This is a genomic window from Streptomyces sp. NPDC053426, from assembly GCF_055585405.1.
In genome coordinates this window covers 449,044-505,259 of record NZ_JBVJKE010000004.1, presented here as the reverse complement: position 1 = coordinate 505,259, position 56,216 = coordinate 449,044, and the positions used below count along the sequence as shown (strand labels likewise).

The following is a 56,216-nucleotide window of genomic DNA, read 5'->3' as shown; positions in this document are numbered from 1 at the left end:
AGATCTGCGCTACTGGTGTCGCTGCCCCAGCCGCAACCCACCCCCCCCCCCTCCCCCCCCCCCCCCCCCCCCCCCCCCCCCCCCCCCCCCCCCCCGCCGCGTCCCCCGACGGCAGGCGTCACGGTCCGAGGGCGTTCCGGCAATGACGGGCCGTCAGGACTGCCTGTGTCCGGCAGTGATCTCCGGTCCGGGACGGTGAAAGGATGTTCGGGACGGCAGTCGCCGTCTTCCGTGAAAGCCCTTACCGAACAGGCAGGTTCACGCATGAGACTGACCCGCGGTGTTCTGGCGGTGGCCGCCGCCGCGCTCACGCCGGCCCTCCTTCTCACCGGTCCGGCGTTCGCCGCGGACTCGGCGCCGGCTCCCGTCGCCGTCACGGCGTCGGCCGCCGCGGACGACCCCGGTACGCCGGTGGACGAGATGTCGGAGGAGGAGCTGCGTGCCGCCATCGCCCGCGTCCTGGCCGACCCGGACTCCGGCAGGGGCGTCGAGCGGGAGGCGAACGAGGCCCTCGACGGCACCGTGGAGGACATGCGCGAGTTCCTCAGGACCGGTTACCGGCTCGCGCAGTTCGAGGACGACCGGGTCGCCATCTTCACCATCCTCGGCAAGCCCGACTCCGGCAAGGGCGTCATACGCGAAGCCACCGAAGCCCTCGAAGCAGGCACCCCGGAAGCCGCCCGCGCCTTCCTCGAAACCGGCTACCGCCTCGCCCGGTACGAGGACGACAAGGTCACCCTCTTCACCATCCTCGGCAAGCCCTACGCCGGAAAGCGCGTCAAGCAGGAGATCTACGCACTCCTCGACGCGCCCACCCCCGAAAAGCTCCGCACCTGGCTGGAGACCGGCTACCGGCTCGCGCAGGCCGAGGACGACCGCGTGGCCGTCGCGCGGATGCTGGCCGATGCGGACATCAGCGACGCCCTCCGCGCGGCCGCGGAAGAGGTCATCGACGGTACGCCGGAGGAGCTGCGGTACTTCCTGGAGACCGGCCGGTACGAGGTGGACGAGTAGGACACCTCCGCCCGGCCGCTCGCACGAGCGGCCGGGCGGACGACAGCCGTCAGTGGAAGAAGTGGCGCGTGCCCGTGAAGTACATCGTCACGCCCGCCTTCTTCGCGGCCTCGACGACCAGCTCGTCGCGGACCGAACCGCCGGGCTGGACCACGGCCTTCACGCCGGCCTCGGTGAGGATCTCCAGGCCGTCGGGGAACGGGAAGAACGCGTCCGAGGCGGCGTAGGAACCGGCCGCGCGCTCGGCACCCGCCCGCTCCACCGCCAGCTTCGCGGAGTCGACGCGGTTGACCTGGCCCATGCCGACGCCGACGGAGGCGCCGTCCTTGGCGAGCAGGATCGCGTTGGACTTCACCGCGCGGCACGCCTTCCAGGCGAAGGCGAGGTCGGCCAGCTCCGCCTCGGTCAGGGCCTCGCCGGTGGCCAGCGTCCAGGTGGCGGGGTCGTCGCCGTCGGCCTGGAGGCGGTCGGTGACCTGGAGCAGGGCCCCGCCGTCGATCGGCTTGACCTCGACCGGGGCGGACGGGGCCTCGGGGGCGCGCAGGACGCGGATGTTCTTCTTCTTGGTGAGGGCGTCGAGGGCGCCCTCCTCGTAGTCCGGCGCGACGATGACCTCGGTGAAGATCTCCGCGACCTGCTCGGCCATCTCCTTGGACACCGGGCGGTTGACCGCGATCACACCGCCGAACGCCGACAGCGGGTCGCAGGCGTGCGCCTTGCGGTGCGCCTCGGCGACGTCCGCGCCGGTCGCGATGCCGCAGGGGTTGGCGTGCTTGATGATCGCGACGGCCGGCCCGTCGTGGTCGTACGCGGCACGGAGGGCGGCGTCCGTGTCCGTGTAGTTGTTGTACGACATCTCCTTGCCGTGCAGCTGCTCGGCCTCGGCGAGGCCGCCCGTGCCCGAGACGTAGAGGGCGGCCGGCTGGTGCGGGTTCTCGCCGTAGCGCAGGGTGTTCTTGCGCTCCCAGGTGGCGCCGAGGAAGTCCGGGAACCGCGACTCGTCCACGGGCGCGTACTCGGAGGCGAACCAGGAGGCCACCGCCACGTCGTACGCGGCCGTGTGCCGGAATGCCTCCGCGGCGAGCCGCTTGCGGGTGGTGAGGTCGAAGCCGCCGTCCTGGACCGCGGCGAGGACGTCGCCGTAGCGGGCGGGGCTGGTCACGACGGCGACCGAGGGGTGGTTCTTGGCTGCGGCGCGCACCATCGACGGGCCGCCGATGTCGATCTGCTCCACGCACTCGTCGGGCGTGGCGCCCGAGGCGACGGTCTCGCGGAACGGGTAGAGGTTCACGACGACGAGGTCGAACGGCTCCACGCCCAGCTCGGCGAGCTGCCGCCGGTGGTCCTCCAGTCGCAGGTCGGCGAGGATGCCGGCGTGGACCTTCGGGTGGAGGGTCTTGACGCGGCCGTCCAGGCACTCGGGGAAGCCGGTGAGCTCCTCGACCTTGGTGACGGGGACGCCCGCGGCGGCGATCCTCGCGGCGGTGGACCCGGTGGAGACGAGCTCCACGCCGGCCTCGTGCAGGCCGCGCGCGAGGTCCTCGAGGCCGGTCTTGTCGTAGACGGAGACGAGCGCCCGTCGGATGGCCCGCTTGTTGCTCTCGGCGGTCACTGGATAACTACCTTTCGTCCCTCAATGCGGTAGCCGTTGCGGGCGAGGAGCCCCACGACCTCGACGAGCAGCCTTCGCTCGACGTCCTTGATGCGCTCGTGCAGAGCGCTCTCGTCGTCCTCGTCCCGGACCTCCACCACGCCCTGCGCGATGATCGGCCCGGTGTCGACGCCGTCGTCGACGAAGTGGACGGTGCAGCCGGTGACCTTGGCGCCGTACGCGAGTGCGTCCCGTACGCCGTGGGCTCCGGGGAAACTGGGCAGCAGGGCGGGGTGGGTGTTGACGAACCGCCCGCCGAAGCGCGCGAGGAACTCCTTCCCCACGATCTTCATGAACCCGGCGGACACCACGAGGTCGGGTTCGTGGGCGGCGACGGCCTCGGCGAGCGCCGCGTCCCACTCCTCGCGGGTCGGGTGGTCCTTGACCTTGCACACGAAGGTCGGCAGCCCGGCGCGCTCGGCGCGGGCCAGCCCCTCGATGCCCTCACGGTCGGCGCCGACGGCCACGACCTCGGCCCCGTACGCCTCGGCGCCGGTGGCGGCGATCTCGTCGAGGAGCGCCTGGAGGTTGGTGCCGGATCCGGAGACCAGCACGACGAGACGCCTGGCGCGCTCGGCCACGGGCTTGGCGGCCACGGTGGGGCCCTTTCTCGGGGAGCGTCTGCACGGTCGGCGGCACAGCGCTTTGTGTATTCATACGAATGCTTCGCGCCCCCGGATACGGGGAAGCCTACGAAGCGGCCGACCGTCAGCAACGATACCGGCACACCGGGCGGCCCCCACGGGACGGGGGCGTGGCCGGGAGGTAGCGTCTGGGAGGAGCCGGTCCTGGAACGTCGGGGCGCGTGGGAACGCGAACCGTGCACCGGGCGTTCACAGGATGACGGACCCGGGCAGCGGAGAGCCGACGGGAACGCACCGGTTCACCAGCCCAGTCGTAGTCGAATACGTCGTGCGAGGCGGTCACGCCGGACCACGCCGTGCTTCATTAAGGGGAAGACGCTCACTTGATGCCGGACCGCAGCCTGCGACTTCTCACGTTCCCCCAGCAGTCCGCCCAGGGAGGGCAGCGGGGCGCCGTGCTGCTGCGGGAGCGCCCCGCCTCGCCGCCCGACGCGCCCCGGGGCGAGGGCGGCGACGACGGGCGCCGTGGGGCCCAGGGCTCTCAGGACGACAATCCGTTCGCGCCGCCGCCGGAGGGGACGCCCGACCAGCCCTGGCAGCCGAGGCATCCGTCCGGCGGGGAGGGCGGCGACCGCTCCTCCTGGGGCCGGAACTGGAGCGACCGGCAGCCCGGCCGCTCCCCCGGCGGTTTCGGCGAGCGCCCGCGCGGCCCCGAGGGGCAGGACGGTGGCCCCCAGGGGCCCGGCATGCGCTGGGACCCCACGGACCCGGCCCAGCGCCGTGCGCGCCTCGCCCTGCTGTCCGGCATGTGGGCCTTCTTCTTCGGCCTGTTCAGCTGGCCGTACGTCGCGCTGCTGCTGGGCGCGCTCGCCCTGTACTGGGGCATCAGCGCTCTGCGCGGCAAGCCCCGCGCGCAGGACCCGGACGCCCCGGCGCCCGAGCCGAAGGGCCGCCCGCAGACCACGGCCGCGGTGAGCGGACTGGTCACGGGGTCGCTGGCGCTCGCCCTGGTCGCCGCGTCCTTCACGGCCCAGCTGGTCTACAGCGACTACTACACCTGCACCAACGACGCCCTCACCCAGGAAGCCCGCCAGTCCTGCAGCGATCTCCTCCCGGAGCAGCTCCGCGACCTCCTGGGGGACGACGGCTGACACCCGCCCTCACTCCCGTGCGCCGGACGTGGGGCCCTCCTCACCGGGGGCGGTGACCGCGTCCCGCACGCCGAACGGCATGTCCCAGTCCCACAGGTCGGACGCGGGTTCCCGGGTGCGGTGGAGCAGGTACGGCTCGTCGGGGTCGTCGCGCGGGAGGGGCGGGAGGGTCCTGCCGCGTACGGGCGGCGCCGGCTCCGCCTCCTCCGGGGTGCGGTGGTTCCGTGGCGCACCGGGCTCCGGAGGCCGCTTCCCGGGGATTCGGCGGTCCCGCGACGGCCCGATCCCCAGAAGCCCGCCCCCCGAGCCCCGGCGCTCCCGTGGCGGTCCGGGAGTCAGAAGCCGGCCCTCCGGGGCCCGGCGGTCCCGCGACCACCCGACCCTCGGAAGCCGACTCCCCAAGCCCCGGCGCTCCCGTGACGGTCCAGGTCTCAGAAGCCGGTTCCCCAGGCTCCCACGGTCCCGTGGCGATCCGGGACTCGGGAGCTGTTCCCCCGGGGTCCGGCGGTTCCGTGGTGATCCCGGCTCCGGGAGCCGGTCTCCCGCCTCGCCTCCGGGTGGGCGGCGGCGCCAGGCTCGTACCACCAGGGCCGTGGGGACCGCCACCAGCGTGAGCCAGGCCAGTGCCGCGGCTCCCACCTGCCACCACACCGGGCCGAACCGGGAGAGCGCGGCCACGCCCAGCGGCCCGCCCGCGAGCGCGGCGAGCACGGACAGCAGGGCCGCGCACAGCACGGCCGCCAGTCCCGCCGCACCGACGGTCCGGCCGCCGGTCCAGGCGGGGGCGGGCGCCGGTCCGCTCCGCGCGGCGCCCCGGCCCACGAACCATCCCGTCACCAGTCCGGCCGTCACCGGCAGCGCCGCCGTCACCCAGTTCGGCGCGGTCCCCGCTCCCGTGTCCGGCACCGCCGCGAGCAGCGGGAACGGCGGCAGCGACGGGGCGGACGGGGAGAGCAGGGGGGTCACCTGAGCGCCGGTCCCGAGGAGGAAGCCGGGGCCGAGGGCGTACGCCGCCGCCCACACCGCGGCGTTCGGCGCCAGCGTGACGCAGAGCAGCAGCACCGCCAGCCATCCCGACCAGCCCTCCGTCAGCCGCAGGAACGCCTGCCGGGTCTCCCCTCCGTGCCATCCCAGCGAGACCACGAGGAGCAGCGCCCCGCCGCCGGCCAGTACCGTCGCCCCGGCCGCCGCCGCCCGCGCCACGACTCCGGGACGGCCGTCCGGTCCGAGGACCAGATGGCGTGCGCCCCTCGGCAGCACCGCGCCCAGCACCCGTTCCAGCGGTCCGCTCGGACGGCCGTACGCCGTCCACACCCCCGCGCCCGCGGCCAGTCCGGCGACCAGCGGCACGCACACGACGGTCCCCTCCCACGCCGGCCGCAGCCCGCCGCCCGCACAGTAGAGCGCGGCGGGAGCGCCGACGGCGAGGTAGCCGAGGAGGACGCCCGCCCACGCCGTACGGCCGGGGACGAGCGGGGCCTCGCCGCCGGCGCCGCCCGCGCCGCCCTCCGCCGCGTCGCGGGCCGCCCGGTGCAGCAGCCACACCGGCAGCGCGAGCAGCAGCAGCGGCGGGACGCCCACGGGTGCGGGGACGCCGGAGAGCGTGTCGGTGCGGACCAGTTCGGCGCCGTGGGCGAGCAGCCACAGCGCCGCCGCGATGTGCAGGGCGCCGTCGGGTCCGCTGTCGGGGTAGGGCGAGCTGATCCACAGCAGGATCACGAGGACGGCGAACGCCGCGAGCCCCAGTCCGGCCGCGAGGGCGCCGCCGAGGAGGGCGGGGGCGAGCCCCGGCGAGCGGTCGCGCAGGCGGGTGAGCAGGGCGGCCGGCGTCGTACGGCGAGCTGTCGTCTGGGTCACGTCCGCCATGCTCCCAACGACACGCGCTTTACCGGCGTAACGGGCGAAGCGCGGTTGTGTCGCTCAATATATGTTTATGTACTTTTCTGGACGGAGGGGCGCCCAGTGACACGGAGCCCCGCCACCCCCCTCCCCCCACCCGACGAACGCCGACGCCTGCGCACGGCGGCCTCGCTGACGCGACGTCAGCTCGCGGAACGCGTGGGCGTCCGGCCCGAGACGGTGCGCGCGTGGGAGTCCGGCCGCAGCACACCGCGCGGCCGGAACCGGGAGGCGTACGCGAAGCTGCTGGCCGGCTTGGCGGAAGGGGCCGCCGACGGCGGGACCCGGGAGTCCGCCCCCGTCCGGCAGGAGGAGGCCGCGGCGGTGGTGACGGTGTGCCTGGAGGAACCGGGCGGCGACGGCCGTCTCGGCGCGGTCGCGCCGGAACCCTCCGCGTTCGCGCAGGCGCCCCCGCCGTCGTCCGCCCCCCACCAGGAGTGCCTGACGCCCGCTCAGGCCTTCGACGCCCTGTACTCCTTCTGCGCCCCCGCCCTCGTCCGGCAGGCCTATCTGCTCACCGGCCGCCGCGCACTCGCCCGCGAGTCCGTGGAGCGGGCCTTCCAGCTCGCCTGGGACCGCTGGCCCGAGGTGGCCCGGGACCCGGACCCGGCCGGCTGGGTGCGCGCGGCGGCGTACGAGTGGGCGCTCTCCCCGTGGCACCGGTACCGCCGCCGCCACCGGCAGCCCGAACCGCCGCCCCCCGACGAGGACGACCGGGTGCTCCTGGAGACGCTGCTGCGCCTGCCGCCGCCGTACCGCCGCACGCTCCTGCTGTACGACGGCCTCGGCCTCGGTCTGCCCGAGACGGCGGCGGAGACGGAGGCCAGCACCCGGGCGACGGCCGGCCGGCTGACGTACGCGCGCGAGACCGTCGCCGCCCGGCTCCCGGAACTGTCGGACCCGGACGAGCTGCGCCGGCGGCTGGCCGGGCCGGCCTTCACCGGGCGGCTGCGGGCGGCCGAGCCGCCGGTGGTGCGCGGCGGCAGCGAGCGCCGGGCCCGGTTCTGGACCCGGGCCGCCGTCGCGTTCACGGTCGCGCTGATCGGCTCCACGGCGCTCACCCTGCACACGGCCCCGACCGGCTACGAGCCACCGGTGCCGCCGGGCGAGACGGTGCGGGGCGTTCCGCCGCGGGTGGCGCCCGGGCCCCTCTCGGAGGACGACCGGGAGCTGCGCGACCGGCTGCGGAAGGAGTTGCCGCGGGGACCGGAACGGCTGGCGCCGCAGGCGCGGTGACCCGGTGCGGAGACGACGGTGGGCCCGTCCCCCACTGCGGGGAACGGGCCCACCCGTACGGTGTCGCCCCGCGCCGGTGACCCGGCGGCGGCTCGGCCGTGGTTCAGCTGTGGACCGGCCGTGGCTCAGCCGGCGAGGATCGCGCGCGCCAGCTTCGCCGTCTCGGTCGGGGTCTTGCCGACCTTGACGCCGGCGGCCTCGAGGGCCTCCTTCTTCGCGGCGGCCGTGCCGGAGGAGCCGGAGACGATGGCGCCGGCGTGGCCCATGGTCTTGCCCTCGGGCGCGGTGAAGCCCGCGACGTAGCCGACGACCGGCTTCTTCACGTTCTCCTTGATGAAGGCCGCGGCCCGCTCCTCGGCGTCGCCGCCGATCTCACCGATCATCACGATCAGGTCGGTGTCGGGGTCGGCCTCGAACGCGGCGAGCGCGTCGATGTGCGTGGTGCCGATGACCGGGTCGCCACCGATGCCCACGGCCGAGGAGAAGCCGATGTCACGCAGCTCGTACATCATCTGGTACGTCAGCGTGCCGGACTTCGAGACCAGGCCGATGCGGCCCGGCTTGGTGATGTCGCCCGGGATGATGCCGGCGTTCGACTGGCCGGGGGTGATCAGACCCGGGCAGTTCGGGCCGATGATCCGGGTCTTGTTGCCCTTCTCCACGGCGTACGCGTAGAACGCGGCGGAGTCGTGCACCGCGATGCCCTCGGTGATGACGACCGCGAGCGGGATCTCGGCGTCGATGGCCTCGACGACGGCGGCCTTGGCGAAGGCCGGCGGGACGAAGAGCACGGACACGTTGGCGCCCGTCTTCTCCATCGCCTCGGCGACCGTGCCGAAGACCGGGATCTCGTTGCCGTCGATGTCGACGGACGTGCCGGCCTTGCGCGGGTTCACGCCACCGACGATGTTCGTGCCGTCGGCCAGCATGAGCTTGGTGTGCTTCATGCCCGTGGCACCGGTCATGCCCTGGACGATGACCTTGCTGTCCTTGTTGAGGAAGATAGCCATGGCTGTGTAGTCCCTCGTCCCTTACTTCGCAGCAGCCGCGAGCTCGGCGGCCTTGTCGGCCGCGCCGTCCATGGTGTCCACGCGCTGCACCAGCGGGTGGTTGGCGTCGGAGAGGATCTTGCGACCCAGCTCGGCGTTGTTGCCGTCGAGGCGGACGACGAGGGGCTTGGTGACTTCCTCGCCCTTGTCCGCGAGCAGCTGAAGCGCCTGCACGATGCCGTTGGCGACCTCGTCGCAGGCGGTGATGCCGCCGAAGACGTTGACGAAGACGGACTTGACGTCCGGGTCGCCGAGGATGATCTCCAGGCCGTTCGCCATGACGGCGGCGGACGCACCACCACCGATGTCGAGGAAGTTGGCGGGCTTGACGCCGCCGTGCGCCTCACCGGCGTAGGCGACGACGTCCAGGGTGCTCATGACGAGACCCGCGCCGTTGCCGATGATGCCGACCTCGCCGTCGAGCTTGACGTAGTTGAGGTTCTTCTCCTTGGCGGCCGCCTCGAGCGGGTTGGCCGACGCCTTGTCCTGGAGGGCCTCGTGCTCCGGCTGGCGGAACTCGGCGTTCTCGTCCAGGGAGACCTTGCCGTCCAGGGCGATGACGTCACCGGAGGCGACCTTGGCCAGCGGGTTGACCTCGACGAGGAGCGCGTCCTCGGCGACGAAGGTCTTCCACAGGGTGACCAGGACGTCGGCGACCTTGTCGGCGACCTCCGCCGGGAAGTTCGCGGCCTCGACGATCTCGCGGGCCTTGGCGGGGGTCACACCCTCGTTGGCGTCGATCGGCGTCTTGGCGACGGCCTCGGGGCGGGTGGCCGCCACCTCCTCGATCTCCATGCCGCCCTCGACGGAGGCGATGGAGAGGAAGGTGCGGTTGGCACGGTCGAGGAGGAAGGAGACGTAGTACTCCTCCAGGATCTCCGGGGCCGTCTCGGCGATCATCACCTTGTGGACCGTGTGGCCCTTGATGTCCATGCCGAGGATGTCCGTCGCGCGGGCGACGGCCTCGTCCGGGGTCGCGGCGAGCTTGACGCCGCCGGCCTTGCCGCGACCGCCGACCTTCACCTGGGCCTTGACGACGGACTTGCCACCGAGACGCTCGGTGGCTGCGCGGGCCGCCTCAGGCGTGTCGATGACTTCACCGGCCAGCACCGGTACATCGTGCTTGGCGAAGAGGTCCCTCGCCTGGTACTCGAACAGGTCCACGCGCTTCCGTCCCTATCAGTGATCTCGCGGTTCGTTGGATGCGTGGGCGTGCCGCGAAGGGCAACGTGACGTCCGCTGTGTCACAAGGGAGGCGCACACGGTGTCCGAGCGCGCGGCATGTCCGTCTCGCAGGTTATCGCCGCTTGGGTGGCCTCTCTAAATCGCGGGTCACACGTGAGCGGTGATACCTGTCACATGATGCCTCCATCTCTGGCACGGCGTGCCTGGTGTGAGGGGCCTCACCGGACTGGGGTTGGCCCGGTGAGGCCCTTTGGAACAGCCCGGAGGGGCGGTGAACGCCCTGTTTCCCGGGATGCGGGGTGGCCGGCCCCCACCCCAATGGGGGCCGGCCGCCCCTCCACGAGGTTCCGGCCGGACAGACCGACGGCTTTCGGCTGTCCGGGTCCTGATGCCCCGCGGAGCCTTCGTCGCCCGTGAGTCGGGCACGGGTGGGACACGGAGGGCGCCGGGGCGTGCGGGCTGCCGCGCCGCCCTCGCGCACAGGTGTCCGCGGTGAGGGAGGGGCCGGCCCTAAGCGGGTGAGACCGGAACGTCCCGGTACGGGTCCCGCGTGCCGGTCGCCTCGGCGCGCTCGGCGGCGCCGGGTACGAGCCGGAGCGGCGGCCGGTGATGTGCGGTGACGGCGCAGGCGTCACCGTGGCGCGGCGTGCCGTGGTCCACGGCCGAGCGGCTGCCCGCCGTACCGTCCGGCCGACCGGCGGGAGCGTGCGGTGCGGGGGCCGGGGCGGGGGCACCGGCCCGCACGGCTTCCCGTACGGCGTCCCGCGCGGGTCGGTGTCCGTGGTCGTCGTGCGTCGCGCCGACGGCACGGGACGGCTCCGGGCCGTGGGCGACGGGGCCGGCGACCGGTCCCGGGGCCCCGGACGGTCCGTCCGGCCCCTTCGGCTCGTCCGGGACGTCCTGCACCGGCGCGTCGGGCGGCGGCGCCGAGCTGCCCGGCTGCGGGCCGGGCGTGCTCGGCCCGGGAAGCGGCTGCCCCGGCGCGTCGGGCAGGTGCGGGAGTTCCGGCAGCGGCGCGGGCTGCTCAAGGCCGGGGAGCGTGGGCAGGGCGGGGAGCGTGGGCAGGGCGGGGAGCTCCCCTGGTGTCGCCTCGTCCAGCCGGTCGGCCACCGTTCCGGCCAGTTCCCCGACCGGCCGTACGACCCGCTCGTCCACGGACCGGACCACGGCCCCGGTCAGCGGGCGGATCGGGTCGGCCGCGTCCGGGCGCGGCGCGGTGAGGGCTTCGACGACCGACGCGGGACCGTTGGAGTCCGGGTCGGGCGCGGTGTCCGAGCCGGCCGACACCACGGACCCGACGGTGACGGACCCGACGGTGACGGGCCCGGTGGTGGAGGCCCCGGCGGTGACGGCCCCGGTGGCGGAGACCCCGACGGCGGAGGAGGTTCCCCCGACCGGCCCGCCGTCCGCCGCCCGCGCCCGCTCCCCGCACAGCACGCCGAGCACGAACACCGCGCCCACCAGCAGCGCCAACCGGACCGCACGCCACCCGGCCACCGTGCGCATCGCGCGCAGAGCGGCACCGGGCACGGCTGCTGACCAGGTCAAGGGGGGCGGGTCCTCCCGGGCGGCGGGACGGCTGAAGACACTTCACGGGTCCCTGTAATCGAACAGCGCCGATCCTTGCACGCGACTCCCGAGGTTGCGCAAGCCCTCCGTTACCGATGGGTACTCATGTCCGTTTTCACCGGCCCGAGTTCGCTCCTCATCCCGCGTCCGGTATCGGCAACGGCCGCTTCTCGATCGCCGCCGCCATCACCTCCGGGAACAGATCGGGTGTGCAGGCGAACGCCGGTGCGCCCAGCGCGGCGAGCGCCGCCGCGTGCTCCCTGTCGTACGCGGGCGCCCCCTCGTCGGACAGCGCGAGCAGCGTCACGAACCGCACCCCCGACGCCTGCATCGCCGCCACCCGCTTGAGCATCTCGTCGCGTATCCCCCCTTCGTAGAGGTCGCTGATCAGCACGACCACCGTCTCGGCGGGCCGGGTGATCCGCGACTGGCAGTACGCCAGCGCCCGGTTGATGTCCGTGCCCCCGCCCAACTGCGTGCCGAAGAGCACGTCGACGGGGTCGTCGAGCTGGTCGGTGAGGTCGACGACCGCCGTGTCGAACACGACGAGCCGGGTGTCGATCGACCGCATGGAGGCGAGCACCGCCCCGAACACCGACGCGTACACGACGGACGCGGCCATCGACCCGGACTGGTCGACGCAGAGGACGACCTCCTTCTTCACCGACCGTGAGGCACGCCCGTAGCCGACGAGCCGCTCGGGCACGACCGTCCGGTGCTCCGGGAGGTAGTGCTTGAGGTTGGCGGCGATCGTGCGGTTCCAGTCGATGTCGTGGTGGCGTGGCCGGCTGACGCGGGCGCTGCGGTCGAGGGCGCCGGTGAGGGTGGCCCGGGTGCGGGTGGCGAGCCGCTTCTCCAGGTCCTCGACGACCTTGCGCACGACCGCGCGTGCCGTCTCCTTCGTCGTCTCCGGCATCGCCTTGTTCAGCGACAGCAGTGTGCCGACGAGGTGGACGTCGGCCTCGACGGCCTCCAGCATCTCCGGTTCCAGCAGGAGCGTGGCGAGGCCGAGCCGGTCGATGGCGTCGCGCTGCATGACCTGGACGACGGAGGAGGGGAAGTAGGTCCGGATGTCCCCGAGCCAGCGGGCCACCGAGGGTGCCGACGCGCCGAGCCCCGCCGAACGGTCCCGGCCCGCCTGCGGTTTGTCCCCCTTGCCGTAGAGCGCGGCGAGCGCTCCGTCCATCGCGGCGTCCTGCCCGGACAGCGCGTGTCCGGTCCCGTCGGCCGGGTCCCCGCCGAGCACGAGCCGCCAGCGCCGCAGCCGCTCCCGCGCCGGGTCCGTCGTCGTGGCCGCCTCGCCCTGTGTGTCCGTCATGCCGTCACCCCCGCCGGTTGTCCGTCACGCGCTCCCCCGTCGTCCCCGCCGTTCCCGTCGTCCCCGCCGTTCCCGTCGTCCCCGGTCGGCCCGAGCAGCAGCCGCAGGACCGGCAGCACGGCGTCCGCGCGGGCGGTGTCGGGTTCGGGGGCGAAGCCGGGGGTGCCGGACATCGCGGCCGCCACGCTCCCGCGTGCCCCCGGTCCGCGCCGGACCAGTTCGCCGAGGGTGCGCCGTACCCCCGGCTCGTACGCCGAGAACGTCCGCCGCAGCAGCGGCAGTACGTCCGTGAACGCCTCCGCCGGTACGCCCGTCAGCCAGGTGTCGACCAGCCCGAGCAGCCGCTCGTCGTGGACCAGGAGCAGTCCGCCGCCCGAGCCGCCGCCGACGAAGCCCTCGATCCACGCGGCCGCGTCCGCCGGCGGCGTGCCCGGCGACAGCACGAGCCCCATGAGCCGCGCCGCCTCGTCCTGCGCCAGCTCCCCGTCGTCCAGCAGCAGCCGCACGGACCGCCCCCGTACGACGCCGGGCACGGTGTCGCGTGCGGACAGGGTCCGCAGCACCGACCGCCAGCGGGAGCGCAGCTTCCCGTGGCCCGGTGCGGGGGCGTCGCCGAGGAGGGCCACCGCGCCGTGCACCGCGTCGACATGGCGCCGCATCTCCTCGGCGGCGTCCGCGTCCAGCGCCGCGCAGGCCGGGGGCAGTCCGACGAAGATCCGCTCGGCGAGACCGGCGGCGACCCCGGCCAGTGCCGCGGTGTCGGTGCCGCGCACGTCGCCGTAGCGCAGCGAGCGGACCAGGGCGGGCAGCGCCTGGGCGAGATGGCCTACGTCCGTGTCGAGGGCCGCGCGGTCGGTGAGGATCCGCATCACCGTGGGCAGCGCCTCGGGCAGTGCGGCCAGCAGGCAGCGCTCGGCGAGCCCGGTGACCTCGGCGAGGCCCCGCGCGCCGACGGCGTCCGCCTCCGCCTTGGCGGTCGCGGCGGCGAGCACGGTCGTCCCCCACACCCCGGCCTCGGCGACCCGCACGGACAGCTCGGGCTCCCAGCGCAGCCGCCAGGTCTCCCGGAAGGTCCCCGTGCCGCCGTGCGCGGCGGCCGGTTCTCCCCAGCCGATGCCGAGCAGCCGCAGCCGGTGCAGCAGTCTGCCGCGCTCCGCGTCGGTCTCCTTGCGCAGGTCGAGTTCCAGCTCCCGCTCCCCGGCCTCGGGTTTCAGCCGCAGCCGGCGCTGGATCCGCGCGAGGTCCCGCTGCAACGGCACGGCGGGTGCCGTCGCCGGCACCTCCCCGAGCACGTCGCCGACGACCAGCCGGTCGTGCACCAGTGCCAGCGGCACGTCGGAGCCCTCGCACATCACCGCCCGCACGGCGTCGGTCGTCTCGCTCAGGCCGGGCAGCGGACGTCCGCGCAGCACGGCGAGGGTCTCCGCCAGCCGTACGGCCTCGATGACGTGCGCGGGGGAGACGGTCCGGTCCTCGGCCCGCAGCAGCCCGGCCACCTTGGTCAGCCACCGCTCGACCGGCCGGTCCAGGGCGCCGAACAGATGCCCGTACCAGCCCGGGGAGTCGATGCCCGCGCCGTAGCCGCTCGTCCGGGAGAGTCTGCGGTGGGTCCAGGGCACCCAGGTCATGTCCGTCTTCACCTTGGGCAGCCCTTTCAGCAGGGCGCGGTCGGCGGCGACGGTGGCCTTCCGCCGCAGCGCCGGCACGTGCCAGGCCCCGCAGACCACGGCCACGCCGTCCTCGAACTCCCGCCGCGCCGCCCGGATCCGCAGCCGCATGTGCGCCTCGCGCACGAGGTCCCGCCGGTGTCCCCCGTTTCCGTGCTCCTCCCGCAGCGCGGTCATGGCCTCCTCGAGCGCGGTGAACGACGCCATCGCGTCCCCCTCGCCCACGCCCCGGTGCTCGACGACGTCCTCCCACCACCGCTCGGCGTCGTCGTACCCGGCGGCTTCGGCGAGCGCCCCCAGGGGGTCGGCCCGCACGTCGTCGCCCGCGCCGGGTCCGGGGTCCTCGTCGTCCTCCCAGGCCAGGGTGTGCGTGGCCGGCAGGTCGATGAAACGGGCCGGGACCTTGTGCTCCAGCGCCCAGCGGAGCGCGACCCACTCCGGGGAGAACTCGGCCAGCGGCCAGAAGGCCGAGCGGCCGGGTTCGTCCACCGCGTGGGCGAGCAGCGCGACGGGCGGTCGCATGTCCTCCTCGGCGGCGAGCGGGACCAGCGCGTCCGCCTCCGGCGGGCCCTCGATCAGCACGGCGTCCGGCCGGGCCTCCTCCAGCACCGCCCGCACGGCCCGCGCGGACCCCGGCCCGTGATGCCGCACGCCGAGCAGGAGCGGCCCCGCGGTGTCCGCCTTCCCGCCGTTCATCCACTGACCTCCCGGCAGGCCCGGTAGAAGTCCTTCCAGCCGTCGCGCTCGCGGACCACGGTCTCCAGGTACTCCTGCCAGACGACGCGGTCCGCCGCCGGGTCGCGGACGACCGCGCCGAGGATGCCCGCGGCGACGTCGCCGGCCCGCAGCACGCCGTCGCCGAAGTGGGCGGCGAGTGCCAGCCCGCCCGTGACGACGGAGATCGCCTCGGCGGTCGACAGGGTGCCGCTGGGCGACTTGAGCTTCGTACGGCCGTCGGTGGTGACCCCGTCGCGCAGTTCGCGGAAGACGGTGACGACCCGGCGGATCTCGTCGATGCCGTCGGGCACGGCCGGCAGGTCGAGGGAGCGGCCGATCTGGTCGACCCGGCGCGCGACGATGTCGACCTCCGCCTCCGGGGTCTCCGGCAGCGGCAGCACCACGGTGTTGAAGCGGCGGCGCAGGGCGCTGGACAGGTCGTTGACCCCGCGGTCGCGGTCGTTGGCCGTGGCGATCAGGTTGAAGCCGCGGACCGCCTGCACCTCCTGGCCCAGCTCCGGTATCGGCAGCGTCTTCTCCGACAGGAGGGTGATCAGTGTGTCCTGGACGTCGGCCGGGATGCGGGTCAGCTCCTCGACGCGGGCCGTCATGCCCTCCGCCATGGCCCGCATCACCGGGCTGGGCACGAGGGCGTCGCGGCTGGGGCCGTGGGCGAGCAGCCGGGCGTAGTTCCAGCCGTAGCGGATGGCCTCCTCCGGGGTGCCGGCCGTGCCCTGCACGAGCAGGGTGGAGTCGCCGCTGACCGCGGCGGCCAGGTGCTCGGAGACCCAGGTCTTGGCGGTGCCGGGCACGCCGAGCAGGAGCAGGGCGCGGTCGGTGGCGAGGGTGGTCACCGCGACCTCGACGATGCGGCGCGGACCGATGTACTTCGGCGTGATGACCGTGCCGTCCGGCAGCGTGCCGCCGAGCAGGTAGGTGGCGACGGCCCACGGCGACAGCCGCCAGCGGGCGGGGCGGGGACGGTCGTCCCGCGCCGCCAGCGCGGCGAGTTCGGCGGCGAAGGCGTCCTCGGCGTGCGGGCGCAGCGTCTGCGCGGGCGACGCGGTCGCGGGTACGGCGTTCGCGGGCGCGGAGCCGTCCCGCGTCGGGTCGACGGGCGTCGGTCCAACGGACACAGTCATGGCGGAGTCCCCCTCCAGCTCGGCCGGTTCGGATCTGCCACCAACCGTGCACCACGCCACTGACAATCGCTCTGACCTGCACGAACGCGCTCGCCGGGGCGATTGTCAGTGCCGGGATCTAGTTTCGGTGGCATGACTCAGCAGGGGGCGCGCTGGACCGCGGACCAGGTGCTGGCACTGGCGCCTGACCCCGCGTCACGCACGGCGGGGAGCAGACTCGGCACGGCCGGTCCGTGGTCCGGGACCGGCAGTTCGGACGAAGGGACGGTGTGGGGGCTGTGCGAGGGCGGTGGGAGCGCTCCGTACCGGACGGTCGTCGACGTCGCGGACGCCTCCGGACCCGCCTGCCACTGCAGCTGCCCGAGCCGTAAGTTCCCGTGCAAGCACGCGCTCGGTCTGCTGCTGCTCTGGTCGGGCGGGGACGGGGCGGTGCCGCGGGGAGAGGCGCCGGAGTGGGCCGAGCGGTGGATCACGGGCCGGCGCACGCACACGGAGGAGAAGCGGGCCGCGGGCACCTCGGAGTCCTCGGGTTCCGCCGGTCCGGAGGCGGCGCGGCGCAGGGCGGAGCGCCGGGCCGAGCGGGTGACGGCGGGCGCGGTGGAGCTGGAGCAGCGTCTGGCGGATCTGCTCCGCGGCGGCCTGGCGGCGGCCGAGCGGTCCGGGTACGGGCTGTGGGAGGAGACCGCGGCCCGCATGGTCGACGCCCAGGCGCCGGGGCTGGCCGCCCGGGTGCGGGAGCTGGGGGCGCTCGCGGGCACCGGGCCGGGCCGACCGGTGCGGCTGCTGGAGGAGTGCGCACTGCTCCACCTCCTCGGCCGGGGCTGGCTGCGCCGGGAGCGGCTGCCGGAGGACCTGGCCGCGACGGTCCGGTCCCGTATCGGCCTGCCCGCGTCGGCGGACGGCCCGGCGGTACGGGACCGCTGGCTGGTCCTCGCCCAGTACGACACGGCGGACAGCCGTCTGACGACCCGCCGTGTCTGGCTGTACGGCACGGACTCGGGGCGCACGGCGCTGCTCCTCTCCTACGGTGCGGCGGGCCGCGCCCCGGAGCTCTCGCTGCCGGTCGGGCTGGCCCTCGACGCGGAGCTGTCCGCGTACCCGGGCGCGGGACAGCCGCGGGCGGCCCTGGGCGAGCGGTTCGCGCCGCCCGCGCCGACGGACGTGCGGCCACCGGGGACGACGACCACCCGGGCTGCCGCCCGCTACGGCGAGGCGCTGCGCGACGACCCCTGGCTGGACTCGGTCCCGGTGACGCTGGACCGGGTGATACCGGCTCCGGACGGTGACGGCTGGCAGCTGGCCGACGCCGACGAGGACGCGGCCCTGCCGCTCACCCCGGCCGCACGGTCCCGCCCCGGTCTGTGGCGTCTGGTCGCCCTGTCGGGCGGCGCCCCGGTCAGGGTGTTCGGTGAGTGCGGCCACCAGGGATTCACTCCGCTGGCGGTATGGCCGGAGGGGCCCGGTGAGGCGGTGCCGCTGTGCTGAGCGGGGCGCTCACCCCCGTCCCCGTCCACCCAAGGAATCTTTCGGACATCACTGGACACTCGGCGCGTGTGAGTCTTCGACCGTGCCGGGACGCCCGTCGGAAAGGAAACTCATGAGCAGGACGACCACCGCCGTGGACGCGCCTCTCCCGGATTCCTGGGAGGAGCTGGTGACCACGGCCCTGCTGGGCACGGACCGGCGCACACCGGCGGGCTCCGCGCCCGGGCCGGACGCGCCGTCGGTCCTGCTGGACGCGGCGGCCGTGGCGACCGTACGGCGACGCGCCGGGCTGCGGCCCGCGCGGGCCGCGGAGCGTCCGCGGCCGGCCCCCGAGGACCCGCGCCCTCCGCTGCCGTCCGCCGCCGCGCGCCGGCTCACGATGCTGCTCGCCGACCGTCCCGGCACCGCGGGCGGTGGCCGCCGGGGCGCGGCTCCGGACCTCATGGAGCTGCTGCCCCAGTGGCTGGCGGCGGCGAACACCCGCGGTTTCGCGGCGCCCCCGGCCGCGCTGCCCGCCCTGCTCGACGCCGCGCGGGGCCGGACCGACCTGCGTCCGGCGGCGCTGCGGTTCGCGGGGCCGCGCGCCCTGTGGCTGGCCCGGTTCAACCCGGACTGGCGGTTCGCCCTGCGTTCCACACCGGGCGGGGGCACGTCCGTGCCCCGTCTCCACGACACGGAGGGCATACGGCGGCTCTGGCAGGAGGGCCTCTTCGCCGAACGGGTCGCCCTCCTCACCGCCCTCCGCTCCCGCAGGCCGGCCACCGCGCGGGAACTCCTCGCGGAGAGCTGGGCGACGGAGCGGGCGGAGGACCGCCTGATGTTCCTGGACTCGCTGCGCACCGGACTCGGCCCGGACGACGAGCCCTTCCTGGAGCAGGCCCTGGCCGACCGCAGCCGCAACGTACGGGCGACGGCCGCGGAGCTGCTGTCGGCGCTGCCCGGCTCCGCGCTGGCGGAACGCATGGCGGTCCGGGCCGGGGCGTGTGTGGCCGTCGACCATACGCGGGACACGCCGACGATCGCCGTCGAGGCGCCGCACGAGTGCGACGCGGGCATGGAACGCGACGGCGTGGTGGCCAGGGCCCCGGCGGGCCGGGGCGAACGGTCCTGGTGGCTCGGCCAGTTGGTGGAGGCGGCGCCCCTGGGAAGCTGGTCGCGGCGGCTCGGCGGGCGTACGCCGCGGGAGATCGTGGCGCTGCCGGTGGCGGACGACTGGCAGGGCGAACTGCACGCGGCCTGGAGCCGGGCGGCGGTGCGGCAGCGCGACGCGGCGTGGTCCCGGGCGCTGCTCGGGGAGCCCTCCGCGCCGGAGGCGGGCGGTCCGGGGGCGGTGTCCCTGGCCGAACGCGCCAAGCTGCTCGGCACGCTGGGCGCCGCCGAACGGGCCGAGTGGGTGGCCGGATTCATCGAGACGCACGGCCTGTCCGAGGCGTTCCAGCTGCTCGGGGTGTGTGCCGTGCCCTGGGCGGCGCCGGTCGGACGGGCGGTGGTCGACGCGCTCGACATCGCGCGTGACGCAGGGAGTTATCCATGGAGTTTCAGCGGAGTCATGGGCCTGGCCGAACGCTGCCTCGACCCGTCCGAGGCCGGCCGCCTCGACGCGCTCCTGGCGATACCGGACGAGCCGGAGAACGCGTCACCCGGAGCCGGCGGCTACTGGTCGGAAGCCTTCCAGCGCCTGGTCACCACCCTGCACCTACGCGCAACCATCCTCACCGAACTGACCCCGCCCACCCCGTGACCCGCACCGCGCTCTCCGCGGGCAGTCGTGCCTCCCCCAGAGCCCGAAAGGGCCTGGGAGGTACCCCCAGGGCGATGGGGGTCCCCCCCGCTCGAGCGAAGCCGGGAGTGGGGGAGGGTGGGCGATGGGGGCACCTCCCAGGCCGTTCAGGCACTGGGGGAGGCACCCCGCAAGCGCCGGGCGGCACGAACACCCCCCGCCCGGCACCAACACCGGGGCGTCGAAGCCGAGGCCCCGGCGAGGCATCACGAACCCGCCCTACGCCTCCGCGGGCTGCCGCACGTTCGCCCGCACCCAGTCCACGATGGACGCCGTGGTAGCCCCCGGCGTGAAGATCTCCGCGACACCCTTCTCCTTCAGCGGAGCGATGTCCGCCTCGGGGATGATCCCGCCCCCGAAGACCAGGATGTCCGCCGCGTCCCGCTGCCCGAGCAGCTCGATCACCGCCGCGAAAAGCGTGTTGTGCGCCCCGGAGAGGATGGACAGACCGATCGCGTCGGCGTCCTCCTGGATCGCGGTGTCGACGATCTGCTCGGGGGTCTGGTGAAGCCCGGTGTAGATCACCTCCATACCGGCATCGCGCAGCGCCCGCGCGATCACCTTGGCCCCGCGATCGTGGCCGTCGAGCCCCGGCTTGGCCACCACCACGCGGATCGGACCGGCTGCCACACCCATCACTGCCTCCATGAAGCGACTGCATCCATCCCTGCCGACAAGTACCGCACACATCCGTCGTGCCGTACACATCGCCCGGGCATCCCGGACCGGACCGGCCGGGGAAGTGAACGAACGTTATCTCCAGCATCCCGCAACCGGCAGTTTCACGGTGCACAGCGAGGGGCAAATCACACGGAGGGACACGTTCACCGCGCAGCGTTCCCGGGCTCAGGGCCCCGCGCACCGCACGCCCGTGCACCACTCGGGCAGCGGTGGGAACATGCGCACAAGGGATTCGCACCGAGGCCGCCGGACCACCGCGCCCCCTCCACGCATCGCACGCGCGCACCGTCGACCGCTCTCACAGCGATTTCCCATGAGGGCACACGGGGGACAGGGCTGTCCTCCCGCGTGCCGACAGGAGGTCGGCCATGAAGGTCACCGAGGCAGCTCTTCCCTTCCTGCCGCTCTGCCGGCGTCTTCTGCCCACCCGGCTGGCGGATCTCTCCCTGACCCTGCTGAAGGCGACCGCCCTGGAGCTGGCGATCCTGGCGGGCCACCTCCTGCTGTATCCCGCCGGCATCGTCCAGGAGCGCCGGGGCGCGCACCCCGCGCTGCCCTCCCCGGACGGCACCGCACAGCTGCCGGCGGAGGCCAAGCCCCCGGTGGTGCTGCTGCACGGCTTCATCGACAACCGGTCGGTCTTCGTCCTGCTGCGCCGCAGCCTCGCCCAGCACGGCAGGCAGCAGATCGAGTCGCTCAACTACTCGCCGCTGACCTGCGACATCCGCATCGCGGCCGAACTGCTCGGCCGCCACATAGAGCAGGTGTGCGAACGCACGGGCAGCCGCCGGGTCGATGTGGTCGGGCACAGCCTCGGCGGGCTCATCGCGCGGTACTACGTGCAGCGGCTGGGCGGTGACACCCGCGTGCGGACGCTCGTCACGCTCGGCACCCCGCACTCCGGCACACGCGTCGCACCGCTGGCCAACGCGCACCCCATCGTGCGCCAGATGCGCCCCGGCTCACCGGTGCTCGAGGAGCTCACCCAGCCCGCGCCGGGCTGCCGCACGCGCTTCGTCGCCTTCTGGAGCGACCTCGACCACATCATGGACCCGCTGGAGTCGGCGTGCGTCGAGCACCCCGACCTGACGTCGGTGAACGTACGGGTGAGCGGCGTGGGCCATCTCGCCCTGCCCGTGCACCCGGCCGTGGCGACCCGCATACGGCAGGCCCTGGACACGGCGCACCCCGGAGAGCCGTCCACCGGCCGCCCGGAAGGCCTGACGGTGGCCTGACCGCGACCCGACCGCGACCCGACCGCCGCCCGAAGCGCGACACGCCCGGCACCGGCGCCGCAGGACAAACGGAATCGCGCGCCCCCCTCGACGGCAATCCGAACAACAACGCTCCGAGACGGCCCACTTATCGCCGTCGACCGCCCATCGCCTCGAACAGAGCTCGAACAAAAAGCCAAGACCGCGCCCGCCGTCCGCCAAAAGGCAACCGATTGCCCGTTTCCTGCGCGCGCGAAACCTGCGGAAGATTGTCGTGCCCGCATACCGCCGGGTACAGTCGCCGCACTGCTCTGGCAGCCCCTGTTGTCGAGGCGAAAGAGAAGTTGGTGAACGACCGTCACCCGTCGGGGACCATGGACCCGGCTCCGGCTTCCGATTCGGCGCCCTACGCGTCGTACGGCACCCAGGAAGCCCAGTACGGAGACTTCACCACGTACGGCGGCTACGACGCCACCGGTTATGCCGCCACCCACTTCGGCACGGGCGGCCACACCACCGGGGGCTTCGCCCCTGACCCCCTCTTCGGCGCCCTCCCGGGCGGCGGTCAGGACACGGGCGCGTACGACACCACCGGGCACTGGCCCACGGACGGCCAGGACACCGGCCACTACGACCTGTACGCGGCCCAGCACGTGTCCTCGTACGACACCGGCGGCTACGACGCGACCGCCTGGACCACCGGCCATCACCCGGTGACGGTGATCCCGCCGCAGGCCGCCTCGCCGGAGACCAGCGGGCAGTGGGACGCCGGTGAGTGGCTCCAGCCCGATCAGACCGGGAACCCCGCCGACCGGACCCAGCAGTGGGACTGGGGCACGCAGACCTTCGACAGCGGTGCCTACGACGCCACTCAGTGGAACACCGACGGCGGCGACACCGCCGCCCCGGCGCCCGCGTCCGACGCCTACGAGCCGCAGGCCGAGTCCTTCGGCCAGGAACCCCACGAGGAGCCCACCGCCCAGGGGCCGGCCGACACCGGCGAGCTGCCCGCGGTGCACCTGCTCGAAGAGCAGGAAGAGGTTCTCCCCGCCCCGTCGCCGCGCGCGGCCTCGCGCGCCGGGTCGCGTTCCCGCCGCCGTACGCCCGCCAAGCGTTCCGCGCTGCTGACGGTGGCCGTGCCCTCGGCGTGCGTGATGGGTGTCGCCGGTATCGCCGCGGCATCGGTCGGCAACCTGACCGACGACGGCGGCCAGGAAACGACGACGACCGCGGCGGACGCCCAGCCGGTGAAACCGTCCGCCGCCAACATCAAGCTGGACACCCAGCTGGAGAGCCTCGCCGCCGGCGCCGACGACTTCGCCGACCGGGCCAGCCGCACCCAGGAGCGCATCGACCTCAAGGCGCAGCAGGCGGCCGAGCGCAAGGCGGCCGCCCAGGAGGCGGCCCGCAAGGAGCGGCTGCGGCCGAAGTTCGCGCTCCCGGTCGCACAGCACGGACTCAGCGCCATCTACGGCCAGTCCGGCATCAACTGGATGTCCGTCCACACCGGCATCGACTTCCCCGTCTCGTACGGTGCGACGGTGATGGCCGCGACCGACGGCACGGTGCGCACGCAGTACAACTCCGCCTACGGCAACATGATGATCGTGACGGCGAAGGACGGCACGGAGACGTGGTACTGCCACCTCTCCAGCTACCAGGTCGCCTCCGGTACGACCGTGAAGGCCGGCGACCCGATCGCCTTCTCCGGGAACTCCGGCAACTCGACGGGCCCGCACCTGCACTTCGAGGTCCGTCCGGCCGGCGGTTCGGCGGTCGACCCGCTCGCCTGGTTCCGCAGCCACGGCCTCGACCCGTCGTAGGACCGTCCCCCACGACGGGTCTCAGCGCCCGGCTACAGCTTCTCCACCGGCGCGTACCGCAGCAGCAGCCGCTTGGGCTTGGTGTCCCCGAAGTCGATCGTCGCCTCCGTGTTGGCACCCGTGCCCTTCACCGCGACCACGGTGCCGAGGCCGAACTGGTCGTGCGTGACCCGGTCCCCGATCGCCAGCGACACCACGGGCTTGTCCGCGGTCCGCCGGGTGGCGAAGCCGGAGCCGCCCGACGCCGACGAGCGCGAGCGGGACGACGACAGCGAGGCCGCCACCCCCGACGCCGGACCGGAGGACACGGGCGTGCTCGCCCCCGTCCGCTTCCACTCCAGGTGGGCGGCCGGGATCTCCTCCAGGAACCGCGAGGGCGGGTTGTAGGACGGCTGGCCCCACGCGCTGCGCAGCGTCGACCGGGTCAGGTACAGCCGCTCGCGCGCGCGGGTGATGCCGACGTACGCCAGGCGCCGCTCCTCCTCCAGCTCCTTGGTCTCGCCGAGGGCGCGCATGTGCGGGAAGACGCCGTCCTCCATGCCGGTGAGGAAGACGACCGGGAACTCCAGGCCCTTGGCGGTGTGCAGGGTCATCAGCGTGATGACGCCGGAGCCGTCCTCGTCCTCGTCGGGGATCTGGTCGGAGTCGGCGACCAGGGCGACCTGCTCCAGGAAGTCGGACAGCGCGACCGACTCGCCCTCGCCGCGCTCCTGCTCGAACTCCAGGGCGACGGCCGCGAGTTCCTGGAGGTTCTCGATCCGGGTCTCGTCCTGCGGGTCGGTGGAGGCCTGCAACTCGGCGAGGTAGCCGGTGCGTTCGAGGATCGCCTCCAGGACCGTCGCCGGGCCCGCACCGGACTCGACGACCGTACGCAGGTCCTCCAGCAGCGTGTTGAACCGCTTCACGGCGTTCGACGAGCGCGCCGCCATGCCGTACGCCTCGTCGACGCGCCTCAGCGCCTGCGGGAAGCTGATCCTCTCGCGCTGCGCGAGGGCGTCGATCATGGCCTCCGCGCGGTCGCCGATGCCCCGCTTGGGGACGTTGAGGATGCGGCGCAGCGGCACCGAGTCCTCGGGGTTGGCGAGCACCCGCAGGTAGGCCAGGACGTCCCGGACCTCCTTGCGCTCGTAGAAGCGGACGCCGCCGACGACCTTGTAGGGCAGGCCGACGCGGATGAAGATCTCCTCGAAGACGCGGGACTGGGCGTTGGTGCGGTAGAAGACGGCGACGTCGCCCGCCTTGGCCTCGCCCGCGTCGGTGAGGCGGTCTATCTCCTCGGCGACGAACTGGGCCTCGTCGTGCTCGGTGTCCGCGACGTACCCGGTGATCCGCGCGCCCGCGCCGGCGTTGGTCCACAGGTTCTTGGGGCGGCGCGACTCGTTGCGCTCGATGACGGCGTTGGCGGCGCTCAGGATGGTCTGCGTGGAGCGGTAGTTCTGCTCCAGCAGGATCGTCGTCGCGTCCGGGTAGTCCTCCTCGAACTGGAGGATGTTGCGGATCGTCGCACCGCGGAAGGCGTAGATCGACTGGTCGGCGTCGCCCACCACGCACAGCTCGGCGGGCGGCACCTCGGCCTCGGACGGTGCGCCGGCGGGGTGCCCGGAGGTGCCGACGAGCTCGCGCACCAGCGCGTACTGGGCGTGGTTGGTGTCCTGGTACTCGTCGACCATGACGTGCCGGAAGCGGCGGCGGTAGTGCTCGGCGACGTCCGGGAAGGCGCGCAGCAGATTGACCGTCGTCATGATCAGGTCGTCGAAGTCGAGGGCGTTGGCCTCCCGCAGCCGCGACTGGTAGAGCGCGTAGGCCTGGGCGAGGGTCTTCTCGAATCCGTCGGCGGCCCGGGCGGCGAAGTCCTCCTCGTCGATCAGCTCGTTCTTCAGGTTGCTGATCTTGGCGCTGAAGGACTTCGGCGGGAAGCGCTTGGGGTCGAGCTCCAGGTCGCGGCAGACCAGGGCCATCAGGCGCTTGGAGTCGGCGGCGTCGTAGATCGAGAACGACGACGTGAAGCCGAGCTTCTTGCTCTCGCGGCGCAGGATGCGCACGCACGCGCTGTGGAACGTCATGACCCACATGGCGCCCGCGCGCGGGCCGACGAGCTGCTCGACGCGCTCCTTCATCTCGCCCGCGGCCTTGTTGGTGAAGGTGATCGCGAGGATCTGGCCCGGGTGGACGTGCCGCTCGGCCAGCAGGTGGGCGATGCGGTGGGTGAGCACGCGGGTCTTGCCGGAGCCGGCGCCGGCCACGATGAGCAGCGGGGAGCCGGAGTGCACGACGGCGGCGCGCTGGTTGTCGTTCAGCCCCTCCAGCAGCGCGGCGGCGTCGATCACCGGGCGCGGGGCGCCGTCGCGGTAGTAGCCTCCCCCACTCTCGGCTTCGCTCGAGCGGGGGGACCCCCATCGGTCCGGCGGCACGTCGAACTTCCCGCCGAACAGGTCGTCCGGGATCTGCTCCGGTACGTGCTCGTCCTCGGGCGGTGGCGGGGGCTCGCCCTCGGGGCCCCGCTGGGCCTGGAGGTCCGCCAGGAAGCTGTCGTCAAAGAGGCTGCTCATCGCTCTCCGAGTCTAGGGCGCCCCACCGACAACCCGGGGCCGCCCCGGGAACATCCCCGGAATCCGGCGGCCCGGACGGGGCGCGCACCCTCCAGAACCGCCGCCTCACCCTGAGTGACACCACCCACAAGGTCACGAAAATGTATCGGGCATATCACCCATCAACCTTCACAGGGGCCACACCAGTTGGCTACGGTGCGGGCGGGCCGTACGACCCCCACCGGCGAACCCCGCCGGGCCGCGCGGCCTCCGCCGAGTCCGTCACTGCCCTCGCGGCAGCCGGAGCCGGGGACCCACCGAGACCTTGGGGTGAATCGGCCCACTCCCCCGCGGAGCGGCCGTAGGGCAACCCTTCCGAACCACCCGCCCGAACCCGACAGCTAACCCGGTAGGCGGAGCTTTGGAAGGAGTCGCCTCCCTTGGCGTCGCACCGCAAGTCGCGCACCCCCGGCACGCGCGTGGCAGGCATACGGACCCCGGCCCTCGCCACGGCCGCCCTGACCTCCGTGGCCCTGCTGTCCCAGACGGCCACCGCCGCCCCCTCCGCCCCCTCCGCCGACGGCAAGCCGAGCCTGGAGGAGGTCGAGAAGAAGGTCGACGACCTCTACCGCCAGGCGGAGTCGGCGACCGAGAAGTACAACGCGGCCAAGGAGAAGACCGCGAAGCAGCGCAAGCAGGTGGACACGCTCCTCGACGACGTGGCCAAGCGCACCCAGAAGCTCAACGAGGCGCGGGCGGAGCTGGGTTCCTTCGCCGCCGCCCAGTACCGGACCGGCGCCGGCGTCCCCGACACCGCGACCTTCCTGCTCGCGGACACGCCGCAGGACATCTTCGACCAGCGCCAGGTGATGGACCGGATGACCGGCCGCCAGAAGGAAGCGGTCGACGACTACGTCACCCAGCAGTCCGAGACGATGAAGAAGCGCCAGGAGGCCACCGAGAGCCTCCAGACGCTCACCGAGACCCAGGGCGACCTGAAGACGGCCAAGGCCACCGTCCAGAAGAAGCTCACCGACGCGCGCGAGCTGATGTCGAAGCTGACCGCCGAGAAGAAGGCGCGGCTCGCGGCGATCGAGAGGAAGAAGCAGGAGGAGGCCGCCCGCGAGGCCGCCGAGCTCGCCCGGCAGCAGGCGGAGCGGCAGAAGGCCCAGGAGGAGGCCGCCCAGCAGGACAGCGGCACCTCGGACGGCACCTCCGGGTCCTCCGGCTCGGCCACCACGCCGTCGACGTCGACGGACTCCTCGTACGCCACCAAGGCCGAGAAGGCCCTCGCCTTCGCCCGCGCGCAGATCGGCAAGCCGTACGTCTGGGGCGCCACCGGCCCCGGCTCCTACGACTGCTCCGGCCTCACCCAGGCCGCCTGGAAGGCCGCCGGCGTCACCCTCCCGCGCACCACCTACGACCAGGTGAACGCGGGCACGACGGTCCCCGTCTCCCAGGCCCAGCCCGGTGACCTGGTCTTCTTCTACGACGACGTCACCCACGTGGGCATCTACATCGGCAACGGGATGATGATCCACGCGCCGAAGCCCGGCACGTACGTCCGCGAGGAGTCGATCTACTACGACGGCGAGTCCTCGATCCACAGCGTGGTGCGGCCCGCCTGATCCGCTCGGGAGGGGACGGAGCACGGGGGTTCCTCCGGCGCCGTCCCCTTTCCGTGCCGGCCCGCGCTACGGCACGCGGTGCCGGGCGGCCGCGTTCCCCCCGGAAACGCCGGGGCGTGTTCCGTCGTGGGCCGCGGTCACGTCCGGGCCCGTGGAACAGGCCGTCAGGTCCACAGCACCGCGATGAAGACGTTCGTCACGGTCAGCAGTCCGACCAGACCGAACAGGCCCTTCTCCACCTTCTCGTCGTCCCGCTTCACGTACACCAGGCCGAGGATCACGATCAGCAGGGCCAGCTTCACGCCGATCTTGATGTTGTCGACGGAGTAGCCCTGGGCCTGGTTGAGGCCGACCAGGACCACACCGGTGACCAGCATCGTCAGCGCACCGTGCAGCATCGCGGGGACGAACCGGGCGGTGCCCGCGCCCATCGCCTTCATCTGGGTGAGGAAGCCGCCGAGGAGCGACGCGATGCCGATGATGTGCAGACCGACGAAGAGGTGGATGAGTACGTCCATGAGGCCGGAGCCTAGCCACAGCCGCCCCGTAGCACTCCGGCGCCCTCATCCGTCCTTCCTCCGCCATATCGGTCATCACCCTGAGTGAAGACGACGAAGCCGGAACGGGATCCTGGTCACTTACGGTCACCCGGCGGTCCGCTCACGCCACTTCCGCACAACCCGTTACCGGGGCCGCGCGGCCGGGCCTAGCGTCCTCCTCCAGGTGACCGGCTCTCCACCGCCGCCCGGTCCAGGGGCGGCGACCGGACACCACCGCAGAGAAGGTCCGGCGGCGGACGGCTCCCCCTGTGCACCCCCGCCGCCGGACCACCGGACGGCAGTCCGCTCCGCGCGGTCGTCGGAAAGGACGGGAAGCCAGGTGGCAGCGCACCGCAGGATCCGACAGCGCGTCGCGGGCGGCACCACGGCCCGCGCGGCCACCGCCGTCGCCCTCGCCGGCGCGGCCACCGCGACCGGCTTCGACGGGACGGGACACGCCGAACCGCGGCTGACACCGGGCCAGGTCAAGGCCGAGGTCGACAGGCTCTACCGGGAGGCGGAGACCGCCACCGAGAAGTACAACGGCGCCAAGGAGGAGGCCGAGTCGGCCCAGCGGCGGCTGCGCGACCTGCAGGACGAGGCGGCCCGCAGGAAGGACCGGCTCAACTCCGCACAGGACGCCCTGGGCACGGTCGCCGCGGCGCAGTACCGCGGCAGCGGCCTCGACCCCGCCCTCCAGCTCTTCCTCTCCGAGGATCCCGACGGCTATCTGGACGGCGCCGCGCTCGCGGAACGGGCGGGCAGCCGCCGGCAGGCGGCGGTGGGACGCGTACGCACACAGCTCCGGGAGATCGAGCAGTTGCGCGGCGCCGCGCGCGTCGAGGTGACATCGCTGACGTCCCGCCGCGCCGAACTCGAACGGCACAAGAAGACGGTCGACACCAAGCTGACCGCCGCCCGCCGGCTGCTGTCCCGGCTGACCCCCGGGCAACGCGCGGGACTCACCGACGGCACCGGCCGCGCCCCGCACTCCCCGACGGACGCCCGGGACGCCGCTCTCGCGGCCCCCGGCCCCCGCGCGGCGGAGGCCGTCTCCTACGCCTACGCCAAGCTCGGCAGCCCCTACGTCTGGGGCGCGACCGGCCCGGACGCCTTCGACTGCTCGGGCCTCGTCCAGGCCGCGTACCGCTCCGCCGGTGTCTCCCTGCCCCGCACCACCTACGCCCAGATCGACGCCGGCCGCCGCGTCCCCCGCTCCGGACTCCGCCCCGGGGACCTGGTCTTCTTCTACTCCGGCATCAGCCACGTCGGCATCTACGTCGGCGACGGCCGCATGATCCACGCCCCGAACCCCTCGGCCCCGGTCCGCGTGGCCCCCATCGACGAGATGCCGTTCGCGGGGGCGACGCGGGTGGTCTGAACGGCCCGCTCAGACCAGTCGCCGCGCCGTCGCCCAGCGGGTCAGTTCGTGGCGGTTGGAGAGCTGGAGCTTGCGCAGGACCGCCGAGACGTGGGACTCGACCGTCTTCACCGAGATGAAGAGCTGCTTGGCGATCTCCTTGTAGGCGTAGCCGCGGGCGATCAGCCGCAGGACCTCCCGCTCGCGCTGGGTGAGGCGGTCGAGGTCCTCGTCGACCGGCGGGGCGTCGGTCGAGGCGAAGGCGTCCAGGACGAAGCCGGCCAGGCGCGGGGAGAAGACGGCGTCGCCCTCCTGGACCCGGAAGATCGAGTCGACCAGGTCGGCCCCGGTGATCGTCTTGGTCACGTAGCCGCGGGCACCGCCCCGGATCACCCCGATCACGTCCTCCGCCGCGTCCGACACGGACAGGGCGAGGAAACGGACCGGCTGCTCGGCATCGCCCATCAACGGGGTGCAGCGCCGCAGCACTTCGACGCCGCCGCCACCGGGCAGGTGCACGTCGAGCAGGACCACCTCGGGCCGGGTCGCGGTGATGACCGTGACCGCCTGGTCGACGTCGGCGGCCTCGCCGACCACCTCGACACCCGTCTGCGCGGTCTGCCCTATCTCCGCCTGGACGCCCGTGCGGAACATGCGGTGATCGTCGACGAGGACCACCCGCACATGACGCCCGGCGCTCTCCGCGTCCCCCGTCGTTCCGTTCGCCTCGGTCGGCTCGCTCATGACGTCTTCTCCGCCCTCTCCATCTCCAGCTCGACCTCCGTGCCGCCGTCCGGCACCGCGCGCAGCCGCGCCGTGCCTCCGTTGCGCTCCATGCGGCCGATGATCGATTCTCTGACGCCCATGCGGTCGGCGGGTATCGAGTCCAGGTCGAAGCCGGGGCCGCGGTCCCGGACGGACACGAAGACCGTCCTTCCCTCGACTTCGGCGTAGACCTGCACCGCGCCTCCCTCGCCACCGTACTTGGCGGCGTTGACCATCGCTTCGCGCGCGGCCTGCATCTGTGCGCCGATTCTCTCGTCGAGCGGGCAGTCGCCGACGACCACCACCTCGAGGGGGACGCCGTGCTTGTCCTCCACCTCGGCGGCGTTGCGCTTCACCGCCTCGGCGAGGGTGGCGGGTTCGTCGTCCTCGTCCTTGCCGTTGCCCTCCGGCTTGTAGAGCCAGGCGCGCAGGTCGCGCTCCTGGGCCCGGGCCAGGCGGCGCACCTCGCCCGCGTTGTCCGCGTTGCGCTGGATCAGGGTGAGGGTGTGCAGCACCGAGTCGTGGACATGGGCGGCGACCTCCGCGCGCTCCTGCGCCCGGATGCGCATCAGGCGCTCCTCGGAGAGGTCCTGGGTCATGCGTACGAGGTAGGGGCCGGCGAGGAGGGTGATGCCGACGAGGACCGCGAGGGCCGCCTGGAGCACCGAGCCGAGGTGGCTGCCGGAGCCCCGCAGGACGAAGATGCCCGAGGCGCCCGCCGTCACCAGGAGCACACCGGCCCCGGCCCGCAGCAGCGTGACCGTGCGACGGCGGCGGCCGACCTCCATCCAGCGGGCCCGGCGGGCGTTGTCCGCCTGCCGCCAGACCAGGGCGACGCCCGCGCCGACCAGCACGGTCGGCCAGAGGTAGGCCCTGGCCCCGTTGGTCAGGTTCACATTGCCCACGAAGATCATGGACACGACGACCATGAGGAGCAGGGCGACGATCTGCCCCTTGTCCGGTTTCCGGGTGACGAGTCTGCGCCGGCCGTCCGGCGAGGTCTCCGTCGTCACCAGCGAGGGCGGCTTCTGCGCGTCCACACCGCCGACGCCCAGCGGTACGAAGAACCAGAACGCGGCGTACAGCAGCGCGCCGAGACCGTCGGCCGTGAACAGGCCGACGAAGACGAGGCGTACCCAGATCACGGGCAGCCCGATGTGTCCGGCGAGCCCCCGCGCCACACCACCGAGCCAGCGTCCGTCACTGCTGCGGTAGAGCTTGCGCGGCGGCCGCGGCTCGGCTACGGGCGCTGCTGCGGCTTCCGACATGCCAACGATGGTCACACGCCCGGAGTACCGGAGCATCAGGGTCGGTCCCGGAGACTCCCCTGATCTCCGCGGCCCTGGTCCGTCGAACGCTCCCCCGGTCCCACTCGGGGACCGATATCAGGGTCCGGCCAGGGTCGTACCGACTGCCGCCGCGGCGGCTCGCCCGTCACCATGGACCCATGACCGATCACCAGCACGCCACGACGGGTCCGGGACCCGTCTCGGGCCCGGAGGGAGCGACCGCCCCGCCACCGGAGCCGGCCGACGAGAGCGGGCACTTCCGGCGCGACCGCCGGCACCAGATGCTCGGCGGGGTGTGCGCGGGGCTCGGCCGGCAGTGCGACATGGACCCGGTGATCTTCCGGATCACGCTCGCGGTCCTGTCCGCCACCGGCGGCATCGGCCTCATCTTCTACGGCTTCGCCTGGCTCTTCGTCCCGTACGAGGACGAGGAGGAGAACGAGATCCGCCGGCTGCTGACCGGCCGGGTCGACGGCCACACCCTGGCTGCCGTGCTGTTCGCGCTGGTCGGCTGCGGCGTCTTCCTCACCATGCTGAGCAACGACGGGGTGCTGAGCTTCGCCGTCATACTGTCCCTGCTGCTCGCCGGCGCCGGGTACTGGTCACGGCGGCGCGGTGCGCCCAGCCCCGACCACATCGCCGCCCAGGCCGCGGCCGACGCCCCGCCGGAGCCCCAGGCCCCGCCGGCCCCCTCCGCCTTCCCGTCGTGGTGGCGCGACCCCATCGTCAAGGACGGCACCCACGTCGGGGGCACGGGCTATCTGTGGGGTCCCCGGGACTCCCGCGCCATGGACATCGCCGCCGCCGTCGACACCGGCCTCGACCCCCGCACCGGCACCCGTGGGAAGGCGTACGCACCGCCCCTGCGTCCCCCGCTCCCGCGCGGCCCCCGTGGCGGGATCGGCGGTCGGATCTTCCTGCTCGCCCTGCTCGCGGGCGGCCTCGGTGCCGGGCTGACGTGGGAGAACCACCCCCTCGGCACCAGCCTGCAGACCGGTCTCGCCTGCGCGCTCGCCGTCTTCGGCCTCGGTGTGGCCGTCAGCGCGTTCCTCGGCCGCACCGGGGTGGGATCGATCATCCTGGCGGTCGTCACGGCGGGCCTGCTCGCCGGCTCGGCCGCCCTGCCCAAGGACATCGGCACCGACTGGAAGCGGACGACCTGGGAGCCCGCCTCGGTCGCGCAGATACGCCCGGCCTACGACCTGGGCGCCGGCGAGGGCGAACTGGACCTGTCCGCGATACGTGTCCCCGAGGGCCGCACCATCTCGACGCGGGCCGACGTCGGCCTCGGCCGGATCCACGTGATCGTGCCCAGGGACGTGACCGTGAGGCTGAGCGTCGATGTGGGAGTGGGTGACATCCAGTTGCCGGGCGACAGGCAGAAGGACGTGGACGTGGCACCGGGCAAGCACAAGGAGGTGACCCTGGAGCCGCCGGCCGGCGTCGAGGAGGCGGGCACGCTCGACCTCGATCTCCAGGTCGGCGCGGGACAGGCGGAGGTGAGCCGTGCCGCGTCATGAGTTCCAGCCGGGCAGGCTGGTGGCCGGTGTCTTCCTCGTCCTCGCCGCGGTGATCTACGCCGGTGACGCGGGCGGCGCCTGGGACACCCCGTGGTTCGTGGTGATCCCCGTGGTCACCGGCGGACTCTGTCTGGCCGGCGCGGTGGGTCTCCTGACCGGCCTCGTACGGCGGCGCCGGGGCCGGGCGGTTCCCCGGAGGAGCGACGCGGAGACGGCGCCCTGAGCGGGCGTCACCGGTACTCCCCCGTCCGCTGCCGCCGCCGCGCGCGAAGAGCGGCGTCCACGGACAGCAGCGGGGCGCCCGCCAGTACCAGCGGGGTCCAGGCCATCAGATACGGGAGGTCGTTGCCGTAGTAGTACGGATCGGCGGCCCAGCTCACGGTCAGCCACAGGCTGAGGGAGATCAGCGCGCCGCCCAGGGCGGCCAGGCGGGTGAGCAGGCCGAGCAGGGCGCCGATGCCGACGGCCAGCTCTCCGAGGGCGATGGCGTAGCCGAAGGCGACCGGGCTCTCCAGCGCCATGTCGACCAGGGCGGGGAGGGCGGAGGAGTCGCGGACGCCGCGCATCATGTCGCCGATCGAGCCGGCGCCGGAGTCCTTCATGAACGCGCTGTCCGTGAGTTTGTCGAGGCCGGCGTAGACGAAGGTGATTCCGAGGAAGAGGCGCAGGGGGACGAGGGCGTAGCGGGTGGCGGTGTCCCGCCAGTCTCTGTCGCCGTCGAGGTGTGGGGAGTGCGTGTCCGTGCGCATACCGTGAGTCATCGCTGTCCGCCGCCTCTCACTGCCGTGCCGGCACTCCTCGACACGAGGATACGTATGACGAATTGGGGCGGCTCAATCCTGCGGGCGGGGTTTTTCTTCGGAGTGCGGTGCTTGTGGGTGCCCCGGTGTTGCTGTGGGCCGGGGGTGGGTTGCGCAGCCCGGCGCTTGCGGGGTGCCGTCGCGCCCACCCGTGCCGCCCCAGCGGCACGACTGCCCGCGGATTGCGAGGAACGCGGCACGACTGCCCGCGGGAGCGGACGTTCGTCTAGTCCGTTACGTCGATCGCGTAGCGGTTTGTTTCCGCTCCTGCCGCTGTGACGACCTGGACCTCCACTCGGCCCGGTTCCACCTCTGCCGGGACCGGGACGGTCAGGAGTGTGTCCGTCGGGTTGTCGAAGCCGCCCGTGACCGGTACCAGCGGCACGTGTACGTTGACCGGTCCGACCCGGACCACCATCCGGGACAGCCGGTCCGCCCCCTGGGCGCCCACCGGAACGAACCCGGCCCCCCGGATCTCGATGTCGTCCCCGGTCCGGATCGGCGCGTCCAGGTCACCGGCCTCGCGCGCCCGCACCACCGAAAGGATCACCGGACGGCCGCCCTCCGCGTACTTCCCCGCGAGATACGTCGCCGCCGACACCAGCACCACCACCGCGAGCCCCCACGGCAGATCCGGCAACTGGTCCGGCCGCCGGGCCAGCCGCACCGCCGCGAACACCAGGGCGACCCCGCTGATCACGACGTACTGGATGTCGGCGAAGCTGCCCCGCCCCGAGTCGTCGGTCAGCAGGTCCGCCGCCCTGGGCCGGTACGCGCGCACCTTCTGCAGCCGCTGTCCCAGCACCCGCAGCCCGACCACCCGCCGCACCAGCACGGCGATCCCGCACACCACCGCCAGCACGGTCACCACACCGGCACCGCGGGCGAGTTCCATCCCGTCGATCAGCGCGTCCCGCTCCCGGTTCCCGGAGGCGGCCGCGAGCCGCCCCACCAGGACGAGCACCGCGAACGCCAGGAACAGCACCCAGCACGCGGCCACCGCACGGGACGTGGAGAGCCGGTTGTCCTCCCCGATCACCGGCGCCAGCGCGCCCCCGCGCGCCCGGTGGAACCACGACGCGGCGGTCAGCGCCCCGGCCACCACCAGCGCGGCCAGCAGGCCGGCGGTGCGCGCGGTGGTCCACCCCGTGCCGATCGCCGTGAGCGCCTGCCCCAGGAGCAGCAGCACGACGCCCGCCCACACCATGCCCGCGGTGCGCCGCCACAGCCGTACCAGCCATGCCGCGCCCTCGGCCCGCCCCCGTTCGGCCACGACCTCCGCGGCCTGCGTCAGCTCCTCCGACACCCACTGCCGGGAGGCGGAGGCGGAGTGGGCCACCGCGGCCGGCACCCCCTGTCCGGCCGCGAACTCGTCCCGCTTCAGCAGGAACGCGGCGACCGCCCGCCGATGCCCCTCACGCACCCCGTGCGGACAGTCCCCGCAGGTGCAGCCCCCCTCGTGGGCGCCCATGTCGGGGCCGCCCCGCCTAGCCTCCTGCACCGCCACGCCCGAAGCCCGCCTTCCCCACCGTCGAAGTCATCGAAATCGTCGAAGCCGTCAGAAAAACACGACACAAGTCCCCCACGACGAAAGCGAATTGTGCCCTACCTCGCCCTCACCCCGTCCGGCAGGCCCGGTCCGGACGAGTGAATTTCGCGGCGCCGGGTTGACCCTGTCGGTCAACTCAGCAGATCCGGCTCGCTCCGGCTGATGTCCTGCCACATCGGCTGGTAGTTGATCCACGCCACCAGGTCCCCGCCCAGCTGCTCCCGCGTCGCCACCGCCTGCCGGTGGTCGATGAGGACGGGCCGGCCCGCCGCCTTCGCGGTGAGCTGCACCTGGCAGGACCGCTCCATCGTCACGAACCACCAGGCCGCCGCGTCCACCGAGTCGCCCACGGTGAGCAGCCCGTGGTTGCGCAGCACCAGCGCCTTGTGGGAGCCGAGCACATCCGCGATCCGCCTCCCCTCCTCGGCGTCGACGGTGACGCCGCTGTAGGCGTCGTAGAGGGCGTGGTCCTCGTAGAAGGCGCAGCTCTCCTGGGTGATCGGGTCGAGCAGGTCGCCGAGGGCGGCGAGGGCGCGGCCGTGCACCGAGTGGCAGTGGGCGACGGCGACGACGTCGGGCCGGGCCGCGTGCACCTGGGCGTGCACGGTGAACGCGGCCTGGTTGACGTGGTGGCCGCCCTCGACGACCTGGCCGTCCCGGTTGGCGAGCACCAGATCGCTCACGGTGACCTGCCGGAAGGGCATCCCGAACGGGTTGACCCAGAAGCAGTCGCTGAACTCCGGGTCGCGTGCGGTGATGTGCCCCGAGACACCGTCCTCGTAGCCGAGCCGTCCGAAGAGCCGCAGCGCGCCCGCGAGCCGCTCCTTGCGGTGCCGGCGCTCGTCGTCGACCGACTCGTGCATGGGCGGCATGGCGAAGCGCAGTTTGTCGGTGGGCAGCGGCAGGGGCGGCGTGGGCCCGTGCATGAGTCCTCCCGCGGGGGATGTACGTACGGGGCGGAAGTTACCGGCGGGACGCGCCGGACGACAGCTCTGTTCCGTAACGCCGGACACTCTGCGGCTCCGGGCACCCGACGACGCCGAATACCCGACACGAGGTGTCCGGTATCCCCGTCACACTCGGTCCATGCACACGAACTGGGCGGCCTTCACCGCCGTCGAACCGGAGCTCGCCAAGACCGTGGAGGAGCGCTTCGCCGCGTACACCCACCATGTTCTCGCGACCCTGCGCAAGGACGGCTCACCGCGTACCACGGGCCTGGAGGTCCGCTTCCTGGACGGGGAGCTGTGGTTCGGCATGATGCCGGACTCGCTCAAGGCGCTCGATCTGCGCCGCGACCCGCGCTTCGCGCTCCAGGCGAACCCGGGCGGCGGCACCGGCATGGGCGGCGGCGACGTCCGTATCGGCGGCCGGGCGGTCGAGATCGCCGACGACGACACTCGGACCCGGCGCCGGTACGCCGAAGAGGTGGAACCGCCGGAGCCGTTCCACCTCTTCCGCACCGAGCTGACGGAGGTCGTGAGGACCTACGTGGAGGACGGGAAGTACCTCGTCGTCCAGGTCTGGAGGCCCGGAGAGCCGGTGCGCGCCCTCAAACGGACATGACCGTGGGGACTACTCCCACTCGATGGTGCCCGGCGGCTTGGAGGTCACGTCGAGGACGACGCGGTTGACGTCGCGCACCTCGTTGGTGATCCGGGTCGAGATCTTCGCGAGGACGTCGTACGGAAGCCGCGACCAGTCGGCCGTCATGGCGTCCTCGCTGGAGACGGGGCGCAGCACGATCGGGTGTCCGTAGGTGCGGCCGTCGCCCTGGACGCCCACCGACCGCACGTCCGCGAGCAGGACGACCGGGCACTGCCAGATGTCCCGGTCGAGACCGGCCGCGGTCAGCTCCTCGCGGGCGATGGCGTCGGCCTCGCGGAGCAGGTCGAGCCGCTCCTTGGTGACCTCGCCGACGATGCGGATGCCCAGGCCGGGGCCGGGGAACGGCTGGCGCTGGACGATCTCCTCGGGCAGGCCGAGCTCCTGGCCGACCATCCGGACCTCGTCCTTGAACAGCTTGCGCAGCGGCTCGATCAGCTTGAACTCGAGGTCCTCGGGCAGGCCGCCCACGTTGTGGTGGGACTTGATGTTGGCGGTGCCGGTGCCGCCGCCGGACTCGACGACGTCGGGGTACAAGGTCCCCTGGACGAGGAACTCCACCGCCGGACCCTCGTCCGCGATGATCTCGGCCTGGGCCTGCTCGAAGACCCGGATGAACTCCCGGCCGATGATCTTCCGCTTCTCCTCGGGGTCGGAGACGCCCTTGAGCGCGGTCAGGAACCGCTCCTGCGCGTCCACGACCTTGAGCTGTACGCCGGTCGCGGCCACGAAGTCCTTCTCGACCTGCTCGGTCTCGCCCTTGCGCATCAGGCCGTGGTCGACGTACACGCAGGTCAGCTGGGAGCCGATGGCCTTCTGGACGAGGGCTGCGGCGACGGCGGAGTCCACGCCGCCGGACAGACCGCAGATGGCGCGCTTGTCGCCGACCAGCTCGCGGATGGCGTCGACCTGCTCGTCGATGACGTTGCCGGTGGTCCAGTCCGGGGTCAGGCCCGCGCCCCGGTACAGGAAGTGCTCCAGCACCTGCTGTCCGTGCGTGGAGTGCATCACCTCGGGGTGGTACTGGACGCCGTAGAGCTTCTTGTCGTCGTTCTCGAACGCGGCGACCGGGACGATGTCCGTCGAGGCGGTGACGGTGAAGCCCTCGGGGGCCGCGGAGCAGGCGTCGCCGTGCGACATCCAGACGTCCTGCTCGTCCGGGGTGCCCTCGAAGAGGGTGGAGGAGTTCTTGGCGACGTGCAGGTCCGTACGGCCGTACTCGCGGGCGCCGGTGTTGTCCACCCGGCCGCCCAGGCTCTGGGCCATGAGCTGGAAGCCGTAGCACATGCCGAAGACGGGGACGCCGGCCTCGAAGATCTCGCGGTCGAGACTCGGGGCGCCCTCCTCGTACACGGACGAGGGGCCGCCGGAGAGGATGATCGCCGCGGGGTTCTTGGCGAGGATCTCCTCGACCGGCATGGTGCTCGGCACGATCTCGCTGTAGACCCGCGCCTCGCGGACGCGACGGGCGATGAGCTGGGCGTACTGCGCGCCGAAGTCGACGACCAGGACGGTGTCGGGCGCGTTGGCAGCGGGAGACGCTGATGACACGAGGTGCCTTCCGGCGGTGGGGCGGGGGTCTTGTGCCTCCCGATTCTACCGAGGTGGCGGCGGAACACGTCCCGCCGCCGGAACCGGACCCCGTCTCACCATGCGATCCGTGTTGGACAGCCACGGCCGGCCGGGCATACTTGCCCCATGCTCACGCACCCGACCTTCCTCTTTACCTATGGCGACCGGCCCGCCGGCTGCCATGGTCGTGCTGCTTGAGCAACTGACAAGCGACTTCCCAGGCGCCCCGGGCCGACAAGGTCCGGGGCGCCTGGCGTTTTCTTCCGGACCTTGTCGCTCCGGGGCACCGCACCCACCCACGAGGAGCCCCGGCATGACCGCCACCACCACGGAGTCGACCGAGAAGACCGGCGCCCGCACCACCGAGGCCGCCGAGCTGATCACCGGCGCCCGCGAGCGGATCGACGCGCTCGACGACCGGATCATCGGCCTGATGCAGGAACGGATGGCCGTGTCGGCCGTCATCCAGAAGGAGCGGATCGCCTCCGGCGGGCGGCGGGTGAACCTGTCCCGCGAGATGGAGGTCCTCGCCCACTACCGGGACGCCCTGGGCAAGCCGGGCACCACGCTCGCGATGACCCTGCTGGAGCTGTGCCGCGGCAGGATCTGAATCCGCGTGCGCGGTACGGCGGTACACGCGCGGTACGGCGGTACAGACGTACGCACACCCTTCACCCGTACGCACACTCCTCACCCGTACGGCGCGTGACCGGCACCGCGGCCGCTTCGTTGGTACCGGTGTCCGCGTCGGCCAGGGGCGGGCCCGAGCGGAACCACACGTGGCTCGCCGGAGCGATGAGACGTGCGGATCGTGCCGTACGTCGTGGGACCTCGCTCCGGAGAAGTGACCGGACGGCAGGGGACAGCAGCCCGGTCACCCCAGAGAACGGCCGGTCCCGGGGACACCCGGGACCGGCCGGCGGAGATCACGCGGAGACCCGCCGTACGTCTCAGGTGCGGGACACGACGCCGCAGCCCGCGTCGCCGTCGGCCGGCTTCAGGTCCTTGCTGCGGTCGTACGGGTCGCGGGCCGGTCCGGACGGCTCGGGACGCCCCTGCCGGTCGGCGAGGAACTGCGGTCGGATGAACCCGTCGCCGTCCCGGCAGTCGTCGTTGGATATCTCGCCGTTGACGTCGGTGATCCAGATGTGTCCCTCGTCGGCCCGGAACCTGGCGGGGTCCACGGCCTCCACCTCGACCGACCGGCGGACGATGGACCTGCTCACCTCGTCGCCGCCGCCGACCCGGGCCATCGGGTACACGAAGGTGTAGTCGGCCTTGATCACTGCCCTCCCGGCGGTTCCCTTCACGGCTTCGACCGTCATACGGCCGCGCACCCGCACGTCACCCGCCGGTTCGACCTCCGCGGGGTCGAACCGGGTGAACGTCCACACCGGGTCGTTCTTCACCGTGGGATCGCGCAGGGCGTCGCGCAGATCGGCGAGGTACTCCTTCTCCGCCGGGTCCACGAGGTCCAGCGCCTTCTTCGGGTGTTCGCCCTTCAGCACACCGGGATCGAGGTTGGCGGCGACCAGGAAGTCCTTCGCCCCCTTCAGAGCGGCCCGGATCCGGTCGGCGGGGACCCCGTTGACGGCCTTCGCCTCGGGCAGCCGGATGGCGTCCGCTCCCGCCTCCCACCGGGCGGCCGGGGACCCGGCGAACGGCTCCTCGCGCGTGGGGGTGCCTGCGGGGGCGTCGGGAGGCGCGGTACTGGGGCGGCCCGTCTCGGGGGAGAGCAAAGTGGCGTCGGCCGCCCCCGCCCCGTCCTCGCCGAGGCCACCGGGCAGCCAGGACAGCGCGGCCGACGGATTGACGGCGACCACGGCCAGCGCCACGGCGACCACCACCCCGACCGCGCTCCAGACCCGGCGCCGCCGGGACGAGCGACGCTCCAGGACCGGCAGGGGCGGGCTCGCACGCCATCCCTCGGGCCGGGCGGGCTGCGCCGCCTTCCGCTTCCTGCCCGTACGGCGCTTGCCGCCGCCGGCCGCCCTCGCCTGCGCCTCGTCCATGGCCCGCAGCCGCTCGGTCACCATGCGCGCCCGCGCCGACGGCTCCTTGGGGGCGGAGGCACGGATGTCGCGCTCACTGTCCTGGACGAACTTCTCCCAGACGTCATCGGGGAGGGACGAGGACTCCGGTCTGTTCTCTTCGGACGGCTGCTCGGCCACGGGGTCGCGGACTTTCTCTCGATGGCGGTCGTAGGCGGCCGAGCGTACGCCAGCGATGATCACCCCTCACATGTGATCCAAGTCACACGAGAATTCCCTGAGCGGCAGGACAACCATCCGCGTGCCCTGTTGATCACACTCACTAGATCCTCACGGACCGCACGGACAAGGGAGAAGGACCTGAGCTCGGAGGGGGGCACAGGTCCTTCTCCCTTGTCCGTCTTTCCCCGGCCGTCTCAGTTCCGCTTCGGCGGTACCGCCGGCATCCCCAGGAACGGCAGCCGCAGCGCGCCGAACGCCTGTGCCGGGACCGCCGGGGACTTCGGCTCGACCGGCTCCAGACGCCGGTAGGCCTCCCCCTGCGCGGGGCGCGGATCGGCCTCGCCCTTGTTGGGCCAGTACGACATCGCCCGCTCGGCCTGTGCCGTGATGGTCAGGGAGGGGTTGACGCCCAGGTTCGCCGAGACCGCCGCCCCGTCCACGACCGAGATGCCGGGGTGGCCGTAGAGGCGGTGGTACGGGTCTATCACCCCGGTCTCGCGGGACGCGCCGATCGGGCAGCCGCCCAGGAAGTGGGCGGTCAGCGGCATCCCCGTCAGCTCGCCGACGTTGGAACCGGCGAAGCCGTTGATCTCGGCCGCCAGCGCCGACGCGCCGTCCGTGGCCGCCTTGATCTGCTTGGGGTTGGGGGCGCCGTGGCCCTGCCGGGCGGTGAGCAGCCCGCGGCCGGCCCCGGACGGCTTGAGGTACGTCGTCAGGGAGTTGTCCAGCGACTGCATCACCAGCCCGATGATGGTCCGCTCCGACCAGCGCCGGTTGGACAGGGAACGCAGCAGCAGCCAGGGGTGCTTCGCCGCGCTGCCCAGCCAGCCGAGCACCCGGGCCGCACCCGAGCCGCCGCCCGCGTACGGCACCTGGAGGATGGACAGCCCGCCCATCGAGTTGGAGCCGCGGCCGTAGCGGACCGGCTCGATGTGGGTGTTCTCGTCGGGGTGGATCGACGACGTGATGGCCACACCGCGGGTGAAGTCGGCCTTCGGCGCGCCGGTGGCCCTGCGGTAGCGGCGGTCGTCGGTCTGCGCGCCGACGAGTGCCTCGGAGTTGGTGCGGGTCAGCTCGCCCAGCCTCTCCGAGAGGTGCGGCAGCTGCCCGCCCGCCTTCATGCGGTGCAGCAGCGTCTGGGTGCCGTAGGTGCCGGCGGCCAGGACGACCCGGCGGGCACGGAAGGTACGGCCCTCGCCCTTGCGGCGGTTGTCGGTCGGGAGCGTGGCGACCGCGTATCCGCCGCGGGAGTCCTCCGTCACCGACACGGCCGTCGTCATGGGGTGCACGACCGCGCCCGCCTTCTCGGCGAGGTGGAGGTAGTTCTCGTTGAGGGTGTTCTTCGCGCCGTGCCGGCAGCCGGTCATGCACTCGCCGCACTCGGCACAGGCCCGGCGCGAGGGCCCCGCCCCGCCGAAGTACGGGTCGGGCACCTCCTGCCCCGGCTTCGCCCTCGCCTTCCCGTCGGCGTCCTCGCCGTCGCCGAAGAAGACGCCGACCGGGGCCATGTGGAAGGTGTCGCCCACCCCCATCCGCTCGGCCGCCGCCTTCAGATGCACGTCCGACGGGGTCATCGTCGGGTTGAGCCGTACGCCGAGCATGCGTTTCGCCTGGTCGTAGTACGGGCCCAGCTCCTCCCGCCAGTCGGTGATGTGTCCCCACTGCGGGTCGTCGAAGAACGGCTTCGGCGGTACGTAGAGGGTGTTGGCGTAGTTGAGCGAGCCGCCGCCGACGCCCGCGCCGGCCAGCACCATGACGTTGCCGAGCAGGTGGATGCGCTGGATGCCGTACATGCCGAGTCTCGGCGCCCAGAGGTAGTTCTTCAGGTCCCAGGAGTTTTTCGGCAGGGTTTGCCGCGTGAAGCGGCGGCCGGCTTCCAGGACGCCGACGGTGTATCCCTTCTCCGTCAGGCGGAGGGCCGAGACGGAGCCGCCGAAGCCGGAACCGATGACGAGGACGTCGTAGTCGTAAGCGTCTATAGGCACGGAGGGCTCCCCTTTGAGTTCGCGTGCGGGTCGTGTGTGGCTGGTCGCGCTCGCGCGGCGGAGCCGCATATCGATGCAGCCCCGCGCCCCTGAGGTCGGCTACCTGAACCGGAATGCCTTCATCAGGCGGAGACTGCGGCTCATGAAGGCCGCGTAGCTCTCGTCGTCCATGCCCAGTGACGGGGCCATCGGGAGGAGGCGCTGGTGGGCGACCGTCTGGGCCTCGGTGTACTTGAGGATGCCCTCGGAGCCGTGGCGGCGGCCGAGGCCGGAGTCCTTCATGCCGCCCATCGGCGACTGGACGCTGCCGTACGCGGGGGCGTAGCCCTCGTTGATGTTCACCGTGCCGGTGCGCAGGCGTGCGGCGACCTCGCGGCCGCGCCGGGTGTCCTTCGTCCAGACGGAGGAGTTCAGGCCGTACGGGGTGGCGTTGGCGCGTTCGACCGCCTCGTCGTCGGAGGAGAAGCGGTAGACCGAGACGACCGGGCCGAAGGTCTCCTCGGAGCAGACGCTCATCGGGGCCTCGACTCCGTCGAGGACGGTCGGCTCGTAGAAGTAGGGGCCGATGTCCGGGCGGGCCGTGCCGCCCGCGAGCACCTCGGCGCCCTTGGCGACGGCGTCGTCGACGTGCCGGGTGACGGCGTCGAGCTGGCGCTGCCCGACCAGGGAGCCCATGTCGGCGCCGTAGGCGAGGGAGGTGCCGAGGCGCAGCGCCTTGGTGCGGGCGACGAAGCGCTCCAGGAAGGCGTCCGCGACCGACTCGTGGACGTACAGCCGCTCGATGGAGATGCACAGCTGGCCGGCGGAGGAGAAGCACGCGCGGACGGCGCCCGCGGCGGCCTTGTCGAGGTCGGCGTCCTCCAGCACCAGCATGGCGTTCTTGCCGCCGAGTTCGAGGGAGACGCCGACCAGGCGGGCGGCGGCGCCCTGGGCGACCTCGCGGCCGGTGCGGGTGGAGCCGGTGAAGGAGACGTAGTCGGCGTGGCGGACGACCTCGGGGCCGACGACCGGGCCCTCGCCGAGGACGACCTGGAAGACGTCGGCGGGCAGTCCGGCCTCGATCAGCAGGTCACGGGCCCACAGTGCGGTGAGGCAGGTCTCCGTGTCGGGCTTCATGACGACCGCGTTGCCCGCGACGAACGCCGGGAGCGCGTCGCCGACGGAGAGTTCGAGGGGGTAGTTCCAGGGCGCGATCTGGCCGACGACACCGCGCGGGTGGCGCAGTTCGGTGACCTTGGTGAGGGTCGGCACGGCGCCCGCGTGCCGCTTGGGGCGCAGGTAGGCGGCGGCCCGGCGGCCGTAGTGGCGGGCGGCGACGGCGACGGCCTGCACCTCCTCGTGGGCGTGCAGCCGGGCCTTGCCGGTCTCCAGCTGGATCAGGTCGAGCACCTCGGCCTGGCGGCTCAGCACCAGGTCGTGGAAGCGCAGCAGGACGGCGGCGCGCTCCCGTACCGGGATCCTCGCCCAGACGGCCTGGGCGGCGCGGGCCGTCGCGAAGGCCTTCTCGACGTCCTCGGGCGTGGACTCGGGCAGGTCGGCCAGCTTCTCGCCGGTGAACGGCGTGTGGTTGGCGGTCCGGCCGGAGCCGGCCACGCCCTTGGTGAGCTGGGCGACCAGCTCGGGCGTGACCACGTCGGCGGCGGTGCGGGCCCCCGCCGGCGCGGGGGCGAGGGGGTTGGTGCCGGTCGTTTCCCGGGTCTGCGCGTCCGTCATGAGCCGCAGGGTATGCCCGGGGGAACACTTTGTGTACCCGTCGGTAACAGATTCGCCCAGCACTCACACATCACGCCAGTGAGCGCTGGCAACGAAGCCCCTGATCAGGGCGTTGACGGACATCGGTCCGTTCAGAGCCGGTGAATGTCCCACGAGTCGATGACCGTACGGGCGATCTCCCGGCCGTCCTCGGCGAAGTAGCCCTTGCCCGGGTACACGATCCAGAGCCGGTACATGTCGCCGGCCTTGTTCCGGTAGTACATGACCTGCGCCTCGCGCACCAGCGCCGGAGTGGTGGTCGTCGTGTAGACGATGGTGTTCGTGGCCGCCTCGCGGTCCTTGTACGTGGTCTCGCGCGGCCTGCCCTTGGGGGCCGGCGTGTCGGCGATGCCCCAGCCGTACTCGCCGTCCCTCAGTTCCTCCCAGTGCGCGAACGCCCGTTCCGAGGCCGAGGCCTCGATCTCGCCGTTCTTGTCCTCGGCCTTGATGTCGCGGTCGATCTCGACCCGCACCAGTCCGCTCGGGTCGGTGAAGGAGGCGACGGTCCCGTCCGAGTCCTCGGCCTGCTCGTCCTGCACGAAGCCCTCGGGCACCGCGAGGCCGACGCCGACCTTGCTCCCGAGATCGTGCTTCTTCCAGCCGTCCGGCAGCGGCCCCGCGAACGGGTCGGCGATCACCAGGTACGCGGCCACCGCTCCCGCGACGACCGCCGCGCCCAGCCCCGCCAGCGTCTTGCGGCCGATCCGGACGCCCTTGCCGCCGGAGCCCTCCTCCGGGAACCGGGCGACCTGCGTGGGCTGCGGGGCGGGCGGGTTCGCGGCCGTCTCCAGTGCGGCGCGGACCCGGGCGGCGTCCGGACGGCGCGCCGGATCCTTCTGCAGCAGGCCGGTGATGACCTCGGCCAGCGGCCCCTGCGCGGAGGCGGGCGGTGCCGGGATGGCGTTGAGGACCGACTGGAGGGTGGCGGGGGTGTTGCTGCGGCGGAACGGCGAGACGCCCTCCGTCGCCGCGTACAGCACCACGCCGAGCGACCACAGGTCGGAGGCGGGGCCGGGACGCTGGCCCAGCACCCGTTCCGGGGCGATGTACTCCGGCGAACCGACGAAGCCGCCGGTGTCGGTCAGATTGGTCTCGCCCTCGATCTGGGCGATGCCGAAGTCGGTGAGGACGACCCGGCCGTGCCGGCCGAGCAGCACGTTGTCCGGTTTGACGTCCCGGTGCAGGATCCCCGCCCCGTGGGCGGCCTCCAGCGCGCCGAGCACCTCCAGGCCGACCCTGGCCGCCTCGCGCGCCGAGAGGGTGCCCTCCTCCTGCAGCACGGCGCCCAGCGAACGGCCCTGGACCAGTTCCATCACGATCCACGGCCGGCCGTCGACCACCGCGACGTCATGGACGTTGACCACCGCGGGATGGTCGAGCCGGGCGGCGGCGCGGGCCTCGCGGCGCATCCGCTCGGAGGCGTTGGCGCGTTCGCGTTCGGGAAGGTGGTCCGGGAAGCGGGGCTCCTTGACGGCGACCTCGCGGTCCACGGTCTCGTCCTTGGCCCGCCACACCGTGCCCATGCCGCCGTGCCCGAGCTTGGCGAGCAGCCGGTAACGGCCGGCGATCAGCCGCCCGGCACCGGGGTCGTTCTGCGCCTGTGCCTGCGGCTGTGACTGCACCTGTGTCTGCGGCTGCGGCTGCGGCTGCGCCGGAACCACCTCGGTCGGTGCCGCGTACGGGTTGCCGGGGTGCGGCACGGCCACGGGCTGGTTCGGGTTCGGCGGTCGCAGACCGAAACTGGTTGGCTCGTCGGCCCCGTGGCGGGCTCCCCCGTTGTTGCTCATGGTTCATCCATATCGCGCCAAGCCCTCCCGTATCCACTGCGGATGCCGACCGGTCACAGACCCGTGACTCTCGCGGGGACTTATCTCCCGTTTACGGGGTTATGCGGCCGGATCGAGGAGTCGGTCGCCGTGGGAGTGGGCGAGGGCGTCGGGGTCCCGGTGGGTGATTCGCTCGCGGGTGTCTCGGGCGCCGTACTCGTCGGCGCACCGCCCCCGTCGCCGCCCCGGTCCTGCAGGAGCAGTGCCGCCGCGGACACCCCCGCTCCCGCCATGGCGGCGACGGCCAGGGCCGCGACGAGCACGCCCCTCGTGGGCTGTCGCCGGACCGGACGCGTCTCGGGCCCCCCTCCCGCCTCCTCCCGCCGCACCGGGGGTCGTCGGCGGGGGGCGTCCCGGTGCGGGGGCAGCAGTCCGGGGGGCGCCGCCTCGGGCGTACGGCCCGTCTCCCGGAACGCCCGCAGCATCCGTTCGGCCCGGTCCGCGTCCAGCCGGCGGTCGGGGTCGCGCTCCAGCAGGCCGCGCACCACGGGAAGAATCGGTTCTGCCTCGATGGGCGGCCGGATCTCGTCGACCACGACCGCGTGCAGGACCCCGCCGAGGGAGTCCCGCCGGAACGGCGACTCGCCGCTGAGCGCCGTGCACAGCAGCGCGCCCAGCGACCACAGGTCGGACTCCGGTCCCGTCCTGGCGCCGGACATCCGCTCGGGGGCGGTGTACTCGGGCGAGCCGACGAAGGAGCCGGTCTCGGTGAGCGTGGTGGCGCCCGACACCCGGGCGATGCCGAAGTCGGTGAGGACGACCCGGTCGGTGCCGTTCTCCAGCAGGACGTTGGCGGGCTTGAGGTCGCGGTGCAGTACGCCCGCCGTGTGCGCGGCCCGTAACGCCCCGAGCAGGTCGACGCCGATCCGCGCGGCCTCCGCGGCGTCGACCGGGCCCCGCTCGGCGACCCGGTCGGCGAGGGACGGCCCGTCGATCAGCTCCAGGACGATGTACGGGCGTTCGTCGTCCTCGACGACGTCGTGGACGACGATGATGTGCGGGTGGCTCAACTGGGCCAGGGCACGCGCCTCGCGCAGGGTGCGGTCCCGCTGCCGCCGGGCGTCCGCCGCGGAGAGCGTCTCGTCGAGGGGAAGCTCCTTGACGGCGACACCCCGTCCGAGCAGTTGGTCGGTGGCCCGCCAGACCACGCCCATGCCACCGCGTCCGAGCCTCGCCTCCAAACGGTAACGGCCCGCGATGACACGTCCGTTGGTCCTGGCGGTCGCGTTCTCGGCGTCCCCGTCGGTCCCCATGGGCCCATCATGCCCCACCGGATGTGCGCCCTCCGGTACGGCGATTCGGCCAAGCGGCGCGCCTCCGGGCCCGCCCCGGGGGTCAGGGCTCGCGCCAGCCCTTCAGCACCGTCTCGAACTGCGCGCTGGTCGTGGCCCAGTCCCCGGCCGGCCCGGACATGTAGATCGCGTACTCGACGCCGTCCCGCGAGAGGTACATCTGGTCGACCGCCCGGCGCGGACCCGGGAAGTCGGTGTCCTTGGCCAGCGCGGTCCAGGTGTACTCCAGCCGGGCGCTCTGGCGGTCCCGGTAGACACGGCGGTCCAGACCGATCCGCTGGTAGCCGACCAGGCGCTGCCCTATCTGCCGGTCCAGGTCCTTCAGGTGCTCGTACGGGTCGTCGAAGTCGGGCGAGTCGTCGATGGCGATGCGGATGAAGTGCTTGCCGCCGTCGGGCGTGTAGTCGACCTGCCGGGTCTCCTCGTCGAAGAGCACGCGTTCCCAGTCGTCGCCGGGCAGGACGATGCTGAAGCCCCAGGGGTCGGTGCGGCGGACCCAGCCCTCCGGGAGGTTTCCCGGTGACTTGGTCTCCCCCGTCTTCGTGGGGCTGGGCGTCGGGGCCGGGGAGGGGCCGGCCGTGGTGCCGCCCCGGTCCTCCTGCTGGAGCATCACCGCGGTGCCCCCGCCGATGATCGCCGCCAGGACGACGACCAGGGCGATCACCCGCCCGCGCACCCGCCTGCGGGGCGCGGCGGGCGGCATGTACGGCTGCTGAGCCGTCGTGGGGGCGCCCTGCGGGTACGGTTGCCGAGCGATCGCGGGACCGGCCTGCGGATACGGCCGCTGAGCCGTCGTGGGACCGGCCTGCGGGTACTGCGGGACCGCCTCGGGCCCGGTCTCGTACGGCAGGGGGGCACGGGCGCCGACCGCCTGGGTCGGCACGTACTCCTGCGCCGCCTGCGGCCGGCGTCCCTCGGCGGCCTCGGCGAGCAGTTGCTCGGCCCGGTCCGCGTCGGGCCGGGTGGCCGGATCCTTGCGCAGAAGTGCGCTGATGACGGGCCCGAGGGGGCCGGCGTGTTCCGGCTCGTCGGCCTCCTCCTCGACGACCGCCTGCATGGTGGTCAGCGGTGACGTGCGGCGGAACGGCGATCTGCCCTCCACCGCCGTGTACAGCGTCGCACCGAGCGCCCACAGGTCGGAGGAGGGGCCGGGGTCGTGGCCGCGGACCCGCTCGGGCGCGAGGTAGTCGACCGAGCCGACGACCTCGCCGGTGCGGGTGATGGCCGTGTCGCCGTCGATCTGCGCGATGCCGAAGTCGGTGAGCAGGACCCGGCCGTCGTCGCCGAGGAGGACGTTGCCGGGCTTGACGTCGCGGTGCAGTACGCCGGCCGCGTGCGCGGCGCGCAGGGCGCGCAGCACCCACAGGCCGATGCGCGCGGCCTCGCGGGGGTCGACGCGTTCCCGTTCCTTCACCGCGTCGGCCAGCGAATGGCCCTCGATCAACTCCATCACGATCCACGGCCGGCCGTCGTGCTCCAGCACGTCGTGCACCGTGACGACGGCGGAGTGGTTGATCCGCGCGGCGGCCCGTGCCTCCGCGCGGGTGCGTGCCAGCAGCATGGCCTGTTCGCTGTCGGAGACGTAGAGCGCCGCGGTCAGTTCCTTGATGGCGACGACCCGGTGCAGCACCTCGTCATGGGCGCGCCACACCCGGCCCATGCCACCGCTTCCGATGGACTCACCGAGCCGGTAGCGGCCCGCGACGAGCGAGCCCTGCATCTGATTCACGTTGCCCCGCAATGGTCTTGACAGGGTCAGCGTAAGTACCCCGGCGCGTCCTGGGAACCGAGGGGGTGCCATGGAGACCGCACTGTGACAGTTGTCGCCTTATGGGACGTCAGGCAACCAAAACCCCTGTGACCGCGTGGAGTCGGTGGTTCAGCCGGTGAACCGGTAGGTCGCCGCCGCCTGCTCGTAGAGCCGGGTCACCTCGTCCCGTTCGGCCTCCGGTCCGCGTACCTGCACCACGTGGTAGCGGCCGTCGATCAGCGCCGCGAGATTGCGGACGTACAGCTCGCCGCCGTCGCCGGTCCAGGTGAACTGGCCCTCGGCCATGATCCGTCCGCCCACCTCGATGGTCTTCAGACCGGTGGAGGTGGCCCAGCTCGAGTCGCGGTAGGGCTGGAGTTCCCGCTCGTCGTCCCGCTGGTAGGCCATGGGGTCGCTGCCGTACGTCTCCGCGCTGTCCCGGCCCGGTACGACGATGAGCTCGAAGTCTCCCTCGGAGTAGACGACCTGGCCGCTGCCGTTCTTCGCGGTGCGCTGCCAGCCCTCGGCGACGGCGACCCGGAAACCCTCCGGGTCCTTGGCCAGGGTGAAGCCGTCGGCGACCTCGGGGCCGGTGGTCTGCGTCTCGGTGGAGGCGGCCGACTCCTCGGGGCTGTTCTCGGGACCGTCCTCGGGCTTCGGCGATTGCCGCTCGGCGTCCGGCGGGCTCGGCGCGGGGCTCACCTCACCGGCGGCTCCGGTGCGGTCGGCCGAACCCGAGTCGTCCTCACCGGACTTCGGCATGAACAGCACGGCGTACGCGATCGCCGCCGCCATGGCGAGCAGCACCAGCAGGAGCAGGGTGCGGCCGAGCCGGCGCGGGGAACCGGCGTCCCGTTTGGCCCGCTTGTGCCGCCCGTGGTGCGCGGGGAGCCCGGCGCGGCGTCTGCGCACCAGTTCGCCCCGGCGCCGTATGACGGGCAGCTTGCTCGCGTCGGCGGGCGGTGCCGCTATGACGTGCACACCCGCCTCGGGCTCGGGCGCGGAGCGCACCAGCGAACGCAGCCAGCCGCGCAGCTCCTCGAAGTCGAGGCGCTCGGTGGGGTCCTGACGCAGCAGCGACTCCACGACCGGCCGCAGCGGCCCGCACTCCTCGGCGAACGCGGGCGGCTCGGCGCACACCATCTGCACCAGCTCGGCCGTCGACTCCTCCGGGTAGGGCGCGTGTCCCTGCACGGCCCGGAACAGCAGGGAGCCCAGCGCCCAGAGGTCGGTGGCGGGGCCGATCGGGGCGGCGAGCTGCCAGTTCTCGTGCACGGGTCCGGCCTGCTCCGGCGCCCACCGCTCGGTCACGGGTCCGACGACGGCCATGCGCGCCTGCCGCGCCCGCTCGGCGGCCAGCGCGGTGGTCGGGCCGCGGCGCGCGGGGGCGTGGGCCACCAGGTCGTCCCAGCGGGCGGGCGGGGCGGGGGCGGCCGCCGGTTCGAGGGCCGCGGGGGCCGTGGGGGTTTCGGGTGCTCCCGGGGCGGTGCGTCCGCTGCCCGTACGGGGCGCGGTCCCGTACCGGCCGGCGGGGCCCACGCCGTAGGGGTCGGCTATCTGCCCCGGCGGGGTCGCGGCGGCCGTCGTGCCCGCGTCCTCGTCCCCCGGCCGGGAGACGTACGGCGGCTGCGCGGAGCCGCTGCCGCGCTGCGGGGCGGAGGCCGGGCCGCCGCCGTCCTCGGGGGCGGGCCGGGCGCCGGGCAGGGCGGCACGGCCGCTCTGCTGGGCCTCCTGCACCCGGGCGGCGGCACGGGCGCCCGCCCGGTACGCGGCGATCGCCCCCGCGCGGGCCGCCCGCACGTCGCCCGCGCTGTCGAGGGCCTTGGGGGCCGCCACGGGCGAGAGACCGCCCGCCGTGTCCGCCCCACCGCCGGGCATCCGGCCGGCCCGGGCCTCGATGGCGGCCCGGCGCGCGGCATCGGGGTCGGCGTCGGGCTCGCGGGTGAACCCGGGCGGCCAGGACGGGCCGCGCCCGGCGTCCGGCGTGCCCGCGGACGCCGTCGGCCCCAGGGCCTCGACCGCCCCCGCCGTCCGCCCCGGCTCCTCGTCCGGAGCGGGCACCGGGTCGTACCCGCACAGGGCCTCCTCCGCCGCACCGACCGCGAGACCGGTGAGCATCACCCGGCCGTCGTCGCAGACGAGCACCGTGCGCGCGGTGATGTTGCGGTGCACCCAGCCGTGGGAGTGCAGCACCCGCAGCGCGGTCAGGACGTCGGAGGCGACCTCCGCCGCCCGGTACGGGGACAGCGGCTTCTCGGCGAGCAGGGCGGCGAGCGGACGCGCGGACACGAGTTCGCTGACGATCCACAGCGAACCGCCCTCCGCGAACACGTCGAAGACCTGGTCCAGGCGCGGGTGGTCGGGGATGGCGGCCGCCGCCTGCGCGGCCTCGACCGCGCGCCGCACGACCGGGTCGGCGGGCCGTCGCGTGCCCCCGCGCGCGGACGCGGGCCCGGGTCCGCCACGCCGCGCACCCCCGTCACGGGCGGTGAAACCGTCGGGCAGCCCCTCCGCGTCCAGCACCTCGGCCTCGACGACCTCCGGCAACGGGACCTGCCTGACCAGGACTTCCTGCCCGCTGTAGGTGTCGAAGGCGCGGGTCTCGGTCAGTTCGTACTCGTCGGAGGGCGGCAGCGGCAGGCGGTAGCGGTCGGCGAGAACCCGTCCCGCATAGTCGTCCACGTTGCCTCCCCCGGCACTACGGTCGATCGGTTCCGCTCGCCCGGCGGGCCGTTCCGGCTGCGTACGGTCCGCAAGCATTCACGATACGTGCCGGAGGCAACCCGCAGAGAGGGGATGCCACATCTGCCTCCCCATTCCGTGGGCCGGTCATGCTCAGGACTTCGGCCGGAACGTCTCCGTCAGCGTCCGCCAGGTGTCCTTGCGCTGGTCGCTGCCCCAGTCGGCGGCCTTGGCCGTGTACATCAGCCCGTACCCGAGCCGGTCGCCGACGACGGTCCCCCGGTCGATGGACCGGTACTTGGTCCCGCCCTCCACATAGGTGAACTCCCAGTCGGCCGTGTTCCAGCCCCGGTAGTCCACCGCCTCTATACGGATCCGCTGGTACTGGGAACGCACCATGCCGCGTTCCTGGTTCTTCCAGTCCGCGACCGGGTCGTCCTTCGGCGTGGTCGTCCATCCGATGAGCAGCTTCTGCCCGTTCGGTCCGGTGAACCGGTCCCCGGCGGCCCCCGTCGACTGGAACTTCCATCCCTCGGGCAGCCCGATCGAGTACCCCTGGTTCCCCTTGTACGTCTCCGCCGCCGACGTACCGCCGCCGTCCTCTTCCTCTTCCTCTTCCCCCGCCTCGTCCCCGGTCTCGTCCTCGTCCCCGGCCGATCCGCCGGTGCCGGCGCCGGCTGTGGCGGTCGCCGAACCCGCTCCCGTGCCCGTCGGCCCGGTCGCCGTGCCGTCGGTGCGGGTGCCGTCGCCTTCGTCACCCTTGGTGTCGGCGCTCGGGGTCCCGCTGACGACGGTCCCGCCGCCGCTGCCCTTGGCCCCCTTGTCGCCCTCGTCGTCGCCGCCGAGCGTGAGGGCCAGCACGGTGCCGAGCACGGCGAGCACCACGACCACCGCGATGATGATCAGCGTCCGGCGCGGCACCACATCGGTGAGCGGCGCCCGCGGCACGGCCCTGGCCGGCAGGTCCGGCGGCGTCATCACCGGCCAGCCCGAACTGCGGCCACCGGCGGCCGGCTTCTGCCGCGCGGTCCCCCGCGCACCCGGGCCGGACGCCTGGGCCGGCTTCACGGCGGGCTTCGCGGCCGGGGCGGAGGGCGATGCCGCGCCGGGCCTCGTCCCGGAGGCGCCCGCCGACGTGCTCCTGGTCCCCGCGGCCGGTTCGGCGGCCGAAGCGGTGCCGCCACCGCCGGACTTGGCGCGGGCCGCCGCGGCGGCACCGGCCGAGCCGGCCGCCACCGCCGCCTTCCGCACGGAACGCAGCGCGCCCCGCAGCTTCTCCCCGGCCTCCTCGCCGCGCCTGCCCCCGGCGTCCGGCTGCTCGGGCAGCGGCACGACCTTCGTCGCGTCCGCCGGCTCCCCGGCCTCCTTGGGCGCGGGCGCGTCGAGGACCGCGTTCAGCATGGCCCGGGCGCCACGGTCGTCGAGCCGCTGGGCGGGGTCCTTGTTGAGCAGCCCGTAGATGACGTCCCTGAGCGGTCCCGCGTTCTTCGGCTCGTCGAGCGGCTCGGTCATCACCGCCGTGAGCGTCGCGATCGCGGACCCCTTGTCGTACGGCGGAGTGCCCTCCACCGCCGCGTACAGCAGCCCGCCGAGCGACCACAGGTCGGCCGCCGGCCCCGGCTTGTGCCCGCGGGCCCGCTCCGGGGAGATGTAGGAGGGGGCGCCGACCAGCATGCCGGTCGAGGTGATGGACGGATCGCCCTCGACCTGGGCGATGCCGAAGTCCGTGAGCACGACCCGGCCGTCCTCGGCGATCAGCACGTTCGACGGCTTCACGTCACGGTGCAGGATGCCCTCGCGGTGCGCGGAGCGCAGGACGTCCAGGATGGCCAGGCCGACCTCCGCCGCGCGCCGCGGCTCCAGCAGGCCGTCCTCCCGGATGGCCTCGGCGAGCGACTTGCCCTCGACGAGTTCCATCACGATCCAGGGCCGGTCGTCCTCCTCGACCACGTCGAAGACCGTCACGGCGCTGTTGTTGCGGATCCGCGCGATCGCCTTGGCCTCGCGCAGGGTCCGCGTGATCAGCCGCCGCTTCTCGTCCTCGTCGATGTTCGACGGGAAGCGGAGCTCCTTGACGGCGACGGTCCGCCCCAGAGTCTCGTCCTGGGCCCGCCACACCGTGCCCATGCCGCCGCGGCCGAGCACATCTCCCAGCCGGTACCGCCCGGCGAGGAGACGTGCGCTCTTGTCCTGACGGGATGTCCCCGCCCGCTCCGCCTCCGACATGCGTCCCCTCATGCAACCCGCCCTGACAGAGCCTTCATTGTCCCTCACCCGACAAGTGGTCGACGCCCAGGGTGCCTCTGGCCGCACACCGGGCCCGGCGGCACGGCACCCGGATGACGGACACGTTCCCCCGCCCTGCATGATGGGCCTCCGACATGGGAGGAGCAGGGATGCCGCCGCTTCGGACACTACTGGCCGTTCCTGTGTCCCTGGCCCTGCTCGCCCTGGCCCCGACCGCCTCCTCGGCCCCGGCCGTCCCGCCTACGGACGCGCTCCTTCCGCTGCTGGTCACACGGGGCGGCGCCCCCGCCGCGGCCCTGCTGGCCCTGGAGGAGACCGGCACTCGCTACGCCGACACCGGCCCGGGCATCGAGCGTGCCGACCACTTCCGCGCCGGCAGCATCACCAAGACGTTCGTCGCCACGGTCGTCCTGCAACTGGCCGACGAAGGCCGCCTGTCGCTGTCCGACACCGTGGAGGAGCATCTGCCCGGCCTGGTGCGGGGGGCGGGCAACGACGGCCGCGCGCTGACCCTGCGTTCCCTGCTCACCCACACCAGCGGCCTGTACGACTTCTCCGCAAACACGCGAGGCGCCGTGCCGGTCACCCCTCTTCAGGCCGTACGCATCGCACTCACCCACCCCCCGGCCGACTCCGGCCGCTTCTCCTACTCGAACACCAACTACGTCCTGCTCGGCCTGGTCGTCGAACAGGTCACCGGCCGCTCGTACGCCGCCGAGGCCGAGCGCCGCATCATCGCTCCGCTGCGCCTGACGGGCACCTCCTTCCCGGGTTCCCTGACCTCTCTGCCCTCGCCGCACGGCCGCTCCTACGCGGCCGACGGAACCGACGTCACCCGGCTCGACCCGCGGGTGGCCGGCGCCGCGGGCGAGTTGGTGACCACGCTCGCCGACCTGGACCGCTTCTACGCGGCCCTGCTCGGCGGTGAACTGCTGCCCCCGCGCCGGCTGCGCGAGATGCTCGACACCCGCACCGCACACGGCTCGTACGGCATGGGCCTGTTTCCCGTGACGCTTCCGTGCGGCACCACGGTGTGGGGACACAACGGGCGCATCTCCGGCAGCTACGTGCGCACCGCGGCCACGGTCGACGGCCGGCGTGTCCTCACCTTCCGCGTGAACACGGAGTCGATGGCGGACCCCGGTCTCGAACCCGCGATGCTCGCGGCCGAGTTCTGCCCTCGCACCTCCTAGAACGACCGGGTTCCGAACGGAGATCCCGGATCCCGCCACCCGTTCGAGTGATTCGGGCCGGTGGCCAGCGGCTCGCGGCCCACGATTCGCGGCTCGCGGCTCGTGGCCTGCGGCTACAACGGCACGATGTCCGGCGCCCCCAGCCGTGCCGCGTCCGCCGTCAGGTCGTCGGGCTGCCGCTGCGACTCCCGTTCGGCCTCCACCCGCTTCTCGTAGTGCCGTACCTCGCGCTCGATCTGGTCCTTGTCCCAGCCCAGCACCGGCGCCATCAGCTCGGCCGCCTCACGGGCGCTGCGCGTCCCCCGGTCGAACGTCTCGATCGAGATGCGGGTGCGCCGGGTCAGCACGTCGTCCAGGTGCCGCGCGCCCTCGTGCGAGGCGGCATAGGTGATCTCGGCACGCAGATAGTCGTCGGCCGCCCGGAGCGGCTCGCCCAGCGAGGGGTCCGAGGCGATGAGGGCCAGGACCTCCTCCGCCAGCGCGCCGTACCGGTTCAGCAGGTGCTCCACCCGTACCGTGTGCAGGCCGGTGCGCGCGGCCGTGCGCGCCCGCGCGTTCCACAGCGCGTGGTAGCCCTCGGCGCCGACCAGCGGCGTGTCCTCGGTGACGCAGTCGGCGACGCGCACGTCGAGTCCGTGCACCGCCGCGTCCACCGCGTCCTTGGCCATGACCCGGTACGTCGTGTACTTGCCGCCCGCCACCACGACGAGCCCGGGCACCGGATGCGCCACGGTGTGCTCGCGGGACAACTTGCTCGTGGCGTCCGACTCACCGGCGAGCAGCGGCCGCAGACCGGCGTACACGCCCTCCACGTCGTCCCGCGTCAGCGGCACCGCGAGCACCGAGTTCACGTGCTCCAGCAGGTAGTCGATGTCCGCGCTGGACGCGGCCGGGTGCGCCTTGTCGAGGTCCCAGTCGGTGTCCGTGGTGCCCACGATCCAGTGCCGGCCCCAGGG

At 73.3% G+C, this 56,216-nt stretch carries 41 protein-coding genes and 1 riboswitch (1 of these 42 running past the window's edge); of the genes, 14 read left to right on the top strand and 27 right to left on the bottom strand.

The window, feature by feature from the left end:
• The first annotated feature begins 264 nt into the window (after positions 1-264).
• Positions 265-1,014, top strand: a complete 750-nt coding sequence (locus tag ACZ62B_RS11810; protein WP_468884575.1) for an ALF repeat-containing protein — start codon at positions 265-267, stop codon at positions 1,012-1,014.
• 49 nt (positions 1,015-1,063) lie between these two features.
• Here the strand turns inward: ACZ62B_RS11810 and purH are convergent, their stop codons facing one another.
• Together purH and purN are read right to left on the bottom strand one after the other, a co-directional pair.
• The gene (gene purH, locus ACZ62B_RS11805) at positions 1,064-2,626 is read right to left on the bottom strand and encodes a bifunctional phosphoribosylaminoimidazolecarboxamide formyltransferase/IMP cyclohydrolase (RefSeq protein WP_468722094.1); all 1,563 of its coding nucleotides are present in this window, start codon (positions 2,624-2,626) and stop codon (positions 1,064-1,066) included.
• Positions 2,623-3,261 (bottom strand): phosphoribosylglycinamide formyltransferase, encoded by a 639-nt coding sequence (gene purN / locus ACZ62B_RS11800; protein ID WP_073932666.1) that lies wholly within the window; start codon positions 3,259-3,261, stop codon positions 2,623-2,625. The genes purH and purN overlap by 4 nt, the downstream gene beginning before the upstream one ends.
• A gap of 374 nt (positions 3,262-3,635) precedes the next feature.
• Here purN and ACZ62B_RS11795 point away from each other — a divergent pair, with 374 nt between their 5' ends.
• A complete protein-coding gene (locus tag ACZ62B_RS11795; RefSeq protein ID WP_344557757.1) occupies positions 3,636-4,400 on the top strand; it encodes a hypothetical protein in 765 nt (254 codons plus the stop codon).
• Between the two features lie 9 nt (positions 4,401-4,409).
• Here ACZ62B_RS11795 and ACZ62B_RS11790 read toward each other — a convergent pair whose 3' ends face one another.
• The gene (locus ACZ62B_RS11790; RefSeq protein ID WP_469690049.1) at positions 4,410-6,266 is read right to left on the bottom strand and encodes a cell division protein PerM; all 1,857 of its coding nucleotides are present in this window, start codon (positions 6,264-6,266) and stop codon (positions 4,410-4,412) included.
• Positions 6,267-6,362: 96 nt separating this feature from the next.
• Here ACZ62B_RS11790 and ACZ62B_RS11785 point away from each other — a divergent pair, with 96 nt between their 5' ends.
• Entirely contained in the window at positions 6,363-7,535 is a 1,173-nt protein-coding gene (locus ACZ62B_RS11785; protein ID WP_468884582.1) for a helix-turn-helix domain-containing protein, read from the top strand.
• 125 nt (positions 7,536-7,660) lie between these two features.
• Here ACZ62B_RS11785 and sucD read toward each other — a convergent pair whose 3' ends face one another.
• The 6 genes from sucD to ACZ62B_RS11755 form a co-directional block, all read right to left on the bottom strand.
• Positions 7,661-8,545: a succinate--CoA ligase subunit alpha gene (gene sucD, locus ACZ62B_RS11780; RefSeq protein WP_030871259.1), complete on the bottom strand. Its 885-nt coding sequence runs from the start codon at positions 8,543-8,545 to the stop codon at positions 7,661-7,663.
• Between the two features lie 21 nt (positions 8,546-8,566).
• Complete coding sequence (gene sucC, locus ACZ62B_RS11775) at positions 8,567-9,748, bottom strand: ADP-forming succinate--CoA ligase subunit beta (protein ID WP_344557764.1); 1,182 nt, start codon at positions 9,746-9,748, stop codon at positions 8,567-8,569.
• 531 nt (positions 9,749-10,279) lie between these two features.
• Positions 10,280-11,317, bottom strand: a complete 1,038-nt coding sequence (locus ACZ62B_RS11770; protein WP_469690046.1) for a hypothetical protein — start codon at positions 11,315-11,317, stop codon at positions 10,280-10,282.
• A gap of 157 nt (positions 11,318-11,474) precedes the next feature.
• Entirely contained in the window at positions 11,475-12,656 is a 1,182-nt protein-coding gene (locus ACZ62B_RS11765) for a vWA domain-containing protein (protein ID WP_469690044.1), read from the bottom strand.
• Positions 12,653-15,019 carry a DUF5682 family protein gene (locus tag ACZ62B_RS11760; RefSeq protein WP_469690042.1) on the bottom strand — a complete coding sequence of 789 codons (2,367 nt, stop codon included), beginning with the start codon at positions 15,017-15,019 and terminating at the stop codon, positions 12,653-12,655. The genes ACZ62B_RS11765 and ACZ62B_RS11760 overlap by 4 nt, the downstream gene beginning before the upstream one ends.
• Positions 15,016-16,182: an ATP-binding protein gene (locus tag ACZ62B_RS11755; protein ID WP_468886563.1), complete on the bottom strand. Its 1,167-nt coding sequence runs from the start codon at positions 16,180-16,182 to the stop codon at positions 15,016-15,018. The genes ACZ62B_RS11760 and ACZ62B_RS11755 overlap by 4 nt, the downstream gene beginning before the upstream one ends.
• 132 nt (positions 16,183-16,314) lie before the next feature.
• On the opposite strand from ACZ62B_RS11755, the gene ACZ62B_RS11750 reads away from it, so the two are divergent.
• The gene (locus ACZ62B_RS11750; protein ID WP_469690039.1) at positions 16,315-17,667 is read left to right on the top strand and encodes an SWIM zinc finger family protein; all 1,353 of its coding nucleotides are present in this window, start codon (positions 16,315-16,317) and stop codon (positions 17,665-17,667) included.
• Between the two features lie 112 nt (positions 17,668-17,779).
• Positions 17,780-19,408, top strand: coding sequence for a DUF5691 domain-containing protein (locus ACZ62B_RS11745; RefSeq protein WP_469690037.1), 1,629 nt, complete (start codon positions 17,780-17,782; stop codon positions 19,406-19,408).
• 258 nt (positions 19,409-19,666) lie between these two features.
• Here ACZ62B_RS11745 and ACZ62B_RS11740 read toward each other — a convergent pair whose 3' ends face one another.
• Positions 19,667-20,083, bottom strand: coding sequence for a cobalamin B12-binding domain-containing protein (locus tag ACZ62B_RS11740; protein ID WP_344557778.1), 417 nt, complete (start codon positions 20,081-20,083; stop codon positions 19,667-19,669).
• A gap of 413 nt (positions 20,084-20,496) precedes the next feature.
• On the opposite strand from ACZ62B_RS11740, the gene ACZ62B_RS11735 reads away from it, so the two are divergent.
• Positions 20,497-21,363, top strand: a complete 867-nt coding sequence (locus ACZ62B_RS11735) for an esterase/lipase family protein (protein ID WP_344557780.1) — start codon at positions 20,497-20,499, stop codon at positions 21,361-21,363.
• 353 nt (positions 21,364-21,716) lie between these two features.
• Entirely contained in the window at positions 21,717-23,165 is a 1,449-nt protein-coding gene (locus tag ACZ62B_RS11730; RefSeq protein ID WP_344558063.1) for a M23 family metallopeptidase, read from the top strand.
• A gap of 32 nt (positions 23,166-23,197) precedes the next feature.
• On the opposite strand, the gene pcrA is transcribed toward ACZ62B_RS11730, so the two are convergent.
• Complete coding sequence (gene pcrA, locus ACZ62B_RS11725; protein ID WP_469690031.1) at positions 23,198-25,714, bottom strand: DNA helicase PcrA; 2,517 nt, start codon at positions 25,712-25,714, stop codon at positions 23,198-23,200.
• 261 nt (positions 25,715-25,975) lie between these two features.
• Positions 25,976-26,126, top strand: a riboswitch (cyclic di-AMP (ydaO/yuaA leader).
• 7 nt (positions 26,127-26,133) lie between these two features.
• Here pcrA and ACZ62B_RS11720 point away from each other — a divergent pair.
• Positions 26,134-27,321, top strand: a complete 1,188-nt coding sequence (locus ACZ62B_RS11720; protein WP_469690028.1) for a C40 family peptidase — start codon at positions 26,134-26,136, stop codon at positions 27,319-27,321.
• A 164-nt stretch (positions 27,322-27,485) separates the two neighbouring features.
• On the opposite strand, the gene ACZ62B_RS11715 is transcribed toward ACZ62B_RS11720, so the two are convergent.
• On the bottom strand, positions 27,486-27,839 hold the full coding sequence (locus tag ACZ62B_RS11715) for a hypothetical protein (protein ID WP_468722116.1): 354 nt from the start codon (positions 27,837-27,839) through the stop codon (positions 27,486-27,488).
• 361 nt (positions 27,840-28,200) lie between these two features.
• On the opposite strand from ACZ62B_RS11715, the gene ACZ62B_RS11710 reads away from it, so the two are divergent.
• The gene (locus ACZ62B_RS11710; protein ID WP_469690025.1) at positions 28,201-29,241 is read left to right on the top strand and encodes a C40 family peptidase; all 1,041 of its coding nucleotides are present in this window, start codon (positions 28,201-28,203) and stop codon (positions 29,239-29,241) included.
• Between the two features lie 9 nt (positions 29,242-29,250).
• On the opposite strand, the gene ACZ62B_RS11705 is transcribed toward ACZ62B_RS11710, so the two are convergent.
• Together ACZ62B_RS11705 and ACZ62B_RS11700 are read right to left on the bottom strand one after the other, a co-directional pair.
• Positions 29,251-29,964 (bottom strand): LuxR C-terminal-related transcriptional regulator, encoded by a 714-nt coding sequence (locus ACZ62B_RS11705; RefSeq protein WP_468722120.1) that lies wholly within the window; start codon positions 29,962-29,964, stop codon positions 29,251-29,253.
• Positions 29,961-31,253: a PspC domain-containing protein gene (locus ACZ62B_RS11700; protein WP_344557792.1), complete on the bottom strand. Its 1,293-nt coding sequence runs from the start codon at positions 31,251-31,253 to the stop codon at positions 29,961-29,963. Before ACZ62B_RS11700 ends, ACZ62B_RS11705 begins: the two co-directional genes overlap by 4 nt.
• 179 nt (positions 31,254-31,432) lie before the next feature.
• On the opposite strand from ACZ62B_RS11700, the gene ACZ62B_RS11695 reads away from it, so the two are divergent.
• Together ACZ62B_RS11695 and ACZ62B_RS11690 are read left to right on the top strand one after the other, a co-directional pair.
• On the top strand, positions 31,433-32,794 hold the full coding sequence (locus ACZ62B_RS11695) for a PspC domain-containing protein (RefSeq protein ID WP_469690020.1): 1,362 nt from the start codon (positions 31,433-31,435) through the stop codon (positions 32,792-32,794).
• The gene (locus tag ACZ62B_RS11690) at positions 32,781-33,017 is read left to right on the top strand and encodes a hypothetical protein (RefSeq protein WP_344557796.1); all 237 of its coding nucleotides are present in this window, start codon (positions 32,781-32,783) and stop codon (positions 33,015-33,017) included. The genes ACZ62B_RS11695 and ACZ62B_RS11690 overlap by 14 nt, the downstream gene beginning before the upstream one ends.
• A gap of 7 nt (positions 33,018-33,024) precedes the next feature.
• On the opposite strand, the gene ACZ62B_RS11685 is transcribed toward ACZ62B_RS11690, so the two are convergent.
• The 3 genes from ACZ62B_RS11685 to ACZ62B_RS11675 form a co-directional block, all read right to left on the bottom strand.
• Positions 33,025-33,555: a DoxX family protein gene (locus ACZ62B_RS11685; protein ID WP_344557798.1), complete on the bottom strand. Its 531-nt coding sequence runs from the start codon at positions 33,553-33,555 to the stop codon at positions 33,025-33,027.
• 265 nt (positions 33,556-33,820) lie between these two features.
• Entirely contained in the window at positions 33,821-35,101 is a 1,281-nt protein-coding gene (locus ACZ62B_RS11680) for a hypothetical protein (RefSeq protein ID WP_469690016.1), read from the bottom strand.
• A gap of 173 nt (positions 35,102-35,274) precedes the next feature.
• A complete protein-coding gene (locus ACZ62B_RS11675; protein WP_344557802.1) occupies positions 35,275-36,069 on the bottom strand; it encodes a class II aldolase/adducin family protein in 795 nt (264 codons plus the stop codon).
• Between the two features lie 160 nt (positions 36,070-36,229).
• On the opposite strand from ACZ62B_RS11675, the gene ACZ62B_RS11670 reads away from it, so the two are divergent.
• Positions 36,230-36,709 carry a pyridoxamine 5'-phosphate oxidase family protein gene (locus ACZ62B_RS11670; protein ID WP_468722127.1) on the top strand — a complete coding sequence of 160 codons (480 nt, stop codon included), beginning with the start codon at positions 36,230-36,232 and terminating at the stop codon, positions 36,707-36,709.
• 9 nt (positions 36,710-36,718) lie between these two features.
• Here the strand turns inward: ACZ62B_RS11670 and guaA are convergent, their stop codons facing one another.
• Positions 36,719-38,299, bottom strand: a complete 1,581-nt coding sequence (gene guaA / locus ACZ62B_RS11665; RefSeq protein WP_344557806.1) for a glutamine-hydrolyzing GMP synthase — start codon at positions 38,297-38,299, stop codon at positions 36,719-36,721.
• Positions 38,300-38,633: 334 nt separating this feature from the next.
• Here guaA and ACZ62B_RS11660 point away from each other — a divergent pair, with 334 nt between their 5' ends.
• On the top strand, positions 38,634-38,930 hold the full coding sequence (locus tag ACZ62B_RS11660) for a chorismate mutase (protein ID WP_073932689.1): 297 nt from the start codon (positions 38,634-38,636) through the stop codon (positions 38,928-38,930).
• A 340-nt stretch (positions 38,931-39,270) separates the two neighbouring features.
• Here ACZ62B_RS11660 and ACZ62B_RS11655 read toward each other — a convergent pair whose 3' ends face one another.
• The 8 genes from ACZ62B_RS11655 to ACZ62B_RS11620 form a co-directional block, all read right to left on the bottom strand.
• Complete coding sequence (locus ACZ62B_RS11655; RefSeq protein WP_469690011.1) at positions 39,271-40,554, bottom strand: serine/threonine-protein kinase; 1,284 nt, start codon at positions 40,552-40,554, stop codon at positions 39,271-39,273.
• A gap of 173 nt (positions 40,555-40,727) precedes the next feature.
• On the bottom strand, positions 40,728-42,518 hold the full coding sequence (locus tag ACZ62B_RS11650; RefSeq protein ID WP_344557811.1) for a GMC family oxidoreductase: 1,791 nt from the start codon (positions 42,516-42,518) through the stop codon (positions 40,728-40,730).
• A 99-nt stretch (positions 42,519-42,617) separates the two neighbouring features.
• Positions 42,618-44,231, bottom strand: coding sequence for a succinic semialdehyde dehydrogenase (locus ACZ62B_RS11645; RefSeq protein WP_468722134.1), 1,614 nt, complete (start codon positions 44,229-44,231; stop codon positions 42,618-42,620).
• A 131-nt stretch (positions 44,232-44,362) separates the two neighbouring features.
• Positions 44,363-46,057, bottom strand: a complete 1,695-nt coding sequence (locus tag ACZ62B_RS11640; protein ID WP_469690009.1) for a serine/threonine-protein kinase — start codon at positions 46,055-46,057, stop codon at positions 44,363-44,365.
• 80 nt (positions 46,058-46,137) lie between these two features.
• On the bottom strand, positions 46,138-47,349 hold the full coding sequence (locus ACZ62B_RS11635; protein WP_344557816.1) for a serine/threonine-protein kinase: 1,212 nt from the start codon (positions 47,347-47,349) through the stop codon (positions 46,138-46,140).
• A gap of 82 nt (positions 47,350-47,431) precedes the next feature.
• A complete protein-coding gene (locus tag ACZ62B_RS11630) occupies positions 47,432-49,108 on the bottom strand; it encodes a serine/threonine-protein kinase (RefSeq protein ID WP_344558065.1) in 1,677 nt (558 codons plus the stop codon).
• A gap of 159 nt (positions 49,109-49,267) precedes the next feature.
• On the bottom strand, positions 49,268-51,820 hold the full coding sequence (locus tag ACZ62B_RS11625) for a protein kinase domain-containing protein (protein WP_469690006.1): 2,553 nt from the start codon (positions 51,818-51,820) through the stop codon (positions 49,268-49,270).
• A gap of 153 nt (positions 51,821-51,973) precedes the next feature.
• Positions 51,974-54,046 carry a serine/threonine-protein kinase gene (locus tag ACZ62B_RS11620; protein ID WP_469690075.1) on the bottom strand — a complete coding sequence of 691 codons (2,073 nt, stop codon included), beginning with the start codon at positions 54,044-54,046 and terminating at the stop codon, positions 51,974-51,976.
• Positions 54,047-54,216: 170 nt separating this feature from the next.
• Here ACZ62B_RS11620 and ACZ62B_RS11615 point away from each other — a divergent pair, with 170 nt between their 5' ends.
• A complete protein-coding gene (locus ACZ62B_RS11615; RefSeq protein ID WP_469690004.1) occupies positions 54,217-55,260 on the top strand; it encodes a serine hydrolase domain-containing protein in 1,044 nt (347 codons plus the stop codon).
• 113 nt (positions 55,261-55,373) lie between these two features.
• Here ACZ62B_RS11615 and ACZ62B_RS11610 read toward each other — a convergent pair whose 3' ends face one another.
• A protein-coding gene (locus ACZ62B_RS11610; RefSeq protein ID WP_344557820.1) for a glycerol-3-phosphate dehydrogenase/oxidase crosses the window boundary here: on the bottom strand, positions 55,374-56,216 show its 3' portion. 864 nt of this gene lie beyond the right edge of the window; 843 of the gene's 1,707 nt are visible here — the last part of the coding sequence; its start codon lies beyond the right edge, outside the window; it ends in the stop codon at positions 55,374-55,376.

Coding starts and splice junctions, on each gene's coding strand:
- ACZ62B_RS11615 (WP_469690004.1), top strand. CDS start 54,217: ATGCCGCCGCTTCGGACACTACTGGCCGTTCCTGTGTCCCTGGCCCTG.
- ACZ62B_RS11790 (WP_469690049.1), bottom strand. CDS start 6,266: ATGGCGGACGTGACCCAGACGACAGCTCGCCGTACGACGCCGGCCGCC.
- ACZ62B_RS11675 (WP_344557802.1), bottom strand. CDS start 36,069: ATGCACGGGCCCACGCCGCCCCTGCCGCTGCCCACCGACAAACTGCGC.
- ACZ62B_RS11645 (WP_468722134.1), bottom strand. CDS start 44,231: ATGACGGACGCGCAGACCCGGGAAACGACCGGCACCAACCCCCTCGCC.
- ACZ62B_RS11635 (WP_344557816.1), bottom strand. CDS start 47,349: ATGGGGACCGACGGGGACGCCGAGAACGCGACCGCCAGGACCAACGGA.
- ACZ62B_RS11640 (WP_469690009.1), bottom strand. CDS start 46,057: ATGAGCAACAACGGGGGAGCCCGCCACGGGGCCGACGAGCCAACCAGT.
- ACZ62B_RS11740 (WP_344557778.1), bottom strand. CDS start 20,083: ATGGGTGTGGCAGCCGGTCCGATCCGCGTGGTGGTGGCCAAGCCGGGG.
- ACZ62B_RS11760 (WP_469690042.1), bottom strand. CDS start 15,019: ATGAACGGCGGGAAGGCGGACACCGCGGGGCCGCTCCTGCTCGGCGTG.
- ACZ62B_RS11660 (WP_073932689.1), top strand. CDS start 38,634: ATGACCGCCACCACCACGGAGTCGACCGAGAAGACCGGCGCCCGCACC.
- ACZ62B_RS11735 (WP_344557780.1), top strand. CDS start 20,497: ATGAAGGTCACCGAGGCAGCTCTTCCCTTCCTGCCGCTCTGCCGGCGT.
- ACZ62B_RS11795 (WP_344557757.1), top strand. CDS start 3,636: ATGCCGGACCGCAGCCTGCGACTTCTCACGTTCCCCCAGCAGTCCGCC.
- ACZ62B_RS11755 (WP_468886563.1), bottom strand. CDS start 16,182: ATGACTGTGTCCGTTGGACCGACGCCCGTCGACCCGACGCGGGACGGC.
- ACZ62B_RS11750 (WP_469690039.1), top strand. CDS start 16,315: ATGACTCAGCAGGGGGCGCGCTGGACCGCGGACCAGGTGCTGGCACTG.
- ACZ62B_RS11810 (WP_468884575.1), top strand. CDS start 265: ATGAGACTGACCCGCGGTGTTCTGGCGGTGGCCGCCGCCGCGCTCACG.
- ACZ62B_RS11630 (WP_344558065.1), bottom strand. CDS start 49,108: ATGCAGGGCTCGCTCGTCGCGGGCCGCTACCGGCTCGGTGAGTCCATC.
- ACZ62B_RS11730 (WP_344558063.1), top strand. CDS start 21,717: ATGGACCCGGCTCCGGCTTCCGATTCGGCGCCCTACGCGTCGTACGGC.
- ACZ62B_RS11695 (WP_469690020.1), top strand. CDS start 31,433: ATGACCGATCACCAGCACGCCACGACGGGTCCGGGACCCGTCTCGGGC.
- ACZ62B_RS11765 (WP_469690044.1), bottom strand. CDS start 12,656: ATGACGGACACACAGGGCGAGGCGGCCACGACGACGGACCCGGCGCGG.
- ACZ62B_RS11700 (WP_344557792.1), bottom strand. CDS start 31,253: ATGTCGGAAGCCGCAGCAGCGCCCGTAGCCGAGCCGCGGCCGCCGCGC.
- ACZ62B_RS11705 (WP_468722120.1), bottom strand. CDS start 29,964: ATGAGCGAGCCGACCGAGGCGAACGGAACGACGGGGGACGCGGAGAGC.
- ACZ62B_RS11685 (WP_344557798.1), bottom strand. CDS start 33,555: ATGACTCACGGTATGCGCACGGACACGCACTCCCCACACCTCGACGGC.
- ACZ62B_RS11745 (WP_469690037.1), top strand. CDS start 17,780: ATGAGCAGGACGACCACCGCCGTGGACGCGCCTCTCCCGGATTCCTGG.
- ACZ62B_RS11715 (WP_468722116.1), bottom strand. CDS start 27,839: ATGGACGTACTCATCCACCTCTTCGTCGGTCTGCACATCATCGGCATC.
- ACZ62B_RS11620 (WP_469690075.1), bottom strand. CDS start 54,046: ATGTCGGAGGCGGAGCGGGCGGGGACATCCCGTCAGGACAAGAGCGCA.
- ACZ62B_RS11670 (WP_468722127.1), top strand. CDS start 36,230: ATGCACACGAACTGGGCGGCCTTCACCGCCGTCGAACCGGAGCTCGCC.
- sucD (WP_030871259.1), bottom strand. CDS start 8,545: ATGGCTATCTTCCTCAACAAGGACAGCAAGGTCATCGTCCAGGGCATG.
- pcrA (WP_469690031.1), bottom strand. CDS start 25,714: ATGAGCAGCCTCTTTGACGACAGCTTCCTGGCGGACCTCCAGGCCCAG.